General features: G+C 50.5%; 41 protein-coding genes (1 of these 41 running past the window's edge). 15 read left to right on the forward strand and 26 right to left on the reverse strand.

Annotated features, from left to right (window positions below; all coding sequences use genetic code 11):
* Nucleotides 1-405: 405 nt before the first annotated feature.
* From dapB to groES, 3 genes are all read right to left on the reverse strand, one after another.
* Complete coding sequence (gene dapB, locus ABEB26_RS17430) at nucleotides 406-1,209, reverse strand: 4-hydroxy-tetrahydrodipicolinate reductase (RefSeq protein ID WP_345723316.1); 804 nt, start codon at nucleotides 1,207-1,209, stop codon at nucleotides 406-408.
* 102 nt (nucleotides 1,210-1,311) lie between these two features.
* Nucleotides 1,312-2,955, reverse strand: a complete 1,644-nt coding sequence (groL, locus tag ABEB26_RS17435) for a chaperonin GroEL (protein WP_345723317.1) — start codon at nucleotides 2,953-2,955, stop codon at nucleotides 1,312-1,314.
* Between the two features lie 38 nt (nucleotides 2,956-2,993).
* Entirely contained in the window at nucleotides 2,994-3,296 is a 303-nt protein-coding gene (groES, locus tag ABEB26_RS17440; RefSeq protein WP_012191208.1) for a co-chaperone GroES, read from the reverse strand.
* Between the two features lie 321 nt (nucleotides 3,297-3,617).
* Here groES and ABEB26_RS17445 point away from each other — a divergent pair, with 321 nt between their 5' ends.
* Together ABEB26_RS17445 and ABEB26_RS17450 are read left to right on the forward strand one after the other, a co-directional pair.
* Nucleotides 3,618-4,211 (forward strand): RNA polymerase sigma factor, encoded by a 594-nt coding sequence (locus ABEB26_RS17445; RefSeq protein ID WP_345723318.1) that lies wholly within the window; start codon nucleotides 3,618-3,620, stop codon nucleotides 4,209-4,211.
* Nucleotides 4,195-5,115, forward strand: a complete 921-nt coding sequence (locus ABEB26_RS17450; protein WP_345723319.1) for a LolA family protein — start codon at nucleotides 4,195-4,197, stop codon at nucleotides 5,113-5,115. Before ABEB26_RS17445 ends, ABEB26_RS17450 begins: the two co-directional genes overlap by 17 nt.
* On the opposite strand, the gene ABEB26_RS17455 is transcribed toward ABEB26_RS17450, so the two are convergent.
* The 6 genes from ABEB26_RS17455 to ABEB26_RS17480 all read right to left on the reverse strand — a co-directional run bounded on the left by ABEB26_RS17455 (nucleotide 5,112) and on the right by ABEB26_RS17480 (nucleotide 10,388).
* On the reverse strand, nucleotides 5,112-5,645 hold the full coding sequence (locus tag ABEB26_RS17455; protein ID WP_345723320.1) for a hypothetical protein: 534 nt from the start codon (nucleotides 5,643-5,645) through the stop codon (nucleotides 5,112-5,114). The two genes, ABEB26_RS17450 and ABEB26_RS17455, sit on opposite strands and share 4 nt — an antisense overlap.
* Before the next feature lie 32 nt (nucleotides 5,646-5,677).
* The gene (locus ABEB26_RS17460) at nucleotides 5,678-6,427 is read right to left on the reverse strand and encodes a metallophosphoesterase family protein (protein ID WP_345723321.1); all 750 of its coding nucleotides are present in this window, start codon (nucleotides 6,425-6,427) and stop codon (nucleotides 5,678-5,680) included.
* 15 nt (nucleotides 6,428-6,442) lie between these two features.
* The gene (locus ABEB26_RS17465; protein ID WP_345723322.1) at nucleotides 6,443-7,231 is read right to left on the reverse strand and encodes a DUF3226 domain-containing protein; all 789 of its coding nucleotides are present in this window, start codon (nucleotides 7,229-7,231) and stop codon (nucleotides 6,443-6,445) included.
* Nucleotides 7,232-7,233: 2 nt separating this feature from the next.
* On the reverse strand, nucleotides 7,234-8,370 hold the full coding sequence (locus ABEB26_RS17470; RefSeq protein WP_345723323.1) for an AAA family ATPase: 1,137 nt from the start codon (nucleotides 8,368-8,370) through the stop codon (nucleotides 7,234-7,236).
* A gap of 69 nt (nucleotides 8,371-8,439) precedes the next feature.
* The gene (locus ABEB26_RS17475; protein WP_345723324.1) at nucleotides 8,440-9,063 is read right to left on the reverse strand and encodes a histidine phosphatase family protein; all 624 of its coding nucleotides are present in this window, start codon (nucleotides 9,061-9,063) and stop codon (nucleotides 8,440-8,442) included.
* Between the two features lie 2 nt (nucleotides 9,064-9,065).
* Complete coding sequence (locus ABEB26_RS17480; protein WP_345723325.1) at nucleotides 9,066-10,388, reverse strand: pyridoxal phosphate-dependent aminotransferase; 1,323 nt, start codon at nucleotides 10,386-10,388, stop codon at nucleotides 9,066-9,068.
* Between the two features lie 509 nt (nucleotides 10,389-10,897).
* On the opposite strand from ABEB26_RS17480, the gene ABEB26_RS17485 reads away from it, so the two are divergent.
* The 4 genes from ABEB26_RS17485 (at nucleotide 10,898) to ABEB26_RS17500 (ending at nucleotide 15,402) form a co-directional block, all read left to right on the forward strand.
* Nucleotides 10,898-11,635: an alpha/beta fold hydrolase gene (locus tag ABEB26_RS17485; RefSeq protein ID WP_345723326.1), complete on the forward strand. Its 738-nt coding sequence runs from the start codon at nucleotides 10,898-10,900 to the stop codon at nucleotides 11,633-11,635.
* Nucleotides 11,636-11,668: 33 nt separating this feature from the next.
* A complete protein-coding gene (locus tag ABEB26_RS17490) occupies nucleotides 11,669-13,714 on the forward strand; it encodes a hypothetical protein (protein ID WP_345723327.1) in 2,046 nt (681 codons plus the stop codon).
* Between the two features lie 2 nt (nucleotides 13,715-13,716).
* Nucleotides 13,717-14,544 (forward strand): endo alpha-1,4 polygalactosaminidase, encoded by an 828-nt coding sequence (locus ABEB26_RS17495; RefSeq protein ID WP_345723328.1) that lies wholly within the window; start codon nucleotides 13,717-13,719, stop codon nucleotides 14,542-14,544.
* 249 nt (nucleotides 14,545-14,793) lie between these two features.
* Complete coding sequence (locus tag ABEB26_RS17500) at nucleotides 14,794-15,402, forward strand: FFLEELY motif protein (protein WP_012187645.1); 609 nt, start codon at nucleotides 14,794-14,796, stop codon at nucleotides 15,400-15,402.
* Here the strand turns inward: ABEB26_RS17500 and ABEB26_RS17505 are convergent.
* The 5 genes from ABEB26_RS17505 to ABEB26_RS17525 all read right to left on the reverse strand — a co-directional run bounded on the left by ABEB26_RS17505 (nucleotide 15,387) and on the right by ABEB26_RS17525 (nucleotide 21,669).
* Nucleotides 15,387-16,931 (reverse strand): UDP-N-acetylmuramoyl-L-alanyl-D-glutamate--2,6-diaminopimelate ligase, encoded by a 1,545-nt coding sequence (locus tag ABEB26_RS17505; protein ID WP_345723329.1) that lies wholly within the window; start codon nucleotides 16,929-16,931, stop codon nucleotides 15,387-15,389. The genes ABEB26_RS17500 and ABEB26_RS17505 overlap by 16 nt on opposite strands.
* A gap of 9 nt (nucleotides 16,932-16,940) precedes the next feature.
* Nucleotides 16,941-18,005, reverse strand: coding sequence for a lipid II:glycine glycyltransferase FemX (locus ABEB26_RS17510; RefSeq protein ID WP_345723330.1), 1,065 nt, complete (start codon nucleotides 18,003-18,005; stop codon nucleotides 16,941-16,943).
* A complete protein-coding gene (locus ABEB26_RS17515) occupies nucleotides 18,002-18,739 on the reverse strand; it encodes a PIG-L deacetylase family protein (protein WP_345723331.1) in 738 nt (245 codons plus the stop codon). Before ABEB26_RS17515 ends, ABEB26_RS17510 begins: the two co-directional genes overlap by 4 nt.
* Nucleotides 18,740-19,037: 298 nt before the next feature.
* Nucleotides 19,038-20,042 carry a HEAT repeat domain-containing protein gene (locus ABEB26_RS17520; protein ID WP_345723332.1) on the reverse strand — a complete coding sequence of 335 codons (1,005 nt, stop codon included), beginning with the start codon at nucleotides 20,040-20,042 and terminating at the stop codon, nucleotides 19,038-19,040.
* A 487-nt stretch (nucleotides 20,043-20,529) separates the two neighbouring features.
* The gene (locus tag ABEB26_RS17525) at nucleotides 20,530-21,669 is read right to left on the reverse strand and encodes a polysaccharide deacetylase family protein (RefSeq protein ID WP_345723333.1); all 1,140 of its coding nucleotides are present in this window, start codon (nucleotides 21,667-21,669) and stop codon (nucleotides 20,530-20,532) included.
* Between the two features lie 181 nt (nucleotides 21,670-21,850).
* On the opposite strand from ABEB26_RS17525, the gene ABEB26_RS17530 reads away from it, so the two are divergent.
* From ABEB26_RS17530 to ABEB26_RS17545, 4 genes are all read left to right on the forward strand, one after another.
* On the forward strand, nucleotides 21,851-23,755 hold the full coding sequence (locus ABEB26_RS17530; protein ID WP_345723334.1) for a hypothetical protein: 1,905 nt from the start codon (nucleotides 21,851-21,853) through the stop codon (nucleotides 23,753-23,755).
* Between the two features lie 72 nt (nucleotides 23,756-23,827).
* Nucleotides 23,828-24,820 carry a YpdA family putative bacillithiol disulfide reductase gene (locus tag ABEB26_RS17535; protein ID WP_345723335.1) on the forward strand — a complete coding sequence of 331 codons (993 nt, stop codon included), beginning with the start codon at nucleotides 23,828-23,830 and terminating at the stop codon, nucleotides 24,818-24,820.
* Nucleotides 24,820-25,998, forward strand: coding sequence for a class I SAM-dependent methyltransferase (locus ABEB26_RS17540; RefSeq protein WP_345723336.1), 1,179 nt, complete (start codon nucleotides 24,820-24,822; stop codon nucleotides 25,996-25,998). Before ABEB26_RS17535 ends, ABEB26_RS17540 begins: the two co-directional genes overlap by 1 nt.
* 257 nt (nucleotides 25,999-26,255) lie before the next feature.
* Nucleotides 26,256-27,149 (forward strand): metallophosphoesterase, encoded by an 894-nt coding sequence (locus ABEB26_RS17545; RefSeq protein WP_345723337.1) that lies wholly within the window; start codon nucleotides 26,256-26,258, stop codon nucleotides 27,147-27,149.
* A gap of 250 nt (nucleotides 27,150-27,399) precedes the next feature.
* On the opposite strand, the gene ABEB26_RS17550 is transcribed toward ABEB26_RS17545, so the two are convergent.
* The 8 genes from ABEB26_RS17550 to ABEB26_RS17585 form a co-directional block, all read right to left on the reverse strand.
* Nucleotides 27,400-28,710, reverse strand: a complete 1,311-nt coding sequence (locus ABEB26_RS17550) for a DUF58 domain-containing protein (RefSeq protein WP_345723338.1) — start codon at nucleotides 28,708-28,710, stop codon at nucleotides 27,400-27,402.
* Nucleotides 28,710-29,657, reverse strand: coding sequence for an AAA family ATPase (locus ABEB26_RS17555; RefSeq protein ID WP_345723339.1), 948 nt, complete (start codon nucleotides 29,655-29,657; stop codon nucleotides 28,710-28,712). Before ABEB26_RS17555 ends, ABEB26_RS17550 begins: the two co-directional genes overlap by 1 nt.
* 65 nt (nucleotides 29,658-29,722) lie before the next feature.
* Complete coding sequence (locus tag ABEB26_RS17560) at nucleotides 29,723-30,889, reverse strand: DUF4350 domain-containing protein (protein ID WP_345723340.1); 1,167 nt, start codon at nucleotides 30,887-30,889, stop codon at nucleotides 29,723-29,725.
* Between the two features lies 1 nt (nucleotide 30,890).
* A complete protein-coding gene (locus ABEB26_RS17565; RefSeq protein ID WP_345723341.1) occupies nucleotides 30,891-31,796 on the reverse strand; it encodes a DUF4129 domain-containing protein in 906 nt (301 codons plus the stop codon).
* 22 nt (nucleotides 31,797-31,818) lie between these two features.
* Nucleotides 31,819-32,733, reverse strand: a complete 915-nt coding sequence (locus tag ABEB26_RS17570; protein WP_345723342.1) for a hypothetical protein — start codon at nucleotides 32,731-32,733, stop codon at nucleotides 31,819-31,821.
* A gap of 102 nt (nucleotides 32,734-32,835) precedes the next feature.
* The gene (locus tag ABEB26_RS17575) at nucleotides 32,836-34,944 is read right to left on the reverse strand and encodes a response regulator (protein WP_345723343.1); all 2,109 of its coding nucleotides are present in this window, start codon (nucleotides 34,942-34,944) and stop codon (nucleotides 32,836-32,838) included.
* Between the two features lie 21 nt (nucleotides 34,945-34,965).
* On the reverse strand, nucleotides 34,966-37,827 hold the full coding sequence (gene polA, locus ABEB26_RS17580; protein ID WP_345723344.1) for a DNA polymerase I: 2,862 nt from the start codon (nucleotides 37,825-37,827) through the stop codon (nucleotides 34,966-34,968).
* A gap of 359 nt (nucleotides 37,828-38,186) precedes the next feature.
* A complete protein-coding gene (locus tag ABEB26_RS17585; protein WP_345723345.1) occupies nucleotides 38,187-38,834 on the reverse strand; it encodes a VOC family protein in 648 nt (215 codons plus the stop codon).
* 103 nt (nucleotides 38,835-38,937) lie between these two features.
* On the opposite strand from ABEB26_RS17585, the gene ABEB26_RS17590 reads away from it, so the two are divergent.
* From ABEB26_RS17590 to ABEB26_RS17600, 3 genes are all read left to right on the forward strand, one after another.
* Nucleotides 38,938-40,089 carry an AAA family ATPase gene (locus ABEB26_RS17590; RefSeq protein ID WP_345723346.1) on the forward strand — a complete coding sequence of 384 codons (1,152 nt, stop codon included), beginning with the start codon at nucleotides 38,938-38,940 and terminating at the stop codon, nucleotides 40,087-40,089.
* A gap of 23 nt (nucleotides 40,090-40,112) precedes the next feature.
* A complete protein-coding gene (locus ABEB26_RS17595) occupies nucleotides 40,113-40,808 on the forward strand; it encodes a DUF4276 family protein (RefSeq protein WP_345723347.1) in 696 nt (231 codons plus the stop codon).
* A gap of 249 nt (nucleotides 40,809-41,057) precedes the next feature.
* Nucleotides 41,058-42,806 carry a golvesin C-terminal-like domain-containing protein gene (locus ABEB26_RS17600; RefSeq protein WP_345723348.1) on the forward strand — a complete coding sequence of 583 codons (1,749 nt, stop codon included), beginning with the start codon at nucleotides 41,058-41,060 and terminating at the stop codon, nucleotides 42,804-42,806.
* 277 nt (nucleotides 42,807-43,083) lie between these two features.
* Here the strand turns inward: ABEB26_RS17600 and ABEB26_RS17605 are convergent, their stop codons facing one another.
* The 3 genes from ABEB26_RS17605 to ABEB26_RS17615 form a co-directional block, all read right to left on the reverse strand.
* Nucleotides 43,084-48,486, reverse strand: a complete 5,403-nt coding sequence (locus ABEB26_RS17605; protein ID WP_345723349.1) for a beta strand repeat-containing protein — start codon at nucleotides 48,484-48,486, stop codon at nucleotides 43,084-43,086.
* Between the two features lie 585 nt (nucleotides 48,487-49,071).
* Nucleotides 49,072-50,076: a class I SAM-dependent methyltransferase gene (locus tag ABEB26_RS17610; protein WP_345723350.1), complete on the reverse strand. Its 1,005-nt coding sequence runs from the start codon at nucleotides 50,074-50,076 to the stop codon at nucleotides 49,072-49,074.
* A 205-nt stretch (nucleotides 50,077-50,281) separates the two neighbouring features.
* Nucleotides 50,282-50,563 (reverse strand): PspC domain-containing protein, encoded by a 282-nt coding sequence (locus tag ABEB26_RS17615; RefSeq protein ID WP_345723351.1) that lies wholly within the window; start codon nucleotides 50,561-50,563, stop codon nucleotides 50,282-50,284.
* Between the two features lie 134 nt (nucleotides 50,564-50,697).
* On the opposite strand from ABEB26_RS17615, the gene ABEB26_RS17620 reads away from it, so the two are divergent.
* Together ABEB26_RS17620 and ABEB26_RS17625 are read left to right on the forward strand one after the other, a co-directional pair.
* Entirely contained in the window at nucleotides 50,698-53,163 is a 2,466-nt protein-coding gene (locus ABEB26_RS17620) for a penicillin acylase family protein (RefSeq protein ID WP_345723352.1), read from the forward strand.
* 224 nt (nucleotides 53,164-53,387) lie between these two features.
* Entirely contained in the window at nucleotides 53,388-55,805 is a 2,418-nt protein-coding gene (locus ABEB26_RS17625) for a hypothetical protein (protein ID WP_345723353.1), read from the forward strand.
* 134 nt (nucleotides 55,806-55,939) lie between these two features.
* Here the strand turns inward: ABEB26_RS17625 and ABEB26_RS17630 are convergent, their stop codons facing one another.
* Nucleotides 55,940-57,671 carry the 3' portion of a S8 family peptidase gene (locus tag ABEB26_RS17630; protein ID WP_345723354.1) on the reverse strand. Its footprint extends 62 nt past the window's final position, so only the last 1,732 of its 1,794 coding nucleotides appear in the window; its start codon lies off the right edge, out of view — the gene reads right to left on this strand; the stop codon is at nucleotides 55,940-55,942.

Raw genomic sequence — 57,671 nt, forward strand, 5'->3', positions numbered from 1 at the left:
ATGTGCAGAAATGTATGAGAGGCACCGTCGAGACGAGACGGACAACTGGGTTGCTGTGGAGGCCGTGTGAACGGTAGAGCAGACAACCGCAGACAGCCGAGCGATCATCGGTTGCCGCGCGTCGGCAGGACGCGGGAGGGCAACGGATGGTGCAGGGACAGGCAGGACGGGACAGTGATGCGCGCGAAGGTGAATGAGGAAGTCGTCAAGGTATGGGTGGTTGGAGTAAGGGCAGCCAAATTGGTACGTGTCGAGGTGGTTGTGCCCCACGCTGCTCCATCCCGAACCAGGCCGTGAACGCGACACACACCGAGGCTACTGCAGCACCCGCTGTGGGAACGTAGGAGGATGCGTACCGCTCCACAGAACCCTCGCTAGATAAAATCCAGCGAGGGTTTTTATTGTTTAATCTAAATCCAAGACATGCTCTAAACCACGTTTCAAGCCAACAAATGTATTGACCTTGCGAATTGCCAACAAGGCTCCATCAACATATGGTTCAGCTCCATTGCCCGCCTCGTGGCGCAAAATCAGCTTTTGATCGGGCATGCCGAAAATCGCTTCAATGCTAATGACATAGCCTGGCAAACGGACTGAATGTACCTGTTGCTCTGCCATTCGTGCACCACGGGTTGCTTGGTCGCCTACAATCTCTTCGGTTGGCACGGTTTGGGCTGAATCACGCACTTGGCCTAAGCGATAGGCTAATTCGCGGGCTGTTCCGCTCGGCGCATCGATTTTCTTGTCACTGGCATAATCGATAATTTCGCTATACGGAATGTAACGCGCTGCAATTGTGGCAAATTTTTGCAATAACACCACGGTTAATGCAAAGTTGCCGACCGCTAGCACTCCACGTTGGGCTTTTAGCGCAGCCTCGTGGATTATGGCATAGGCTGCATCATCTAAGCCCGATGTGCCAATCACCACATGCGATCCCTGCGCCAAGGCTTGTAACACATTGTTGAGTGCTACAGCAGGCTTGGTGTATTCAACAAACACATCGCAGGGCTGGCTCAACGCTTCCTCGGCGGTGGCGAATACTGAACAATCCAGCTTAGGCTGATTCAAGACAATACCCAACTGTTGGCCTGCATGGCTACGTGATACTGCTGCAACCAAACTCAAATCATTGGTTTGGGCGATGCCTTGGGCAAGCGCCGAGCCAGCCCAGCCAGTTGCCCCAGCTAAACATACCCGAATTGACATAAAAAATCCTTCTAAATTGTGCCAACTCTATGATACAGGTTAAAGCAAAACCCCCGTTGTTCAGTTGAACAACAGGGGTTTTGGGTTGCCACTTGGGCTGGATTAGAAATCCATGCCGCCCATGCCACCCATACCGCCAGGAGCTGGTGCAGCTTCTTTTTCTGGGATATCGGCGACCAAGGCATCGGTGGTCAAGATCATCGAGGCAATCGAGACGGCGTTTTGCAAGGCCGAGCGAGTTACCTTGGCTGGGTCGATGATACCCATTTCGACCATTGAGCCATATTCGCCAGTGATGACGTTGTAGCCAAGGGTTGAGTCGCCTTGATCTTTTTGCAAGCGGCGCACGGTGTCGATAATCACGGCACCATCTTCACCAGCGTTGCGAGCCAATTGGCGAATTGGTTCTTCCAAGGCGCGGCGCAGAATCAAGACAGCAGCTTTTTCGTCTTGGTTGGCTGGCACAACGCTATCCAAGGCTGGCAACACGCTCAACAAGGCAATCCCGCCACCAGGTACGATACCTTCTTCAACAGCTGCACGAGCGGTTGAGAGCGCATCTTCGACGCGGTGCTTGCGTTCTTTCAATTCTGGCTCGGTTGCAGCACCAACCTTGAGCACTGCCACGCCACCAGCCAATTTGGCCAAGCGTTCTTGCAGTTTCTCGCGATCGAAATCGCTGGTGGTAGTTTCAATTTGAGCACGAATTTGTTCGATCCGAGCTTTGATTGCTTCTTCGTCGCCGCGGCCTTCGATAACCGTGGTTTCGTCTTTGTTGGCAATCACGCGGCGAGCGCGGCCCAAATCTTCGACCGTGGCGCTGTCAAGCTTGCGGCCAATTTCTTCGCTGATAACCGTACCACCGGTGAGGATGGCAATATCTTGCAACATGGCTTTGCGGCGATCGCCGAAGCCAGGCGCTTTGATTGCCAACACGTTGATCGTGCCGCGCAATTTGTTCAACACGAGGGTTGGCAAGGCTTCGCCGTCGATGTCTTCAGCGATAATTACGAAGTTCTTGGTGAATTGCAAGACTTTTTCGAGCACTGGCAAGATTTCTTGGATCGAGCTGATCTTCTTGTCGGTGATCAAAATGTAAGGGTCTTCCAAATCTGATTCCATGCGGTCGCTGTTGGTGACGAAGTAGGCTGAGATGTAGCCACGATCGAATTGCATACCTTCGGTATATTCGGTTTCGTAGCCCAAGCCTTTGCCTTCTTCAACGGTGATAACGCCGTCTTTACCAACTTTGTCCATCACTTCAGCAATCAAATCGCCAATTGACGAATCGGCAGCTGAGATGGTGGCAACGCTTGAGATGTCGGTGCGATCGTTGACTGGCTTGGCCAAATCGCGGATTGCTTGCAACAAAACGGCAGTGCCTTTGTCCAAGCCACGCTTGATCATCATCGAGTTAGCGCCAGCAGCCACTTGGCGTAAGCCTTCGTGGACAATTGCTTGAGCCAAAACGGTTGCGGTGGTCGTACCGTCACCAGCAACATCGTTGGTTTTGGTTGCGGCTTCAACCAACAAGCGAGCGCCCATGTTTTCAAATGGGTCTTTCAATTCGATTTCTTTAGCAACGGTAACGCCGTCGTGGGTTACGGTTGGTGAGCCGAATTTTTTATCGATAGCGACGTTGCGACCGCGTGGCCCCAAGGTCGTCTTAACTGCATCTGCAACCACATCCACGCCACGTTTGAGAGCGCGGCGGGCTTCTTCATTAAAAGCAACTTGCTTTGCCATTGGTAAATAATCCTCCTAAGAAGCGTCGCGAATTAGCCTTAGCCTTGAACGACGGCCAAAATATCTTTTTCAGCCAAAATCAAATAATCTTCGTCGTCCAACTTGATCTCGGTGCCAGCATATTTGGCAAACAGCACCCGATCACCAACTTGCACTGCAACTGGCACGCGCTTGCCGTTATCATCCAACTTGCCTTCACCAACGGCCACAACGAGGCCTTCTTGAGGCTTTTCTTTATTCGCTGTGTCGGGCAGGAACAAGCCACTTTTGGTTTTTTCTTCTTTGGCTTGAGGCTTGATCACCACACGATCGGCCAAGGGGCGAATCCGGAAATCAGACATGGTTATGTGTCCTCCTTAGTTGACCATTTAGCAATCTACTGTGATGAGTGCTAAATCCAAGTGCTAGTGTATGTGGTTCTATTAAGCTTGTCAAGGCTGTGTTTATCACTCTTGGGCTGAGAGTGCTAAAGCGATTTAGCTCATTCTGAAGGGCAAAAATCGTGCTGCTAGCCTGATTTAGCTGCGTTAAGCGATTGTTAGAATTGAGTAAAATCGTAGCAAGCGTGCTCATTTGACCAAGCCTGTTACTTTTTGCGCATCATCAACGATGTATTGAGTGCAAGGCCATTGCAGATTCAGACTATATGAGGAGGCTGATGTATGGCATTGATCCAGCGGCTCGTTGCAGAAACAACGCCATTCGATCAGCAAACTCGTGATGATCATCGTGATGTGGCGTTGGCAGTGGCGGGCGATCATGAGGCCTTTTTGCGCTTGTACCAACGCTATATCACGCCTGTTTATCGGTTTCTGATGGCCCGTTTGCAACAGCACCACGATGCTGAGGAAGTTGCGGCGCTAGCCTTCGAGCGAGCTTGGCAGAGCCTTGCTCAATTCAAGCCCAATGGGCCATTTGTTGGCTGGCTATTTACGATTGTGCGGCGCTGTTTGGTCGATTTCTATCGGCGAGGCCAACGAAGTCGCCAGCAAACCCAATTATCAGCTGAATTGGCGAGCCAGCAAGCTTCGCCCGAATTAACTATGCTTGAGCTTGAACAACAGCGTTTATTGCATCAAGCCCTAGCCCAACTTACCCCTGAACAGCAAGAGTTGCTTCAACTGCGCTTTTTTGCCCAATTGCCTTATGCCACAATTGCCCAAATTCTGGGCAAACGCGAGGCTGCGGTCAAAATGGCCGCCTATCGAGCGCTTGAACAACTCAAACGGAGGCTCACCGATGACCAATCAATCTGAGCTTGAGCATGCTTTGGCTGAGCTAGAAACGAGCGAGCTTGTCCAGCAATTAATCGGGCAATCCCAGCGATTCAGCCCATCACAAGCAACAATTCAACAAATTCAGGCTGGACTCCAGCCACCAATTAAGCGAGGAAATTTCATGCAAACATTGTTTAAACAGCGGCCAGTTCGTGCGCTTGCCATGGCGGCCTGTAGTGTCGCCATGGCCTTGGGATTAGGATTTGGCCTCAATCAACCAACCCATAGCGTTTCAGCCGCCGAGTTGCTACAACGCGCCGAAACCTTTGCTAGCCAGCCAATTGTGGCTAATGGCAAGGCTCGTCATATCGCGATTGAAATTTCGACCACCGGCAGCGATGGTCAAATCGATGAGCATTATCGCGATGAGATTTGGCTGGTGCAAGGCCAATCGCATATTTTGCTCTATCAACCAGCCCGCCAATCGCTGAACGGTCAACCAGTCGGCTATCAAATGGGGCCAACCATCGTCGATGAAAACTACTTTTGGAATTACAACGCCCACGATAATACTTCAGTCAAAGCACCGTTCGACGAATGTTCGATTAGCTTGGAACAATGGGTAGGCAGTGTGGCGTTTGGCTCAGACAGCAATTTCCCCAATGCCACAATCATTGGCACTGAAGAACTTGATGGTCGCCAGCTCACCGTTGTCGATCTTGGCAGCACTATTGGCACAGCTTGGATTGATGCCAATACTGGCCAGATTTGGAAATTTACCAGTAGCCAGACCTATGAAGGCCTGACGACTGAAACCTTGGTGCAATTTACGGTTGATGAAACAGTTGAATTGGATGCGCTGCCCGCTGAATGGCAAACCTATACCGCCCCCGCTGGCAGCCCAATCATCGAGCAAACTACGCCATATTGTATTTACGGCTAGTTTTCAAGCGATTCTAGGCGCAGTACAGTTGCTCCTTGCTCATTGACTTCAACGATCATCACCGCGCAGCCTGCCTCAATTGCTCGGCCACCAAGCGCTCGGGCATTGATGCGGGCTGCGCCTTTTTGATGTTCATAGGCGACTATCCCAAAGCCATCGATGGGCAAAGCTTCGACTACCACGCCCAATTGGCCGATTGGCCCAACTTTGCTTTGCGCCGTACCTGCTTGTTGCACAATGCTGCGTTCGATGATCATTCGATAAAGCAATAAACCAACCGCTAAGCCCCCAGCCAAGGCAATTAAGCCACTTAACCACCAATTGACCCCAGCACCACGGGCCAAAAAGCCCACCCCAGCAGCCGTGATTAGCCAGCTCGCCAAAACCAAAGGCTGAATAAATAACCAACGCGACGAGCGTTGCATCCGTTCGAGCGAAGGCCAGAGCGGCTGGCGGCGAATTTTGGTGATCGCAATAATTGCTAAACCTAAACCGAGCGCCGCCAAATAAAACCATTGATCAAGCGTCAAAATGGCTGATCCTTTCAAGTTGCAAGGGGATGTTAATCATCGAGCTGGGCGCGGCCTGTTTGCAGCCAACGAGCCAAATTTTCACGGCCATTGCGCTGAGCAGTAGCGGCGGCCTGTTGCCAAGCGTAGCCAATCGCATAATGCTCCACCTGCCAGCCTTGGGCGTTGCGTTCGACGATCGCATAGCGGGCATGCGGGCTGCCTGCTTCCATAATATGTGGATAAGGCTGGTCATCATTATACGCAGGGATGCCAACGCTGCCTGGGTTGACGATCAACTGGCCGTTGCTAAGCTGCACGGTGCGGGCGATATGGCTATGACCACAAACGATCAGCGATTGGCTGATGCCTTGAATTGCGACGCAAATTGCTTTCTCAGAATGCAGCAATACCCCGTGCGGTGTGACATGCTCCAGTAAATAGGTGGTGTCGCTGCTTGGTGTTCCGTGGCAGCAAAAGATATCATCAACAATCGCTGTGGCTGGCTGGTTGGCAAGCCAATTGCGCTCGTTTGGGCCTAAATCAGCCTGAACAAAGCGATAACTCAGGTTTTGTTGCTCTGGTGCAACATCCTCAAACAGGATGCGATCTTGGTTGCCACTGATTGAGATGTTGGCAACTTGGGCTAGTTGTTCAGCGCACCAGCGTGGCTGCAACACGCTATACACACTATCACCGAGGTTGATTATCTGATCAACCTTACGCTGACCAAGATCAGTCAAAACAGCGGCTAAAGCCAAGCGATTGCCATGAACATCGGCCAAAAGTGCCCAGCGTGGCATATACAAATCTCCAAATTAAGCTGAATCAGGTAAATTGAACAACCGTTTGATCCAATTGATAAATAATGCAACCGATTCACGTTCTAAATCTAAAGCTGCGTGGTTGCGCTCTATGGCTTTGCTCATTTGGACGACTGGATTTTTCTGCCAAGCCAGCCATGTGAATATTTGGGCTTTACGTAAATCCTTTTCAGTAAACATAAGCGATCTTAAGTCGGCTTTTTCACGGACAGCGCTGATTGTGTGTTGAACTTCTTGCCAGAGCGCATCATCAGGCCGAATCAGGCTGATAAAAAAATCTTCGATTGTGCCTTGATCGCGGTTATTTGGCATAATCCACACGCCGATGCGTGGTTGGTCAACGGCGTGCAGCACTAAACCCTCGACGGGAATGATTGGAGCTACATCAGTGTACGTTTCAGCTAATATCGTATGGACTTGAGCATAGGTTTTTTGAGCATCTTTATCGGCATCAAGAATTAAGCCAATCACAATATCATCATTTTCATCATCTTGTTGCATTAAACGAACCCGTAATTCTTCGATAATTGCGATTTTATCGTGGGTTTGTTGCTGGCTATCATTAAAACCACTGAATATAAATTCTAAATTGTGGATAACTTTTTCTTTACTGCCCGATTGTTCAATACGTAAACGGGTATCATTATGTTTAATAATTAATGCTTTATCATGATCGTCTTGGCTTGGATTATTGATGGTTGAGTTAAGTTTACGCTTGATTAATTCGATCAAAATAAATTTGTCGTTGCTGCCCTCAACCAGAATTAAATTAATCTGTCCCATTGCTAGCGTACCTCAATATCACGTTCGAGGATCACTTGCATATCTTTTTGATTGTATTCAGTTGCAACGATTTTGCCCTTTTTACGACCCAAGCGAATTAATCGCCCTGATTGAGCCGTCTGATTTTTGTTAGTTTTATTAAAGGCATTCAAACATTCTTTATTATGGGTTGTTGCAAATACTTGAACATTCAAGGTTTCAGCCAGCTTGAAAATCAATTTCCATACATCAGGATAGATTGAGTAATGTAGACCATTTTCAATCTCATCAATAATAAAAACCCCATTTTTTGAATTCACTAATGCTAAAATTAATGCAAATATTCTATTAATACCATCACCTAAACTTTTTAGAGGTATAAATTTATCATATCTATTGAGTTTTACGATAGGTATAGGATAAGAAGATGGTTGGCGTGTATTTTTATCATTATTTCGATAGTTAACCATATTTATGGAATTTACATCTGGCTCTATTATTTTTAATGCTTCTATAACATTAGATTCTAAACCATCGATTAGACTTATATCCCTCCATTTTCCTAGTTGCTGTGGATCGATTTTATTTGAATAAATAATATTACAATTAATTTCTAGAGAATCATTAATTATCCTTGAGATTCTTCTATTATACCTATCTATTCTACTATATATCATGCCTTTTCCATTATTGATTCTAAGATTAATTCCTGGAAATGGGTTTTCACTTGAAGAGATATCTTCAAATTTTATTGGTGTACTTATAGGAATGTCATCATCATTAATTTGTCTTTGATACCATTGTGCTTTAAGAGATAAATTTTTTTGAGTATCCTCTCCAATAACTATAGTTTTAGTCGAGTCAGTAAAATCTTCCCTTCCGAAAAAAAGATTTTTTAGTGCAAAAAACTCTTCATAGCTGGATTCATCATCTTGCATACTACCTAAAAGACGATGCTCATCGCGGTCTTTTAAAATATCATAAATAGTTACGCCTGAGCCACGATTGGCATAGAGCAAGATTGCCTCTAAGAGAGAGGTTTTACCAACATTATTTTTACCAACAATCAGGTTTACCCGACCAAGTTGGTTAATCTGAAAGTTTTCAAATCCCCGGAAATTCTGAATGATGAGTGATTTAAGTTGAAGTTCATTAGACATTACATTCCCCTTGCTTGGGCATAGACTCAATTGATCATAGCATAGCGGATGCTGTAAGTCTATTGAAAGCTAGCAGCTAGCAGGGCGGGTGTAGCCGCGATTGAGCCAGTTGATGATCGTGCCACTTTGGTAGAGTTCGAGGCACGAAAGGCTGCCCAGGTCGAATTTCCATTGCCAATAAAGCTTGAGGGGAGTTTGAAATAATTGGCAGCATAACACTTGCAGGCTAGTAGCATGGGCAACCAGTAGGACAGAACGTCCAGCATAGTTTGCAATCAGATCGTTGGTGGCGGTTTGGACTCGTTCAGCTACAGCAAGCAGGGTTTCGCCTTGGGGGGCCGGAATATGCAGGGGATCATTCCAATGGGCGCGGGCTTGCTCAGGAGCTTGATCTAAAACTTGGCGATATGTCAGGCCTTCCCATGCGCCATGATCAATTTCGCGCCAGCGAGGGTCGCTGATTGCTTGATGCTGCGGCAGCGCACGCGCCAGCGTTTCGGCTGTACGACGTGCGCCACTGTGAAGCACAATTTCGGGGGTTTCTTCAACAAGCCACTGCCCAAGCTGGGTAGCTTGAGCCTGACCGCGCTGGCTTAGCCCTTCATCAGCACGACCTTGGTAGCGTCCCGCTTCGTTCCAGGCGGTCGCACCATGGCGGGCTAGCAGCAAACGCAGGCCACGTGGATCGGGCATCGTTACTTGACGCGCTCCAAGATTGCTCGCATGCGTGGGATACATTGCTCAACGTCGGCGATTGAAACCGCACCAACCGAGAGCCGCATCCAGCCGGTTTCTTGGCGCAGGCCGAAGGCTTGGAATGGCACCAAGGCCACGCCTGCTTGCTCCAGCAAAATATCGCCAATTTGGGCATTGCTGGTGATTGGCATGCCATCAAGGCTCTTGCCAACCAAATCGAATTGGGTGGAAAGATAAATCGCCCCTTGAGGTGCAATTGCATCAACTGGCAAACCAGCGGCCTTCATTTCCTGCACGGCGTTGTAGATCAAATTCAAGCGAGCGCGAACTTCGTTATGCATATGCGCATAGAAATTGTCGAGCACATCGATTGAATTCAAAATATGAGCGGTGGCTTCTTGCTCTGGGTGGGGTGCCCACGCGCCAACGTGATTCAAAAAGGCCTTGATGCGGTCGGTGATGTGCGGCGGAGCTACAACCCAGCCAACCCGCAAGCCCGTCGCCGACCACGATTTGGAGATGCCATCAATGAAGATCGTGTAGGCCGACATTTCGGGCATCACTTCAACAGGCGTAACGTGGCGAATATCACCAAGCTGTAATTCCCAATAAATTTGGTCGTAAACCAAATAGAGCAAGCGCAAACCAAGCTCTTTGCGGCGCGTATTTTCGTTAACAATCAACTCGCTAATTTTGCGCAATTCCTCAGGCGAGATCATCGTGCCTGCTGGGTTGAGCGGCGAGTTAATCGAGATCAAGCGTGCTTCTTGGATGAATGGCGCAAGCAGTTCGGCGGTTGGCAAGAAGCCATCTTCAGGGCGAGTTGGCACTTCAATCGCCTTGGAGCCACAGAGATAGGCGTAGTGATTGTTGTTCCACGATGGCACGGGATAGACCACCGTTTCGCCTGGATCGATCAATACGCCATAGGCTGCGTAGAGACCTGGCCGTGCGCCCGAAATAATTTGAATGCTTTCTAAGGGATAGCGCAACCCCAAACGGTGTTCGTAGTGGTTGAGCACAGCTTTGCGCAAGGCCATCACGCCTTCGGCTGGTGGGTAATTGGTGCGGCCAGCGCTATATGATTCAATCGCTGCATCGCGCAACGCTTCAGGAATTGGGAACTGGGAAGGCGCAAAATCACCGACGGTGAAATTACAGACTGTGCGGCCTTGGGCTTGCAACGTGCGGACATTACCGGCAATTCGCAAAATTTCAGAACCAACCATGCCACGCGCCATTGCGGAGATCGATTGGCTGCTCAGTTCGGGTGATTTTGGCTCGAAATAGTGAGCGGCATCAACCGTTTCAATCAGTGTCATTGCTACACTCCTCGGTGTTTGTGAGGAACAGTTTGGCTTGCGGGACGATTTCGCGTCCCTAAGTATAGCAGATGTCATCAGTCAAGCAGCAGCGACAAGTTCGAGCAATCCTGTAGGACAAAGTTGATCCACGAAGGGCACGAAGAGCACGAAGGTTAAGTTTTTGATCCACGAAGGGCACGAAGAACACGAAGGACGATAAGGCTATCGGCTGTTGGCTATCGGGGATTGATTGGCAATACTAACAATTGTTCCGCTAGCCTAGCGCCAATAGCCAATAGCCACATTCCTCTGCGCCTCTGCGTTAAATACAGATTTACGAACGTTATTTTAGCCACAGATTACACAGATTGATGTGATTATCCTGCTATGCTCAATACCTGACCCCTAGCCCCTGATCCCTGACCCCTACTATTTTGCCTTTTGATTTCTGCTTTTTGACTTTCGCTTCATCCCCAATCCTGGATTCTGCGTAGAATACAACTGAAACACATGCTAGGAGTACGCTGATGAAGTTGATTAAACGCCTTGCGCTAGGCTTAGTTTTGCTGCTGATCATTGGGATTGCTGGCTTTGTGCTGTGGGCGAGTAATCCAGCCGCTGCCATGCCAACGGCCAGCGAAGCCTTAGTTTCTGACCAAACCGTCACGGTGTCAGAAGCTGATTGGCTGATTTTTGAGCCAAGCACCACTCCAACTACGGGCCTGATTTTCTACCCTGGGGCACGAGTTGCGCCTGCGGCTTATGCCCCGCTGGCCCATGAATTGGCCAAAGCTGGCTATTTGGTGGTAATTGTGCCAATGCCGCTGAATATGGCGATTTTTGGCTCTAACCGTGCCGATGCGGTGCTGGCGGCCTATCCGCAGATTGCGCATTGGGCGCTTGGCGGCCACTCGTTGGGTGGTGCAATGGCCGCGAAATATACCTATGATCATCCCGATACAATCGATGGCCTGATTCTGCTGGCGGCCTACCCGACGGCCTCGAACAGCTTGGCTGAGCGTGAGCTAGCTAGCAGCATGATTTATGCAAGCAACGATGGCTTGGCAACCTTGGCCGATATTGAAGCAGCCCGCCCATTAATGCCTAGCACGACCCGTTGGGTGGAAATTCAAGGCGGCAATCATGCCCAATTTGGCTGGTATGGTGAGCAATCGGGCGATTTGCCCGCCACAATTAGCCATGCTGAGCAACAACAGCAAACTGTGCAAGCTGCGCTAGACGTATTGCAACAACTTGATCAATAATGCAGCGCTATCTTGAATACCTTGGCTGATTGCATGAATGAACGTTTTCGTTGGTGGCCGACAATTCGGCGCTATCGACTGATATTAATCCTTTTGTTGGTTGGGGCGGCGGCTGTGCGTTTGGGCTTATGGCTGTTGCCAAGCCACCAACCAGCGAATGATGAAGTTGAATACCTCGCGGTTGCCCACGATTTGTTGACAGGCCAAGGCTGGCGTTTTTATGCTGCTTACCCTTGGCTGCGTGCCCCGTTATACCCGCTGTATCTGGCAGCAACGCTCTGGTTGAGCAACAACGACCCGCAAATTGCCTTGCTATTTAATATCGGCCTGAGCCTGATTCACCTATGGTTGCTATGGTTGCTTGGGCGCGAGTGGGCTGGCGATCATCCGCAGGCTGAAAAAGTTGGGCTGTGGACGGCTGGTTTGGCCAGTGGGTTGTTGACCTTGGCAACCTTTGCCAATTTATGGATGAGCGAAACACTTTGGAATGTGCTTTGGGCTAGTAGTTTGTTGCTGCTGCTACGTTGGCATCGGACGAAACAATTACGTTTTGCCTTGGCCGCTGGCTTGACGATTGGCCTGACGATTCTGACCCGCTCGTTGCCCTTGGCCTTTGTGCCAGTGCTGATTGGCTGGATGTGCTGGAATTGGCGTGGTTGGCGTAGTTTGCAGCATGGTTTGGCCTTGGGCTTGGTAACCTGTGCGGTGGTTGCGCCATGGTCGCTGCGCAATTGGCTGGCCTATGGGCGTTTGATTACGGTCGAAACTGGCTTTGCCTACAATCTGTGGGCGTTTAGTGAGCCAGCGCTTGAGCTAAGCGAAATCAACACCATTCTCGCGGCGATTCCTAATCCAGCGGAACGGGCTGATTATGCTTCGGCCAAAGGACGCGAGTTATTGGCAGCTGATCCGAGCATCTTGGCACGAAAACCTTGGACGAATACGGTGTATCTCTGGCGCATCAAGCCAATTGAAGATCGCTTTATTCAGGCCAATTATTATAGTGATGTAGCCTTACCCTACTTAATCGCTGCCTTGATTTTCGATGATTTGTGGTATGTGCTGTGTGTTGTATTAGCATTATGGGGCTTTGCGCGTGCCCCGCGTGATGCCCGCTGGTGGCTGGCCTTGCTGTGGGTTGGCTATATCGTTGGTAGCACCATGTTTACCCACGGCGAAGCGCGATATCGCCAGTTTTTCTGGCCAATCATGCTAATTTACGCCGCGTTTAGTTTGGCCAAATTACGGGTAACTACGCCAATTTGGCAACGCTTGGGGGCAACTGCCCTCGGCCTAATTATTGGGTGGGTGATTATTGATCATTCGCCGTGGCAATTGCTGCAACAGCAAATTAGACGTGGTTGGTGGCGCTGGCAAGCCGACCAAGCCTTAGCAGCTGGTGATTTGGCTCAAGCTGAAGCTGCAAGTTTGCGGGCACTCAATAGTTTGCCTTCGGCTGATGGTTGGCTGGCGTTTGCTCAGATCAAAGAGCAATCGGGCCAATTTGATGCGGCGGTGCAAGCCTATATTGCTGCGGTCAATCACAACCGCGATTATCCCTTGGCGAGCTATCAATTGGGCCACTATCTGCTGCAGCGCAACGATCGAGCGGCGGCGCGTGAGGCATGGGCAAACCCCTATATTGATCGCACGAGTCTGCTGGATTGGGCTTGGCGTGTAGCCGATCGTCCAGCCGAACATCAGGTTGATCTGGGGGCTGGCTTGGATATTGGCTTGATCGCAGGATTTTATCCAGCTGAAATCCTCGCTGAGAGCACTGCCCGTTGGTCAACTGCGCATGCTCGCTTGCGCCTGCCTGCTGGTGAGGCTGGCGTTGTACGTTTGCGCATTGCCAATCCACGGCCAGGCGATGCACCAGCGGCAAACCTGCGAATCTGTGTTGCTGAGCAGCAATGCATCCAACTCGATCAACTTGGGGCTGAGTGGCGGGTGCTGCATCTGCCAATTGCTGCGAGTTCGAATGAACGTCAAATTGAACTATTAACTCAGCCATGGCACGCGCCAAACGACCAACGTCAGCTTGGCATTGTAGTGGATTGGGTTGAATTAGCGAGGTAAGTATGCGCCGTTATTGGTTGATTGGGATTGGCTTGGCCTTGGTGGTAGCCTCGGTGCTGTTTGCGCGTCCGCTCAGCCAACGGGCTTTTGTACCGATCGCCCAACGCAATTCATGGTGGCAACCAAGCGTCAATTCGACCATGCAACTTCAATTTACGGGCACGCCGCTGAATCTTGGAGTTGACGTAACGGTCTATGATTTGGATTTGTTTGATACCAGCAGCGCGACGGTGAGCCAACTGCATAGCCAAGGCCGCAAAGTTGTGTGCTATATCAATGTTGGCGCTTGGGAAGATTGGCGCGATGATGCCGCTTCGTTTCCGAGTAGTGTGTTGGGCAACGATTATGATGGCTGGCCAGGTGAAAAATGGCTTGATATTCGTCAAATTGATTTGCTTGCGCCAATTATGCGAGCACGCATGGATTCGTGTAAAAACAAAGGCTTTGATGGCATCGAGCCAGATAATATCAATGGCTACCAAAATAATACTGGGTTTCCCTTGACCGCTAACGATCAGTTGATTTTTAATCGCTGGCTGGCTAACGAAGCGCATAACCGTGGCCTATCGATTGGCCTAAAAAACGATTCCGAGCAAATCAGCGAACTGATCGATTATTACGATTGGGCATTAACTGAAGATTGTTTTGATCAAGGCTGGTGTGCCGAATTAAGCCCATTTATCGCCGCAGGCAAGCCTGTTTTTGCGGTTGAATATACTGATACTGGTATTCAAACCAGCCAATTTTGCCCGCAAGCCCGCCAATTAGGAATTAATGCCATGCTCAAACATCGCGAACTCGATGCTTATCGAGTTGGCTGTGAACAGTAGCAAACGAGGGATCAGGGGTCAGGATTCAGGGGTTAGGCGATTAGGTTTTGATCCACGAAGGACACGAAGAGCACGAAGGACGAGGGTTAAGTGAGCTGGGGTCAGGGAGCAGCTTGGCCGTGCTGGGCTGAAACCTGACCCCTAACCCCCGACCCCTGACCCCTGACCCCTCAGTCTGCATTTCGATCCAATGACACAGCGTGCTACAATGGTTGCCATGACAGAATTCAAGCAACGGTGCTTCGCTATATGCCATCAACCAAGTATTATGCCTATCTCCAAACTTTTCAGGTCAAACGCTTGGAACGCGATTACAAATATCTCCTTGCCGAGCCGCAATATCATGGTTTAGCCCAATTTTTCCTTGAAGATATGTATGGGCCATATGATTTTCATGCTCGCGATACCCAAGCCCGTCGTTTGCACCAATTTATTCACTTGGCTCCTGGTCTGAGCATCGAAGATATTGAGGTGACCCTCGATTTGCTCAATCTGACGGTCAGGCTTGATCAACAAGTCGCTGATTGGCTTGAACATAATAACTTCACGATTCCGTTTACCGAGGCGCAATATGAAGAGGCCTATTATCGGGTCAATAGTTTTGAGCCAAGGGTGCGCCAAATCGAGCTAATTAACGAATCGTTGCGGCGAGTGCATCGTTTATCAAAAATTAGCCTGCTTGGTGCAGCCCTCAACAATACCAAAACCTTTGCCAAATTGATGGGCATGGGCGAGTTGCATCGCTTTTTACGGCGCGGCTATCATGCACTCCTTCCAGTTCAGGATCTCAAGCCATTTTTGACTGAAGTTACCCACACCGAACTTGATCGGCTTAAACGAATTTATCGCTTGATGTAGCCCAAGACTTGTAATGCGCGTTCGGCCTCGGCATGCTCGTTCCATTCGATGTCGCCGTTGGCATAGATGATATTGCCTTCGTGGCCCTTACCCAGCAAGAGCACCACATCGCCAGCTTGGGCGGTCGCCAGTGCTTGCTCAATTGCAGTCCGACGGTCGGGAATAAGCCAGCAATTGTGATCAATAATTTTGCCCTGAGCCTGTGCGCCAGCAGCAATTTCCTGCAAAATCTGTAGTGAATCCTCGGCCCGTGGATCTTCATCGGTGAGGTAGAGCAAATCGCACCATTTGGCGGCAATTTGGCCTTGAATCGGGCGCTTGGCCAGATCGCGCTCACCTGCTGAGCCAAATACCGCAATCAAACGACCTTGAGTCAAGGGCCGCAGCATACTCATCACTTGCTCAAATGAATCGGGGTTATGGGCATAATCAACCAGCACGCTAAATGGCTGGCCAAGCTCAACTTGCTCCATGCGCCCGTTGATGCCTGGAATTGCCTCAAGCCGCTGAATTGCTGCCGCCAGATCAACGCCTCGCGCCACACACACGCTCAGTGCCGCCAACACATTGTAAACATAAAACGTGCCAACTAATTGCAAATTAAGTGCAAATGTGCCTTGCGGCGTGATTGCGCTAAACCGCAAGCCCTTGCTAGTTGAGACAATTTCGGTAGCGCGGAGATCGGCCTCAGCATGAATTGCATAGCTCAAATGCCGCACCTGATCGCCAGCTGCCACCCGAAATTGGGCTGCATGGGGATCATCGGCATTAACGATTGCGACTTTTTCGACTGGCGTTGTTTGACCAAGGATCGATTTTTGGCTGAGGCTAGTGGCGAGCAACTGAAACAGCTGGGCTTTATCAGCACGATATTGCTCAACCGTGCCATGATAATCAAGGTGCTCATGGGTCACATTAGTAATCAAAGCCACATCATAAGCACAATCGCCCAGCCGATTCCAGCGTGGCGAGAGACCATGCGACGTGCTTTCGACCACGGCATAGCGACAACCAGCCTCGACCATCTCGCGCAGCATTGCCTGAATTTCCAAAGCTTCGGGGGTCGATTGGCGGGTTTTGTTGGCCCATTGGCGCTGGCCAATTTTAAAATCGACGGTGCTCATAAAGCCCACCAACTCGCCGCTGGCTTCTAAAGCCGCAGCAGTTAAAAAGGTGGTCGTCGTTTTGCCTTTCGAGCCAGTAATCCCCACAACTTCTAATTGTTGGGCCGGATAATCATAAAAGGCTGCGGCAATCGGCGAGAGCGCAACCTTAGCATCAGCAACCAAAGCTGAGGGAATTGTAGTAGGTGGCGCTTGATTGGGATCATCATAAACCACTGCCACCGCGCCTTGCTCCAAGGCAGTTGCAATATAACGATGGCCATCAACATGCACCCCTTTGATCGCCACAAATAGCGCTCCAGGGGTAACTTTGCGCGAATCATAGGCCACATTGCTAATTGCAACGTGATGATCACCGGACGCTTGATGGGTAATATGCAGCAAAAGTTCAGCGAACGATTTCATTGATTGTTCCTATTCAGAGCGACGGCGCTGCCAAAGCCAATACGCCGGACGCAAGAAAACGCGATCATAGGCTGGCAGATAGCGGACTGGTTGACCGCCCCAGCCTTTTTTAAAGCGATAGACTCCTGCCATGCCGGTTGCTTGAGCCGCTTGCTCCAAGCGTTCACGTTCCGCTGGTTCAGTCGTGGCTTCAAGCGCCAAAAAGGCCTCGGGAATGCCCCAAAAATCGTAAAGCGAGCAGCCGCGTTGTTTAGCCCAAGTAATTGCAGCCCATTGCAAGGCATGGCTGGCGGCAAATTTCAAGCCTTCTTCATTCGTGCCACTATACATATATTGGGCTTCAGCGCCTTGAGCAAACACCAAAAAGCTGCCAATTACGCGGCCTTCGCGCTCAGCGATCAGCAACCGTGCTGCGCCATCAGCTTGATCGCCGCCAAACAAACGCCAAGCCTGCGCATAATACTCGCGGCTGTGAATGCCAAAATTGGCGCGTTGGCTGGTGGCTTGCATAATCGCATAAAACTGATCAAGATCGGCCTCGGTTGTGCCAACTCGAATGGTTACACCCTGACGCTCGGCACGGCGTACATCAGCGCGATGGCCTTTGCTACACTGGGCTTGCAAGTTCGCCAACTCTGGTTGAAGATCGAGGTGAATTGAGGCGCTTGGTTGCATACTGCGCGATTGCTCGTAGCCCGCCAGCAACAGCTCAGAATGCAGTTGATCAGCGGCTCCAGCATCAAGCAGATTTGGCTCCAAGCGCAAAAATGTCGCCCAACGTTTGCGAGCCAAGCGCTCTAAGCTTTGCAACAACAAACGATTGGCGGCCTGATCAGCTGACCAAATTGGGCCACGCGGCACATAGGCCACCCGCAAACCATATTGCGAACGCCACAAAACCTGTGCTCCGGCGCAAAACCCATGCTGGTTGTAGATTGCAATCCGTTGGGGTTGCCAACCAAATTGAGCTTTGAGTTGGCCCCATTCAGCGCGTTGCAAAAGATGCACAGCGGGGTTGGCCGCTAGTTCTGCCGACCATTGAGCGGCATCAAGCTCGCGTAGCGCAAAACTCACACTTGGCCTCCTCGCCATAAGCGTTCAGCAAAGCCTTGTTCGGCCACACTTGCCGCATACGTGCTCAGTTCTTGCTCCATCGCCGCAACTGTGCCAAATAATTCAAAGATTTGGCTAGCGTAATCGGCAACTGAGGCCAGCTTGATCGCCAACGTTTGATCAATCGCAATCACTTGATCGAGGATTGGTTGCACTTCAGCCAAGCGTTGATCACGTGCATTATTGCGGGCCGAATAGGGCAAATCTTCATACCAGCGCAGATTTGCTAGCACTTTGGCCGCTACGCCATGAGTAATTTGATGATCGACGTGATTGCCCACCGCCAAGGGTGCGTACCAGGTTGCGTTGGGATATTGCTGGGCGAGAGCTTGAAGTTGGCTGGTAAGACTAGTCCAAAGCAAATCATCGGCAATCGGTGTGCCAAAAATGGCGGCGGCTGAATCATAAGCAGCATGGCGATAGATTGCGTCGTGTTGCTCAAGAAATAGTAAATCGGCTCCGAGGCGCTGGGCAGCGGCTTGATCTTCGGCGCGACGAATCGCAATTGGATCGCTGGCAGCGCCCCAACGTTCGTGCAGATAAGCCGCAAAACTATTGAGTTCGCCACTGGGCGGAGCACTACAAATGGTGACGATCAAACAAGGTTCGCCAGCGGCCTGCCAACCGGCCAATGCTCCGCCAAGCGAGAGCGCTGCATCATCGAAATGCGGCGATAAACAAATGTGTTGATACATAAGAACATAGAACATAGAACATAGAGCATAGGTGCCTTATGGGTATGTTCAGCTCCTTATTACTAAATGAGGGGTCAGGGATTAGGGGCTAGGGATCAGAGCGTTGAAACTAGGAAGAATACGAAGAGCGCGAAGGCTTCGTTTTTAAGCCACGAATTGCACGAATTGGCACGAAGGTTTCATGTCCCACAATTCAGTGCCAATTCCCCTAATCCCTGACCCCTGATCCCTAACACCCTCTGCGTTAACATCGCCAATCCCCTCTTTCATCCCTCATCCCTCATAATTCATCCTTCGGTTACTCGTCCTCGTCGTCGCCATACCAATATTCATCCTCGTCCTCATCGTCGTCGAGGGGCAACGATTGGATGGGATCGTCGAAGAATTGCAATTCTTTGAGGGCTTCGGCAGCGGCTTCACGCCGAACGCCTTCTGAATCGTTGACTAATTGTTCGAGAAAGCGTCGCGCAGCAGTGCCACCAATTTGGCCCAATGCCCAAATTGCGGTTGTAGCAACTTCAACATCGCCATCAGCGGTAGCTCGCGCCACGTGGTTAACAATCGATTCGGCTAAATCGCCAAGTTCACCAGCAGCCCGCACCGCCTCGAAGCGCAACAAAGGCTCGTTGGAACGTAAACTAGTCGTAATTGTTGGCAACCATTGATCTAAGCCAGTGCGACCCATGGCACACAGGGCGGCGGCCTGCCAACCATCATCAAGCCGTTGATGGGCTGCCCCAACTTCCTGATTGACCCGTGGATCGCTATCGGCCAAATAGCCCAAGGTTTCTAGCAAGCGTTGACGCACCAAGGTCGAGGTTTGGCGATCATCAAAAGCGGCCCAGAGCGTTTGCAATAATTCGGTGTTGGTACGCTGATCAAGGTTGCCTTCGCCTGCGCGTAAGGCCCATGCGCCAAGCGTGATCGCCGCATTAGCTCGCACCCCATCATCGGAATCAGTTGTGAGCAATTCGCTTAAACGGCGCAAACTTGAGCGGCGCGTATCTTCGGCCATGCCCTTGACCGCTGCAATGCGAATTGTGGGATCTTGGTCAGTCAACAAAATGCTAAATACGGCGCGAAAATCAAGCTCAAGGCTGGCTTCGCCAACCTCCTGCATAGCTTGAGCTAAATTACGCCGATGGCTTGGCTCGATCCGTGGCCATTCAATTTCAAAAATCTCAGTTTCATCTTGGTCGAGGTCGTTAAAAACTTTGAGTTCACTCAACACAATTGGGCGATTATGGTCGCCAATTTCGGCCAAGGCTTCCTCAATATCGCGTTCATTTTGTTCTTCAGTCATAGGTCACCTTCGTGATAGCATTGCGTTTAAGTCTACCACGGATACTATTTCCTTAGCCTCGCTTCCACACTGTGGGCGAGACTTATGGGAATTGGTTTTAATCGAATTATTAGCAGAATTCAAGGATGGTGATCACCACCCTTCCGTCGCATCTCAAGGCGGTAGACACAGGGCTTTAATCCCCCTGTACCCCCTCAAGGGCAATTATTGAGTGTTATGCATTCACCGATGAACCTCAAGATAAGTGGTTCAAAGGCAAAACCTACCCTTGTTAGGGGTGAAGGGATTCTGACACCTAGCCCCTAACAAGGGTAGGTTTATAGTGTTAACAACGACCAGCATGCCCTCACCCCCTAACCCCCTCTCCCGCCCGCGATGCGAGGGGGAACTGCTCCAGGAGTGCTCCCCTCGCCCGCCGCCGTGGGAGAGGGGCTGGGGGTGAGGGCACAAAAACATAACACCTAGCCCCTGACCACTAGTCCCTCGTCTACTTCCGTTCGTAGCGGCGCACTTCGAGATCAGGTCGCAAGCGGCCTTGTTGCTCCTCGCCAAGCGTTTCCTCGCTGGGCACGGTAATGGTGTCGGGGTCGCCATCGGAGATAAATTTGAGATCAGGCCGTTCTTCAAACAATTGATACCAATATTCTAATTGTGAATCAACCGCTTGAGTGCGGCGAATATGGTAAGGATCGAAATTTTGCGAATAGGGCGAAGGGCTAGCACCACCAGTGACATCGACGGCAGCGCTTAATGTGTAGCTCTCGCCTTCGGATTCGCCTTCGCGTACCAAGCTTTCATCCTCGGGAAACATACCCAAGGGATAGCTCAGACTTGTAACCTTATAGCCATCGCCAATACGTTCCTCAAGTTCTTTGATCGAGAAGGCCAATTGCCATTGAATTTGTTCAGCATCAGCTTCGTCGAGGCGTTGATGGGTGTAGGTATGCGTACCAACTTCGCCTCCCAAGGCCACAATTTCTTGCAGTTTTTGGGTGGCAAGCTCGGGCTGACCAAACAAAACCCGCTCTTTCACATCAACATCGATCAACGGGAAGAAAACGGCAATCGCTGGAAAGTCGGGGTGTTCGGCGGCAAACGCTTGCAAAATGCCCATGGCTGAGGTTGGGTCGAGCGTCCCATCGTCAAGGTAACGGAACTGACCATCCGATGAATCATCAAAGGTCAAAACAACTGGCGATTTGCCCAGCGGCACGCTAATGTTGTTATCAACCAAATCACGTAAAGTTATTGGGTAAAAATTATTAGCATACAACCACTCTAAATCCTTGCGCAAATTTTCGGGCGAGCGGCTATAGTCTGCATCAGGAGATTCAATTAAGTGATATTCTAAGACCAAAACCCAGCCAATCTCATTCGGTGCATACTTCGCGAGATCTGCATCGCTGAGGCCAGCAGGGGTTGGTGAAGCTTCAGAGGTTGCTGTTGCAGCCAAGGTGGGCGAAGCAGCCGTCGTTGGCGAGGCGGCAGTGGTTGGGCTAGCAGCAACAGTTGTGGTTGCAGTTGGAGCTTGGGTTTGCGGTGCTTGCGTGGCAGTACCCTGACCACAACTCAACAACACCCCACCCAGCGTCAAACCCCACAGTCCACGAATCCAACGTCGAATCATGCCTACAGTACTCCTTATCTTTGCGATCATCAGCACGATCTTGTGCTATTATCGTGCGCGATTCTATATAATCATCATACTCGATCTTGCCGACCCACCGTAGCGCTAGAGAAGCGTGAGAAGCTGACAAATTCCTGAGACAGTTCCGCCAATATGCGGTTTGTTAACTGGAGGACTGCCCATGGCCTTCGCCACACCCGAACAGGTGCATCGTTACCCTCGTCGGTTCAAATGGATTTTTGAGGTGCTTTGTACTGTCCTCATTGTAGTTGCTGTGGTGCGTTGGGGACGTGCCGTTTTGCAGTATCTCTGGGATAGCCGCAACATCAATGCTGCCTTCGAGGCCCGCGACACGTTTTATGAACCTTTGGTCAACTGGTTTAATCAAACTGGAACGACCCGCCCACGCCTGCGCGAACTGACTGATGTTGCGCCCTATTTTGGTTGGCTGGGCTTAACCTTGCTCGTGGTTGTCTTTGTTCGTAATTTCTTCCCCACCATTCGCACGAGCAGCCGTGGTATTTTAATTGAATGGGGCAATAGTTGGTTACCCGTCGGTTGGGAGCAAGTTAATGGGCTGCGTGTTACCGAAGATCTTTCGGGTGAACGCTTTGTAGTGCTGCTCCAAACCAATAATAAGGCCTTGACAGGTTGGCATCGCTTTTACAGTGTGCTCTATCGGTTTAGTTTACGCCGGGGCATTTTGATTACCTCGGGCATCTCCGATTTTCTGCCGTTGGTGCGGATGCTCACCAGTGAGTTGGAACAGGTGGCTCGCCAAACTAAACAGCCAGCAGTTAAGCTCGATGAAAAGGCTTCCTCGCCCTTGTTTCAATTGCTGCTCAGTCCAGCTGGTTTCTTTAGTCGCCGCTCTAAGAGCGATAAAGACTATGTTGAGTATGCGACCCAAGCGGGCCTAACTGCCCAACCTGGTCGAGTTGCCAGCATTATGGCGACGTATCCCAAACGGATCAGCAGCTTGCTGGTGATTGGGACGGCGGTGATGGCGGTGCTGGGGCTGTTGCGCGTGCTCGAAATGTTGCGCCAATGGATTGGCCTAAGTTTTGGCGTAGGCGGCATTTTCAACAGCACCCCTTTACCACTTGATCAAAGTGCTTGGTGGTTGCCAGTCGCCGCTATATTGTTGCTGGTGGTGTTAATTCCGATTTTGGTGGTAATCCGCAATATTCTGCCCGATATAGAATCGCGCCAAGAAGGCTTGATGGTGCGTTATTTCAACCGTTGGCTCCTCGTGCGCTGGGAAGAAATTATCGCAGTCAAAACTGCCAGCCTCTCGGAAAATAACCATGTGATGCTGATCCAAACGACGAATCAGAGTTTGAAGTTGATGCACCATATTTCATCGTTGCTGTTCGATGGCTCGAATGCGCGAGGCGTGCTGTTAACGTCAGCCTTGAGTGTCTACGATCCATTGGTGCAGCAAATTGTGCTCGAAGTTTCACGTCGCCAACGGCCTAACGATCAAGATGAAGGCATTTTGACCGAAGATGCTCCAGCTTGGTTGTTACGCTTGATGTTCAAGCCTAGCGATGCAATCGATCGCATGGTTTCGAATATTTTGCGCCGCGAAGATAGTACCAAAATTAAATTTGATACGATGATGACGTTGGGTCGGCCAATGGTTTGGCTGGCGGCAATTCCTACATTAATGCTGCTAGTTGAGCGCCATATCAACGGTGTGCACTATCCAACGGTCAATTCAATTATTAATGTATTGGTGTTTGTCTTTATCTGTTTGTTGGAATACCCAATTGCGGCGGCTGTGGCCCAATTTAGCGAACGCAATATGGATGGCGATGCCCATCTAGCCCGTCCATTTTACCTCTATCCAACTGCCCAATTGCCGCGAATTGTGGTGATGTTGGGGGCATTGTTGCTGCTGGTATTGAACGTGCCCCTGCTGCCAGTGCTGCTCTGGATTGGCGCAGCAATTTGGTCGTTTCTTTTGACCGCTGGTTTGTGGGAAGGGCTATATGGCTGGAGTGGTGGTAAATTATTAGGCATCGGCGCAATTCCAGCGATTATTCAGGTGTTGGCCTTGATGATGTGGGCTTCGATGAGTTAATTGATCTTGCTAGCACCGCAGAGGGCGCTCAATCTTAGCGCTCTCTGCGGTTTTTTGTTGCGAGGAGCAGTTATGCAATCCTATGATTTGATTATTATCGGGGCTGGTCCAAGTGGCCTCAGCGCGGCGATTGCAGCGCAGCAAGCGGGCTTGAGCTATCTGGTGCTTGAGCGCGGCGCAATCACCAACACGATTATTGATTATCCGCTGCAAACGGTGTTTTTTAGCACAGCCCCCAATTTAACGATTGGCAATGTGCCGTGGAGCAGCATTCATCCGCATCCAACTCGTACCGAAGCGTTGGCCTATTATCGCGGCGTGGTCGAGCATTTTCAATTAAATGTTCAGATGTATGAGCCTGTGCAAGCCTTGGAACGCTTGGCCGATGGCTCGTTTCAAATCCACACGACCCGTCGCGACCAAACCAGCATCAGTTATAGTTCGCAGGCTGTGATTGTTGCCAGCGGCTCGTATGATACGCCCAATCAGTTGGGAATTGTCGGCGCTGAACTAGCCAAAGTTAAGCATTATTATCGTGAGGGCCACCCCTTCTATCGCCAAAACGTTGCGGTGATTGGCGGAGGCAATTCAGCTGCCGAAGCTGCGCTCGATTTATATTATCACGGCGCAAATGTCACGATCATTCATCAATTTGCTGGTTTAGATCAACGGATCAAGCCATGGATTGCCGCCGATTTGAAGGCTTGGATCGAAGCTGGCAAGATTCAGACTTTTTGGCAAGCCAAGCTCAGGGCAATCACCCCAACCAGCATCCAAATTACTGCTGCTGATGGCTCGCAACACGAACAAGCCAACGATTGGGTTTTTGCCTTGATTGGCTATCGACCGAACACCAGCATGCTCGAAGCAGTTGGCGTTACGGTTGATCAGGATGCTGTGCCAAGCCATAACCCAACCACCTTTGAAACCAATGTGCCCAATCTATTTATCGCTGGTGTGTTGGCGGCGGGAGCACACCCCAGCAAAATCTTTATTGAAAATGGCCGTGAGCATGGCCCAGCGATTATCGCCGAGTTGCGCCAACGTTGGGCAGGGCCGCGCTAATGGAAATTGAAGGGTTTCGTTGGTTGTTGAGCGACGCTGGTCAACAACTTTTGGCTGAACTTAGCAATGATCGTGATTTGAATGAAGCTAACTTTTTGCGCTACACCACCAAATTGCGCAAGCACTACCCAGCCGAGGCGGTGACGGCGGCTTTGGAAACCAGCTTATTGCGTCGCGCCGCCCAAGCTAAATTTCCCCAAGCCAGCCAACTATATTTTACCCGCGAGGCCTTGGAGCAAGCTACACCATGGCTGGTCGCTAACTATCGCCAACGTCATTTTGCGGCTGGTTCACGCTTGGTCGATTTGGGTTGCTCGATTGGCGGCGATGCCTTGGCCTTAGCGCAAAGTTGCTCAGTTTTAGCGATTGATCGTGATCCATTGCGTTTGGCGCTACTCGAAGCCAATGCTCAGGCGCTTGGGCTAAGCCACCAAATCATCATCCAAGCAGCAGATTTTACCACGCTAGAATTTGCGGGTTACGCTGGTTTGTTTATCGATCCGGCGCGGCGCAGCAATGGCAAGCGTATTTGGGATGTTGAGCACTATCAGCCGCCGCTTTCAACCTTAGAGCGTTGGCGTGGGCAAGTGCCAATTCATGGGGCTAAAGTTGCCCCTGGTATTCCCGATGAAGCCGTGCCTGCTGGCTACGATCTTGAGTTTATTTCGCTTGATGGCGATTTACGCGAGGCTAGTTTGTGGTGGCAAGCAGGCCAAGTTGGCGGGCAACGCAAGGCAGTTGTGCTCAGCAGCGCTGGCGCTGAACATAGCTTAATTGCCGATCCCTCCCAAGCCGCCGCTGCACTCAGCGAGCCACTGGCCTATTTGTACGAGCCTGATCCAGCGGTGATTCGGGCGCACGCCGTAGCTGATATTGCCAATCAGTTAAATTTAACCCAATTTGATCCCAGCATTGCTTACCTTACCAGCGATTGCTTGGTGCAATCGCCATTTCTGCGAGTGTGGCAAATTGAGCAATGGCTACCGTTTAATTTGAAAGCTCTGCGCCAAATCTTACAAGAGCGCGAGATTGGCCGGGTGACCGTCAAAAAGCGTGGTTCGCCGATTACGCCCGAAGAATTAAGCAAACAACTACGCTTGAAGGGCCGCTATGAACAAACCTTGGTGCTGACCAAACTGCAAGGCCAGCCAATTGTGCTGTTGGTAAAATTGCTTTAAGTTGCGCTCTATCTGCTGCATATCAGCTACATATCAGCTACATTTGTTGCCAAAACGACTATAAACTACGTCTTAGGTGTAACGTCGGATTGATCTAAATCTTGATCCCTCACCCCCTAGCCTCCGCTCCCGCCTAGTGAGGCGAGGGGAAACCACTGCATCATGACGATTGGAACGCCCCTCTCTCGCCGCAGTGGGAGAGGGGTCGGGGGTGAGGGTATTACACTGAGGTATAAACCAGATTGTAGGAGGTTGACATGGCAGCAGCACTTTCGCGCCGTAGTTTTCTGAAAATAATGGGCTATTCGACCTTGGCAACGACCGCCACGACGCTGGGAGCCGCCGCATATGGCTTTCAAGTTGAGGCCGAATGGCTGGGCATCCACGAAGAAACGATTGTTTTGCCGCGTTTGGCCAGTGCTTACGATGGCTATCGCATCGCCCATTTGAGCGATATTCATATTGATGATGTCTTGATGACCCGTGAGCATTGGTTGACCACCGTGCGCATGGTCAACGCCCAAAAACCAGATTTGGTCGCGATCTCAGGCGATTTCATCACCCATGATCCCAGCCGTTTCACCGAAGATTTAGCAGCTGGCTTGGCCATGCTCGAAGCGCCTGATGGGGTGGTGGGCGTTTTGGGTAACCACGATTATTGGGGCGATGGCAATGGCGAGACCGTGCGTCAAGTGTTGCGGGCAACCGGCATTCACGATCTAACCAATCGTGCGATCAGCCTGAATCGTGGTTCGAGCAAGTTGCACTTGGCTGGCCACGACGATCTTTGGCCCAACCCGATTGGCCCCAACGACCTGAGCACCATGAAACCAGTGCTTGATCGTTTGGTCGCTGAATTGCCCAAGACTGATGCAGCGATTATCTTGGTGCACGAGCCTGATACCGCCGATTTCACCGCCAGCTACAATCGTTTTGATTTGCAGCTTTCCGGCCATGCCCACGGCGGCCAAGTGCGCGTGCCTGTCAAAGGCGCATTGCTACTACCCTACTTGGGTATGCGCTACCCCGACCATCGCTATGATGTGGGATCAATGGTGCAATTTACTTCGTGGGGTTTGGGCTGTAGCTGGCCACAAGTGCGCTTTGGTTGTCGGCCCGAGATTGTCATGCTCAGCTTAGCGTGTGCTTAAGCTCAGATGAGTATCAGCCGATTTTGAGCAAGCTCATGGCCAAACTGTGGTATTCTAGGGCCATAGGGCATAACCACATTAGGAGGATCGCAGGTGAAAGCCACACCAACACCACTACGCCGTGTCATGAGTATCGCAGCAGGCATCGCTCTCGGGATTGCCCTCGGAGGCGTAGTCAGCATGTTTATTCTGGTGCTGATTTTATTATGAACAACGCCGTCACGGGGCAAAGTAGCCCCGTGATTGGCGGTTAAATAAGCCCTCGCCCTTTGAACTCCAGATATTTATTAATCACCGAAACCGTTAGTTTGTTGGCTGGTACATCGATTGTATGTACGCCAGCTTGATTCAGTGTGTCGAGCACCACTCGCCGTTCATCGAGCACCATCTCGGCCACGGCGCGTTCATACACATCGGTTGAACTATAGGCCGCCTTGCCAGCATAGCCGACTAAGTTGGGGTCGCTCATCACCACACACAAGGCGAGATGGGTTTTGGCCAAGCGTGCCATATGTTGAATCAACGGCTTGGCGGTATCCATGGTGCTGAGGTCAGTAAAAATCACGATTAATGAACGGCGCTTGTTCTTCAAGCCCAAGTAGGAGATCGCACGGCCATAGTCGGCCTCGACCGGCTGCGATGGCAAGTTATACAACATCTCCAACATTTGATAAAACTGAGCTTTACCACGGCGCGGCTGCAAAAAACGCCCAACATGGTCGGCAAACGAAAGCATGCCGATGTGGTCGCCTTTGAGCATCGCCACATACCCCAGCATCAACGAGGCATTAATCGCATAATCCAGCTTGGCAATATCATTGATTGTCGGACGCATCAAGCGCCCAGTATCAATTACTGCTACCACATATTGCGAGCGCTCGGTCTCATATTCGGCGGCAATCAGCTTGTTACGGCGAGCGCTGGCCTTCCAGTTAATCGAGCGAAACTCATCATCGGGTGTATATTCACGCAAGCGTTCAAACTCTGTTCCCGAGCCAAACACACGGGCGGTGCGTAACCCCAACTCAAACAACATGCCCTTGCGTGCCAACATATCGTATTTGCGCACATCAAGCACATTGGGATAGACCTTGACCAACTCGTCGAAGGCGATTTTGGTTTGGCGCAAGAACGTGCCAAAAGTGCTGGTATAGCGCAAATTAATATTGCCAAAGCGATAATCACCGCGCCGCAATGGCCGCACATGATAGCTGATCTCTTGCACACTCTCTGGCTCGACCTTGGTTTTGAGAATCAGCGTATCGCTGGGAAACTCCACCGGAAACTCATCGCGAATTTGAATGTCGAGGGTGCGCGGGCTTTGATTATGCACCGCTAGCGTGATCAGGTTTTGTTCGCCAATTGAAAGCTTTGGTTCATTGATCCGCGCTACTTCCAACAATTTAGGCTTGGGAGTCATAAACCAATCAAGCGCCACAAAGCCAATCAGCAACAATACATAGACCCAGATTGTCCAACGCAAACTGGGGGTTGCTGCTCCGATAATCACCGGAACCAAGCCTGCTAGCAAAAGTGCTAATAAACGGCGCGATGGAATCATCAGCGAGGAACCTCAATACGCCCCAAAATCCGGGTCATCGCGGTATCTGGGGTCAAACCTTCAATCTCAGCCTCTGGTTTCAGAATAATCCGATGGCGATAGACTGGGCGAGCCAAGAATTTAACATCATCGGGCACGACATACTCGCGGCCTTGCATCGCCGCAAAGGTTTTGGCGGTCAGCAGCAAGGCGATCGAGGCCCGTGGTGAGCCGCCCAATACCAAATCCGGTGAGCGGCGTGATTCTTGGGCAATCGCATTAATATAGTTGATTACGCCATCTTCGACTCGCAGGCGGCCAATTTCCTCGCGGCAACGCATAATCGTTTCAGGCGTGACGGTTGGCTGCAAATTAGCTGTGCTCAAGTTACGAGCATTGAAGCCTTGGTTATAGCGCCGCAGCACTTCAAATTCGATTTCAGGTGGGCTATAGCCAACCAGCACTTTGAACAAAAAGCGGTCGAGTTGGGCTTCGGGCAGCGGATAGGTGCCTTCATATTCCATCGGGTTTTGGGTGGCAATCACGAAAAATGGCTGTGGCAAGGGCATCGTATCGCCATCGATCGTCACCTGTTGCTCTTCCATAGCTTCGAGCAAGGCTGCTTGGGTTTTGGCTGGCGCACGGTTAATTTCATCGCCCAGCAAAATTTGGGTAAAAATCGGGCCTTTGCGCAGCCGAAATTGGCTGGTTTGCATCTCATAGACGCTAGTGCCCATCACATCCGAGGGCATTAAGTCGGGGGTAAATTGCACCCGTTTGAACTCAGCCTGCACCAAATGGGCCAAGGTTTTGGCCATGAGGGTTTTTGCCGTACCAGGCACACCTTCGAGCAACACGTGGCCGCCACTCAGCAGCGCAACCACCAATTGCGTCCAGGTATCTTCTTGACCAACAATAACTTTGGCAGCCTCTTGGCGCATATAATCGGCAAGTTGTTTGACGAGCATTGATCCTCCAATATCATTCTCACGAGCACCGCACGATGCCCGTAGCCAAGGCAAAAAGCGCGGGTTTAGGCCCGACCCCGTTGTTCCCAGATGTTGATAAAACGATCGATATCGTTGACCAAGGCCAAGATCGTCGCCTCGCTGGGGTTGGGTTGGCTTAAATGGTTGAGCAAATGAGCCAAGTGATTGCGATCGATTGTATCGGAATAACGCTGAACTTCGCTTAAAAAGCTTTGGTCATCAAGCTTGGGGTTAATTCCATAGGGCTTGGCAACCCGTCGTTTAAGATAGGTTTTATAGTGGGCTTGCATATGTTCAGCTTGACGACCGCGCTGAAACAAATTAGCCATTGATTGGACATATTCGCTGCTATTTCGCCGCATCAAATCGATTCTGCTGGGCACAATCTGACCAAACCGACGGCCTGATAATAAAGCCCATAAACCGACAACAATCGCACTATACACCATTGCCGCAACTAATGGCGAATAGGGTTGGGCTGGCACTGGAGCGGCCCTAGGTATTAAGGCCCGCCCATGATGCACCTCATCGAAGGCAATCACCCCGCCAGCAGGCACACGGTTAACCATATTTAAAAGAATTCGCGCGTTACTTTCGTGAAACAAGCCCGTATTGGTAAATAGCCCAACATTGGTTGAAACATAGATCATCCCACGGCCACGGCTAATTCCTAGCATGGTTGGTTGTTGCTCTGTCCCAACCAACACTTGGCTATTTGGGCGATCCCGTTCAAAATAACTGATGGTTTGGTAGTTTTGTAAGCCACTCACTGCGGGGTTTACAAAGGCATGGCTGGTTTCATTTGTAGTCGTCGGATTCAATTCGTCGCGTGACATTACCGTCAGATCTAAACGAGTGAAGATCCCATTTTGTTGGTCATCAGCCACAATCAGCGTGCCACCAGTATCTTCAACCCACGCCAAAACAGCATTAATTTCTTCTATGCGCCAATTTGTAGGATCGGCAGGCTTGATTGAGATCAGGCTATTAGTTGCTTGATCGAGTTCATCAAAATGCCGATATTCAAATGACTCAGTTTGATAGCCAATTTTGCTGAGCCAAAGTTGCAAGGCGGCGGCTCCATCAATGCTTTGGTTATACATTGAGCCAGCGCGAGCATTGCTGGCTTGGAAATCGCAGGAGCGCAATAAAAAGAATGACAAGATTATGATACCAGCGAGGATGGCGAAAAATTTTACTTTACTATTCATCTTAGCGTACCTCGCGGAGGGTTGTCACTTGTTGGCGGTATTGATCAAACGTGCCTTGATCGACATCGGCAATCCCATACCAGACCCGATCAAAGGTTTGGACAACTGGAGCCAAGCGTTGATGTAAGGGTGAATTAGTCGGAACCGCCGCTAAGACCTCACGGTTGGTCAACGTCCGATCATAGCGCAAGAGGCCACGTTCTTCGAGCCATAACAAGGTTGAAAGGTACAAATAGCGCACAGCATCGCGAAAATCGCCCTCTTCAGCGGCGACTTTATCAGCCCGTTCAATCGCTTGGACACTGGTTAATTTTTGTTCCTCAGCGGGGGTTTTACGGCGGGCCACACTCACACTATTGCGGCGCACAGTTGAGGCAATATAGCCGATCAAGCCAACGACAAAGACAATTGCAATAATCGTAAAGCAGCCAGTTAAGCCATCGCTAAACAACCAACTTAGAAAGCCAAAGTCGAAATCTGGACTTGATCGATTCCGCTCAGGGTTTAACGTATCAAATGGTGGGTTGTTGAGAATAACCTTCAAGGTTTCGAGGTCTTGGGGGCCAGTTTCGCGGCCAGCAGTCAGGGCTTCAAGCATTGCTGCCAAGCGATCGCGAATAATTGCTACATTGGGGCTATTGCTCGCAAGGCTATCCTTGAGCCATTGATGATTAACTACAATCGCTTGATTATCGTCAGTTCGTAGCTGTTTGAGCGCAACGATTTTATCGCTGACCTCGCGCAAGCCAATTTCATCGCTGCGCTGCGCTGCGGTAAAAGCCTCGCGCAGCAGCTGGGTATATTCGCTGACGCTGACCTCATTGGCTTGCGCCATCGCCATAGATGGCTGGGCTAGCAACCAACCAAAGAGCAGCAAACAAGCAGTAATTCGCCAAATTCGATCCATCTCAACCTCTCAAGTAGGCTAGTTACTGCTGAGCAGTAATGCTTGGGTTTGTGGAAGTGCCGCTATAAGCCAGCCGTAATTGATCGTAATAGAGCAAGGTAAAGCCAATATAGGCCATCGGCAAAATCATAATTGAGGTGACGGTTGAAAACCCCTCAGTCATTGCAATCGTCAAAGCGCTGGTTTCGCCAAACAAGGCCATAGCAATCGCGCTGATGATGGTTGTGATATAGCTCGCCAGAATGCCTAGCAGTACGACCAGCGTAATCCAAATATTAGTGATTCGGCCAAATGCACCACGGGTCAAAACCCACGAGTGATGGATTGCTCGAAACACATTAACTTGCTCGGCCACAATAATTTGTGGCACAAGGCTCAGCCGCACCCCAAAAAACCAAAGCAAGCCGAGGGCCAAAATTGTGCCTAAAATTGGCACAATCGCAAAAAAGAGGGCGATAACCAAGCCCAGAACGCAAATACAACCCCAAGCAATCAGCGCGGGCAGATGGCGTAGGCTGCTCAAAACCACGCTTGCCCAGCGCGGCGTAGCTTGGCGATAATGATCACCAACCGCAATCACGCTCGCAGCCATGGCTAAATTGCGCATTATAAAAATTGAAATAAAGCCAAAGCCAAATAACGCCAACAAGTAGGGCGCAATATCGGCGCGTGGATACTCTAATACCCACATGCCGTTGCCGGTTTGGCCATTATCAATCCGCCGTTGCATTTCAGCCATAATCACATTGAGTTGGGCCGTCGCCCGTGCTTGAACCCCATTGGCCTGCAACCACAAACTACCAATCAAAAATGGCCCAACTTGTAGCGCTGCCAAGCCCATAAACAAGCCCGAATAGCGCCGAAGCAGGTTGATTGCTTCACGGATTAAGTTGAAAAATGTCATGGGTGTGGGTGTCGATGATGGAGACTGCTGCACAAAAACCCTCTACTTAAACACCTTTGAAGCGGCGTGAATGCCACCGCCACTATCTATTATACCGCAGCCCTCAAGCTTCTGATAGTGGAAAATTGTGCTAAGCTAGGCCGAATTTGCTGCTTCGTTGGGCAATAAGGGAAATTGCAACAGCGCGGTGATGCCTGGCTCAGGGTCATTCGGAATTAAACTGATCGAGCCAGCTGCTCGCCACATGACGGCAGCACAAATTGGCAAGCCTAAGCCCAAGCGCTGTGGGCCATGGGTTGTCCAAAACGGTTGCCAAATATCGCCCAAGGCATCAACTGGAATGCCACGTCCAGCATCACGAAATGCTAAAACTGTCGCATGCTCAGTTTGATAGGCCTTGATCACAATTCCTGTATGGCTTGAGCCAGATTCCAAGGCATTATTCAGCAGTTCGGTGCAGAGGGTCAGCAATTCGCGCTCTTGTAATAAAATATGCAAATTCGGCTGAATTTCAAGCTGCAAATGCGCCACCGAGCGATGAATTTGTAAGGCTTGATCGATTAAGCTTGGTAAGGCATCGCTTAGATCAATCGGAAATGGGGCTGGGTTGGTGCGGCTAGCGCCTTTGAGCAAGTGAATTCGCTGAACCATCTCTTTGCCGCCGCGCACATGTTTGACCACCTCGGCCAATAATTCGCGCTGGCCCTCATCAATCGCATCAAGCTCGGCCAACTGAGTATTGCCCAAAATCACCGCCAATAAATTGTTGAAGTGATGGGCCATTTGGCCAGCCAGTTGCTCCATATTGCGCAAATAGCCCAATTCGGCCTGTTCGGTTTGGCGGGCTGCTTGGTCGGCCACGGTTTGGGCATTGGCTAGGGCCACGGCAAAATGCGGACGGGCCATTTCAAGCAAGGCTACTTCTTCATTGGTAATTTGGCGATGTTTGATCGCAATAATCAGCACACCCAATAAGCGGGCTTGATGCAACAACGGTACTGCGGCACAACCCTGATAGCCTGCATCAAGCAATTGCTGGGTGATCGGTACCAAGGTATCAGTGCCTAAAACACACGAATAGACCCGCGTAATTGTGCCAAGCTCGGTTAGCAAATGCAGGCTTTGCTGATCATTGGGCATACAGAAGGCATGCTGCTGCGAGGTATAGGCCAAATCAATAATCGCATTGCGATATGAATACCAGGCAATTGCAACTGGCCCCATAATTTGCTGTAACTCTTGCTCAATGCTGCGATAGAGCGAATCGAGATCCAAATTGGCGCTGAGTGATTGGGCCAAATTATTGACCAATTGCAACTGGCGAGTTTGCCGCGCCAATTGTTCGCGCATTTGGGCTTGACGAATTGGCCCAATAATTTGATGGGCAATTAATTCGAGCAATACTTGATCATCGGCGCTGAAATGGTCAACCACACTATGATACACCGCTAAAACACCCAATGGCCCACTGGCATCGCCAATTGGCACAATCAAGGCCGAACGCACACTGGCTGCCGATTGATCGAGTTGTAACCAACGCGCATCTTCGTGGACATCGGTGATACGCACAGTTTCGCGGCTGCGCAAAGCATAACCCGCCGCTCCCTCTTTGACCACGCGCTTGACCCGATCTAGATTATGCGAAACGCCATCGTCGGTCGTGAGAATTTCGACATCAGCCACATCGTGCAACAAAAACAAATTGCCATGATCGGCCTGCAAGGCTTTGGTGCTTACATCGACCACATGCGCCAACATGCCCGAAATTGACTCGATCTGGGTGATATCGCGGGTAATATCGGCGATCAGGGCAAACCGTTCGCGCTCGGCCTCAACCCGTGAAAGGACATGTTTCAAACGAATTGCCGCTCGCAAACGAGCGCGAAGCGTCGCCGAATCGACCGGCTTGAGCAGAAAATCATCGGCTCCCTCAAAATAGGCTTGTTGGCGCACCGCTAATTCAGCCGCAGCAGTCACCACAATAATCGGAATATAATGATGATCGCGCTGGGCACGAATCGTCTTAAGCACTTCAATTCCATCAATGCCTGGCATAAAAATATCGAGCAAAATCGCATCTGGCGGCGTTTGGCGCACAAAATCCAACGCCGCCACGCCATGCTCAGCCTCAGCTGCGAGATAACCCGCCGCTTCAACGTAACGCCGCACAATTGAACGATTTGAAGATTGATCATCGACGATCAACACTAACGGCTGTTGACTAAATTCGTGCATTTCAGTCATGCATGGTTCCTATTGCAATTACTAGGCTGGGGCATGCCAGCGCTGAAGCTGATCCCAATTCAGCCCAGTTTCAACGTTCACTTCCAACGGCACGGCCAAATCGGGATAAACTTGGGTCATCGTATCACAAACTAATTGAGCCACGGCATCACGCTCTGCCTCAGGCACTTCCAAAACCAATTCGTCATGAACTTGCAGCAACATTTTGGCCTGATAGCCGCCAGCAATTAATGCCTGTTCCAGCCGAATCATCGCCAATTTGATCAAATCGGCGGCTGTGCCTTGAATCCCAGCGTTGGTTGCTTCACGCTCAAAAGCGCTACGGCGTGGCCCAGTTACTCCACCGTCTTGCAACTCGCGGAAGTAGCGGCGACGACCAAACAAGGTTTCAACATAGCCAACGGCTTTAACCCGCTCCAATGTTCGTTCGATATAGCTTTTCAGGCCAGGATATTGAGCAAACAAGCCGTTGATCATTTGTTGAGCTTCGGTGCGTGAAAGCGCCGTGCGGGCAGCCAAGCCAAAACTGCTAATGCCATAAATAATACCAAAGACCGTCATTTTGGCGATTCGGCGCTGATTTTTGCTAACTTCATCCATGGGAATATCAAATAAGCGGGCCGCCGTGGCTGCGTGAATATCTTGGCCAGTTTTAAACACTTCGACCAAAGCGGGATCAGCGGTGATATGCGCCAAAACTCGTAGCTCAATTTGTGAATAGTCGGCAGTCATCAGTACATGACCTGACCGCGCGACAAAGGCCCGCCGAATTTCGCGGCCTTCCTCGCTGCGCACTGGAATATTCTGCAAATTGGGTGAATCGGAGCTAAGCCGCCCAGTTTCCGCCCCAATTTGGCGATATTGAGTATGTACACGGCCTGTTTGCTGGTTGATCAACTCAATCAAAGCATCGACATAGGTCGATTTGAGCTTCGACAAACGTCGATAGCGCAAAATCATCGTCACAATCCCACTTTGATCGTGGGTTTGTAAATCTTCCAAGGTTTCGGCGTTAACTGAATAGACCGCGCCGCCGCTGCGAGTTGTGCCAGCCAACCGTTTGAGATTGGCAGTTGGCAACTTCAAGCGAATAAACAAGAGATCATTTAAATCGAAACGCGAATTAATGTTCATTGGTTCGCCCACAAAATCGGCAATATGCTGCTCGATTTCGCGTAAACTTTGGCCCAACACTTGACCTTGCTGCACCAATTGCGCCCGATCAAGCCCAATGCCACAAGCTTCCATGCGCATCAACACTGGGCTAAGCGGCATTTCGATTTGCTCAAACACCTCGCGTACCGCCGGAATTGCCCCAAGTTGGGGCATGAACAACGCCAACAAACGGGCCGTCATATCAACATCGGCGCTCGCATAAGGCGTTACCTGCTCAATCGCCACTTGATCCATGGTGATTTGCTTTTTGCCTGTACCGATTAATGTTTCGATCCGCGTCATTTCAATGGGACGATCATCGGCATCGCGTAATTCAGCAAAGGCCAAATCTTTGAGGCTCTGACGTTTGCCTAACAAAGCGGCGGCGATGGCCGTATCGAAACTCAAATGTGGCACATCAAGCCCAATCAAGCTCAAGGCACTCATATCAAACTTGCCATTATGGGCTACCACAGCTTTTTGTGGGTCGCTAAACAATGGTTGCAAGGCAGCGACAACCTCGGCTACTGGCAATTGCTGGCCGCTGCGGTGCTCCAGTGGAATATACCAACCGCAACCAGCAGCATGGGTTAGGGCAATGCCGACAACTTTGGCAGGCACAGGCGAGAACAAATTCAAGCTATTGGTTTCCACATCGAAGATTAAACGTTCAGCTGCCGCCAAAATTCTTACCAATTCGGCCAATTGTTCGCTGGTAGTGACCGCTTGATAATCACCAGATTGAGCGATTGGCTCAGCGCTTGGCGGCGTAGCATCATCGAACATGGTTAATTGGCTGGGATTGGTGGTTTGGGGAATGGCGACAACTTGGACGGCACTCACTTGGCTGGAAAGTGGCAGCTTATCGACCAACTTGCGAAATTCAAGTTGGCTGAACAAGGCCAAGACTGTATCACGATCATAATCGTGCACTTTGGTGGCTTCGAGATCCAAGGTTACCGGGGCATTCGTGACGATCGTCGCCAAGTGGGTGCTAAATCGCGCAGCTTCTTGTTGACCATCGAGCTTTGAGCGATAGCGATTGGCAACTTTATCAAGATTGGCGTAGATATTTTCGACGCTGCCCCATTCATTGAGCATGCTGATCGCTCCAGCTTCGCCAATGCCCTTGACTCCGGGAATGTTGTCGGAGGTATCGCCCTTGAGGCCGCGTAAATCGGCTAGTTGGTTGGGAGCCAAGCCTTTGTAGCGTTCGCGCACTTGAGCTTCATCGTAGAGCGAAACATTGCCCTTGCCATAGGGATTGGCCAACAGCACCTTGGTATAGTCGTTGACCAATTGCAAGGTATCTGTATCGCCAGTGATGATCAAGGTATCGACCCCCTGCGCCTCAGCTTGGCGACATAATGTCCCAATCACATCATCGGCCTCGTAGTTCTCGGCAGTGTAGATGGGAATATTCAGGGCATTGATAATTTGCTTAATCCGTTCGAGTTGGGGGTGAAAATCGGCGGGTGTTTCAGCGCGGCCAGCCTTATAGTCGGGGTATAGATCATCGCGGAAGGTTCGACCAATATCAAACGAAACCGCCACATACTCTGGTTGGCGCTCGCGTAACAAGTTGAGCAAAATTGATAAAAAACCTTGCACTGCATAGGTTGGCTCGCCAGTAGCGCGAACCGACATGCCTGTGTCGCGAAGCGCAAAAAAGGCCCGAAATGCCAGCGCATGGCCATCAACCAAGACGAGTGTGGGTCGCTGCTGCATACGATCAAAACCTCCTGAAACACAACATCCACCCTGCATTGTAGCAGTATTTGGCTGCAATACCTAGGTGCTTGTTATCGAACATTTGTTCATTTTAACACACAAAGCTGTCGATGATAAGCCGTGCTAGCGAATGATCCACAAAGATCACGAAAGTTTGTTGTAGCCACGAATTGCACGAATTGCACGAACCATATTTAGCCACAGATTGGCACAGATGTATATGATTATCCTGCTATTACCACCACTTCCTTCATCCCTCATCCCTCATCCTTCATCCTTCGGTCGCTCTGCGCCGCTGGGTTAAAATCTAGCTCCAATTCCTGACCCCTGATCCCCAGCCCCTAATCCCTTGCTCTTCATCCTTTCGATTGCTCTATGCGCTTGATCCCGCTGGGGGTTTCGATTGTGGCGATTAATTGTGGTTGGGCAGTGGTTTGCCAACAAACTTCATCTTGCATGCCAATTTGGCTCAGCATGGTTTCGATCTGGCTGGCTTGGGGGTGATGTAACTCCAACTGTAATAAACGACAACCTTGATCAGTTAAACGCTGAATTGGGTGTTGATCGCGCGGCCATTCGATTAACATTGGAGCCATGCCAGAAAACGGCAAACTGCCATCGGCTGGAATCGTGATTTGCCAGGCTAAATTGCCACGGCTCATCGGCGTGACCACCCCAAGTTGTTGGTGCAATAATTCGCTTGCCGACTGAATCAGGATTGTGCGGGCGACCCATGTTGCCAAGCGCGGAGCACTGGTTGGTTGCACTGAATCTAATGCAAACCAGCGTGGGCGCTTGGGTGCAGGCAGTGTTGGATCTGGCGCGATCACTTCGAGATAGCAATGTTCGCCAAGTTTGAGCAAGTAATTGTGGGTTGCCATGGCTTGATGCTGCCCACCAGCTTGCATCGGCACACCCAATACATCTTCGATATAGGCCACACCAAGCGCGAGGTTGGGTGCAGTGACGACCAAATGATCGATCCATGTCGCTAACGGCATCATTGTTATGGCTCCTTTTTAAGATTTGGATTGATATAGTTTCGTTTGTATAATGTGATGGGTATTATCAAGGCTTAACAATGCTTTGGGATAAGGAATATACGCAATGATTACGCGGGTTCAGATCAAAAACTTTCGTAGTTTAGCCGATGTTGATGTATCGTTAAATTCATTGACTGTATTAGTAGGGAAAAATGGTTCTGGTAAGAGCAGTTTTTTAGATGCATTAAGATTTGTTCGAGACGCATTAAGATTAGGCCTAGATAATGCCATTATTTCGCGGCATGGAATTGATTCATTATGGCGCTGGGCTCCAACTAGAAACTTTAATCTACAAATTACGATTACCATTAAAACGGGTGGGTTTCATGGGGAATATGGTTTTACACTTGCTCGTGGCAAAGAAACATTTCATGTCAAATCTGAATTCTGCAAATGTCAACGAGGCAATAAAATCGATAGTTTTGAAGTAAAAAATGGTCAGCTATTGGTTGATATTCAAAGTAGAAATTCGGCACTTACTCCATCAAGACGAGATTCAGTTGAAAAAAATGTTTTGACAATTCCATATCTGAGCGTTATCTCCCCATTATTTAGTCAATTACGACACCAATTAAGTGGTAGCTTTTATAGCATTTTCCCTAACACCTTGCGTGAACCACAAATTCCATCAACTAATTCAACCCTTAATGATAATGCTGATAATTTAGCTTCAATTATCCAAAAGATTAAAAGTCAAAATACTTGGTTTGAAGATCTTCGAACGGCATTAAGTATGGTTACTGATGGGATTAGTGATATTAATGTCAAAGCAGTGGGAAAGCATCTTATTACTGAGTTACTCCATCAGGATGTGAAAGTTTCTAGTCGATCAGTTAAAGAGCCATGGTTTAGCCTAGCCCAAGAGTCAGACGGTACGTTACGCATGCTGGGATTGTTGGTTGCGCTCTATCAAAAAGATAATCATAGCGGATTAATTGCTCTAGAGGAGCCTGAATTAGCATTGCACCCAGGGGCATTAGCCGTGCTGAGCGATGTGATTCGTGAGGCTAGCAAGCGCCGCCAAATTATTATTACAACTCAAAGCCCCGATTTGATTTCGCGTTTTGAAGCTGAAGAACTACGCATTGTTGAGCGTCAAAATGGCCTAACTAGTATTGGACTATTGGATGAAACTCAACGATCAGTGATTGAAGACCAACTATTTTCGGCTGGTGATCTGCTCCGAATCGAAGGTTTGCGTTCAAAATCGATCTAGGCTTGAAGTAAAGTGAGCTATCCATGCCCAAAATAGTTTCAATCGTTGAAGGTGAAGGCGAAGTTCAAGCGCTGCCAAAATTGCTTTTTAAAATCTTGCACGATTTAGGCCGTTATGACATTCAAGTGAGCCAACCAAAGAATTCCAAAGGTGTTACCAATATCTTAAAACCCCAAGGGCTAGAATATTTTCTTAGGTTAGCTGCTCGCGAGGTTGATTGTGCGGCGATTTTAGTATTGATCGATAGCGATGGGAAATGCCCGATTACTTTAGCCAAACAACTCTGTCAACGGGCAATGTTAGCCCAAATTAATCAACCAATAATGATAGTTTGCGCCCATCATATGTACGAAGCATGGCTTGTTGCCAGTATCGATTCGATTGCTGGTCAGCCGTTGGGTCAACGTGAGGGGTTGCCAGCAACGGTAAGCTTTGAGGGAGATCCCGACCAGCTTAATAATCCTAAACTATGGATTGATGATCGGTTTGTCAACGGTCGTGGTTATAAAGAATCGCTTGACCAAGCTGAAATGACTAAATTATTGGAGCTTGAATTAGCATTTGCCCAATCGCGCTCGTTCCAACGGCTCTATCATGCAGTGCAAGAAGCGCTAGCAGCAATCGATACTAACCAAATCAAGGTAACTCCGGTCTATGACGAACCAGATCCATCTGTTCTCCCTGAAACCCGTATACGCAAGCCGCGCAATTTTCTATAAAAATTCATTGTTGTCCTTGCTTATAATGCATATATGTGGCCTCAAAATCGCCCAAACTGACAAAAACCTGATAATTAGCTGAAAATTATTATTGACTTTAAGGTATCAACCCGCTATGATTGGCCTCCAAGCCCCATCTCCCTGTTGAGATGTTTATTGCCATGAACGCTGAGAACTTGTAGTTTATGGCCATGTATTGCCTTGCTGTGGTTCGTGGGCGGAACGCACACTTGTAGGAGGTTGTCGATTATGCGGCGTTATTTGCTCGCCGCCGTCGCCATTGCCCTCTTGATTATGCCAGTATTAACGATTAATGCTGGTCCAGAGCAAGTTTGGGTTGATGATTTAACGGCTGGCAGCTTTGATGGGTTGGTCGGCAGTGGCACTATCACCCTCGCTCCCAACGCCCCTCCCGCTCCTGCTTTCGTTGGTGATTATCCTCAAGCAGGTAGTTACCTTTCTTCCGAGCATCAATTTGAAGCAGTCGTTGCTGCGGTTGTGATTGATACCGATACAACGTTGACCACTGGGAGCAGTGTGCGTTTTGATGTGCGCGGCAAAAATCCCAGCGGTTCGTGGCAGATGTGGCAAGAGGCTCCGCGTGGTGGCCGCATTGCGCTCGAACGCCCAAGCACTGTGATTCAATATCGTATGTGGCTTTTGGCCAATGGTGAATCACCGCGGGCGCGTTCGGTCACAATGGTGGCTGAATGGTCAGATGGCATGACGATTCAGGCTGAATCACAAGCGCCAACCTACCGTATTTATGCCACTCGCGAGGGCTTGGTTGGCCATCGCACTGCTAACGGCCATATCATTCGCCCATACGATCAATTTGTGGCCTTGCCTTCATGGCGAGCACTCTCATCGTATCGCGGCTATGAATACCAAGTGCGCGTGACCTACAAAGGCCGTTCTAAAGTTGTGCCAGTTTGGGATGTGGGGCCGTGGAATACCCGTGACGACTATTGGTCAACCAATCGTCAATCGTGGAAAGATTTGCCACGCGGCTTGCCCGAAGCCCAAGCAGCCTATTACGATGGCTACAATGGTGGACGCGATGAGCGTGGTCGTCGCCCGAATTTGCCCAACGGCATTGATATCGCCGATGGTACATTTTGGGATTTAGGCATTCCAGATAATGCTTGGGTGGAAGTAACCTTCTTGTGGGAAGGCTATGATCCTGGGGCTGGCACGCCTGCAGCAACCCCGACCCCGAATGTTACGGCAACTCCATTGCCAGTAGCCTTGCCGCCAGCAGGCTCGATCTTGGTCGATAATCGTGATAATAGCTTCCGCGAAATGCAAGGCACATGGTTCGATGCTCGCTGTGGTTTCAATGGCTCACACCGCTGGACTAAGAGCGTCGCCAACGAAAGCCAAGTCGATAATGTTGGGGTTTGGAAAGCACCAATTACCAATCCTGGTTTCTACGAGGTCATGGCCTATATTCCGCCGTGTGGCGAGCCAGCCACCAAAAATGCCACCTATGTGATTGCCCACGACGGCAGCAATACCAAAGTGCGCGTCGATCAAGAGGCTAATCAGAATAAATGGTATTCGCTAGGGGTTTACTACTTCAAGGGTGGCAACGAAATTCGGCTTGATGATGTGACCGGTGAAGAGGGCTTGAGTGTGCGTTACGATGCCATGGCTTGGTTGCCACGCTCCGATAACACTGCGCCAAACGCCACAATCATCGATGTCAAAGATCTTGGCGAGGGCCGCTACGAGGTGCATTGGAACGGCCAAGATGATAGTACCGGGGTGGCCAGTTTCGATGTGCAGGTGCAACGCAACGGTGGTGAATGGGTCGATTGGTTGGTTACAACGACCGAACTGAAAGATACCTTTATCATCGATGTAAACGCTGCTGATGCTGAAAACAGCACCTATGGCTTCCGCGCTCGGGCGCGTGACTGGGCTGGTAATACTGGCGAGTTTCCGCCGAATGCCCAAGCAACCTCAGCCGAACCGTTGATGATTCAACAACCCTAATTCCCCTGATCTACAATCCTTCTGCTATGGCGGTTTAGCGGCGGACAAGTTGACGAATTGGTTGAATACCATTAGTCAACCTGTCCGCCCCCTAGACCGCCGCACTTCAGCATTTCAGGTTATCCCAATCCATCGCTGGGCGGTGTAAATGCTGGCCTAAGCAGCGCAGAATTAATTCAGCTTGGGTACGATCTCGGGTTGATAGAGTGGGTTTTGCTTTCAGCGCTACTTACTCTATCAACCCAAGATGTTGGGTGAACCTAAAGCACAAAGCCGCTTATTTCACCACATACGGCATATACACCAGCCATTCATCATCATCAACAATTGTGACATTGATGGTAGCTGTGCCAAGTGTGAGATTGCTGGGGTTGCTGATTGCAACACTAAAGCTTTCGTTTGGCTCCTTGACCCGATCGCCAACAATTGCCACACTGACGAGTTTTTGGGTTTCGCCAGCAGCAAAGTTGAGAGTCAGATTTTGAGCAACAAAATCACTACCAGCGCTGGCCGTGCCCGCTGTCGTGGCAAATTGCAGGCTGCTAGCCCGCCCACTCGCCGCCGAAAGCGTCACGGTAAATTGCAAGGTTGTGGTGATGCCAGAGCCTTCTACCACGCTGTTGAGACCACTCAACACGGCACTTGGAGTTGGGTCGTTATCAACAATCGTAGCTGTGCCATTTGTGCCAAGCGTTGCTCCGCCGGTCGCGCTACTGAGAACGAGCGTAAATGTTTCATCAGCTTCATCCAATGAGTCGCCAATCACCACGATTGTCACAGTTTTGCTCAGTTCGCCAGGCGCAAAACTTAGCGTACCAGCCGCTGGCGTAAAGTCCGTGCCGCTCAATGCAGTGCCAGCTAAAGTTGAATAGTTCACGGTTACTGTGGTAGCACTGGGGTTGGATAGGCTGACGTTGAATGTGGCGTTGACACTATTGGTATCGCCTTCAGTAACGTTAATTGCATTGGCGTTGATCGTTGGTGCACCATCGTCATCGATGATTGTTGCAACTGCATCAGGAGCTAACAGGCTAGCATTTTGCGGATTGCTCAGCGTCACGGTAAAAGTTTCGTTGCTTTCATCAATCAGATCACCATTGACATTCACAATAAACCGTTGGGTTAGCTGACCTGCGGGAATTGTCAAGGTTCCGCTGATTGTGGCATAATCGCTGCCGCTAGTTGCGGTGTTATCGTGGGTTGCATACTGCACACTAATTGCTTGGCCGCTCATCTCCGAAAGCATCAAGCTAACCGTCAATGGACGGGTGCCACTATTGCCTTCTTGGACAGGCGGCGCAACAAAGTTGATTATCGGAGCAGCATCATCGTCGAGAATAACCACCGTGCCAGCAGTACCAAGCGTTGCATTGACTGGGCTACTCAATTCAAGCATGAACGACTCATCGCTTTCATCAAGGATATCACCCTGGATCAACACATCGACGGTTTTACTGGTTTCGCCAGCAGTAAAGCTTAATAGACCACTGCTGATCGCAAAATCGCTGCCAGCACTCGCCGAGCCTGCTACTGTCAGATAATTAACCGTAATTGCGCTGCTGCTAGGGTTGCTCAAACTGATGGTAAGGGTTACGGTGACACTGCCACTATTGCCTTCAGATGCTTCACCATTGGCCACATTGATCACAGGCGTGGCATCGTCGTCAAGAATTGTGGCAACTGCTTCATCGTTGCTAATCGTGGTGTTGACGGCATTGCTCAAGGCTACGTTGATCGTCTCATCTGGCTCGTCAATCAAATCGCCAACCAGCGCAATATCAACCGTTTTGCTGGTTTCGCCTGGGGCAAAATTAAGCGTGCCAGTGATGGCGGTGTAATCGCTGGGTTGGTTGGCAGTCCCATCAGTCGTGCTGAATTCAACGCTAATGGGCAAATAGCTAGCATTCGAGAGCGTGACAGGCACATTAATTTGGCCTGGTGTGCCGCTGCCTTCGTTGGCGCTGGCTTCGTTTACGCTGATCGTTGGAGCAGTATCGTCATTGGTAATTGTGCCAATCCCTTGACCATCGCCGATTGCTGCGTTGGTAGCACTCAACAAATTGATAAAGAAACGTTCGTTAAGTTCAAATTGAGTATCGCCGTGAACTTCAATCGTCACTGGAATACTCAAGGTATTGGCTGGAATGGTGGCGGTTGTGCTAGCAGCAGTATAGTCATCAGGCGCAATCGCTGTATCGTCAGCCGTTACATAATCGACGACAACTGGATTGGGACTAACCGCCGATAAGCTCAACGTAAAGTTGAATTGGGTAACGCCGCTGTTGCCTTCGGTTAATGTTACATCGTTGACGCTGACGCTGGGCAAGTTGCCCACCGCTGAACAGCGTGAGAATTCCGAGGTATTGCCGCTGCCATCGACGGCGGTTGCGGTCACCCGTTGGCCCAAAGCCACAGTCGTGGTCAAATTGGCGGTATAAGAAATCGCTCCAGTTGGGCCGGTGTTGATCGCAAACGAGCCGATATAGCTTTGACCTTCGCCAAAGTTGCTCGGATCGCACGCGCCTTGACTATAGAAATCGAGGGTCAAGGCGGTATTGGTTGCGCCGATATACGAGCCAATAATTTGGGTCAAGCCCCCACCCGAGCTGGTCGATTCGACGATTGGATAGTTGAGCAGATTGTTTGGCCCAGCGTCGCTATCATTGGCATCGTTGGCAGTTACCCCATCGCCATTAGCATTGTTATCAGGGCCAAGATCGATCCCCAAGCGATTGTTGCTGAAAATGCTATTGCGCTGAATCCGCTGGGTCGTAGCAACCGCCGCACCTTGGGTAATCAGCACCCCATTTTTAGCATTGAAGGCGATCACGTTGCCAGCACCTTGCGCCGAGCCGCCGATGGTTGTGGTTGTGCCAGCCGCTACCCGCACACCATTGAATTGGTTGGCGACCCCAGTTGGGCTAGCTGGTGGAATAAAGGCATTCGTGCCGATGTAATTGCCTTGAATCACATTGCCCGACGAACTCGAGGTGAAAATGTTAATTCCATTATTGCCGTTGCCCGAAATCACGTTGCGCTCGCCGATGGTTGTGCCACCGATTTGGGTGTTGCGTGCGCCATCGAGCTTGATACCATCGCTGACATTGCCCAATGCCCCGTTGCCATTCAGGGTTGTACCAATGTAGTTGCCCTTGATGATATTGCCAATCGCCGAGCCGCCGCCAATCACAATCCCGTTGCTATTGGCTGAAATCAAGTTACGTTCGGCAGTGGTTGTGCCGCCGATCGTGTTACCCCCAACATTGAAAATATAGACCCCAGCTGATGTATTGCCCAGGGCCGAGCCACCACCATTGTTGGTGCCGATATAGTTACCAGCAATTTTATTGTTGGTTGCGCCAGCTTCGATAATTGCTACGCCATCGCTATTATTGCCCGAAATGACGTTGCGCTCAGCCGTTGTGCCCCCAACCAAGGTATTGGCGGTGCGGTCGATAAAGATCCCACGCTGGGTATTGCCAACATCGAGGGTTGCCCCAATGTTCGTACCAATAAAGTTGCCTTGAATTCGGTTGCCCAATGGCGCAGCCGTCACATTCACTAGCACGCCATGTTCGACGTTGCCCGAAATGACGTTGCCCAAAGTGCCAAATGTGCCACCAATTTGATTATTATCGCTGGCGATGCGCACGCCGCTTTTGCTATTGCCAAGAGCCGCATTGCTACTCAGCATCGTGCCAATATAGTTATTTTGGATGGTGGTTGCATTGGCTCCAGCCACCAGCGTGATGCCATCGCCATCGTTGGCCGCAATTAAGTTGCGCACATTCGATCCGCCACTACCACCAATTAAGTTGTTGGCAGATTCGACCCGCACACCCGATAAATTATTGCCAGCATCGACTGTGCCCGAGGCATCGCTGCCGATGAAATTACATTCAAGGGTATTGCCGCCGAGGGCTGCCAAACGCACGCCGTTGCCAGCAAAACGATTGATCACCAAGCCGCGAATTAGGCTACTACCACCCGTGACATCCAAGCCATTGGCGCTAGCCCCAGCCAACGAACCATTTAATTCGATCAATGGTGAATTACAGGCAGCGCCTGCTTGGCTCAAACCATCGAGAATGATTGGTGTTGTAAGCGCTGGCAATGCCGCAGTTGGCGAGATGGTACGCACGCCGCTGCCAAGCAGATTAAAGCGAATCGTGTCGGTTTGCGGGGTGGAATTGGCTAAAGTGATTGCCTCACGTAGCGAACAATCGAAGGTGGTACAAGCCCCATCATTGGTATCTAAATTGGTGCTGACCAAAATTGGCGAAGTTTGGATGCTGTTGGTTGCTTCAAATGCGCCAATATCCAAACGGCCTTCGCGCACCCGCGCAAAGCCAGGCCCACGCTGATCGGTTGCTGGGGCTGCAACAGGTGCAGGATCGCCAGTGTTGTAGGCGGGGCTATTTTGCAGCAATGCCGCCGTAGGAGTGCCACCGCCATTGTTCAGCACATCGCCCAACACTGGATCTTGGCCAGTGATGTTGGTTGCGGTTGTACCGCCAAAGACCGCGCCACTTGGCACCGTTTCGATCAAGTTATAGCCATTTGACGTAATCGTTTGGCCAGTGCCAACCCCAAGATCGGCGCTGGTAAGGGTGGTATTGGCAGCGCGTTGGGTATTATTGGCAACAATCGTGTTATATAAACTGAGGCGTAAAGCAGGCTGGCCGGCTGTGGTAACCCCATTGACCACCCCACCAACCGCCGAACCACTGCTGTTCGAGGCGGCATTGTAGGCGATCGTACTGTAATAGACATCGATCATGCCATTATTATCGTTGTAGATCGCTGCCCCAGCCTTGCCACGGTTATAGGCAATTGTGGTATTGGTGATTGCCGTGGTGAGGTTGGCCGCAGGATTTTGAATATTAACGTGGTGAATCCCAGCACCCAAGCCCAATGCGCCACTGCCTGTCACCCCGCCCGACGTGCTAGTGACGGTATTGCTCAACACAGCGCTATTGACGATAGTGGTGATACTGCCGCTGGTGCTAAATCCACCGCCATTATTTGGTGCAGTATTGCCACGAATCACGCTATTGTAGACCCTAAGCACCCCCGCGATCCCGCTGGTACGTTGGTTGCGCAAGCCCCCACCGTTGCCGCTGGTGCCAGCGGTGCTCGAAAGTACAGCGGTATTGCTGATAACGACCGTGCCACCTTGGTTAAGCACAGCGCCGCCGTTGGTAATGCCCGAGTTGGGCGCTTTACCTCGTTGCAGGGTCAAATTAAAAATTGAAAGATTGGCTGATGTCAGATTGACATTGAAAATCCGTGAGGCATTGTTGCCATCGATTTTCAAGCCAGGTGCAGCGGCTCCATCGATCACCACCAAGCGCCCAATGGTCAATTCGCCAGCAGTTAATGTGATCGTTTGACCTGCCAAACTTGAGTCAAAGACAATTGGCGAACAAGCTGCATTGGCCAACGCTGCCCGTAATGAGCCAGCTGGTGGCGAAGCAGCATCATTGGTGTTGGTAACCGTACAAACGACGCTCGGAGCACTCGCAGAACGGGCTTCAGGAAGCTGTGGTGCTGCAATGCGTGCGGCTGTTGGTTGAAGCGGAACAACAAATAATGCCAACAATAGTGCCAAATTAAGCACCAATGCACGACGACGAACTTGCATCCGCAAGGTTCGCCCTTGATGAGGGAATTGGAGCATACAAACCTCTTGCTAGACTCTCGAAGAGCAACCCTGCACTGAGCATCATTACTCTTGAGGCCAAATGAAGGTGGAGCAGATCAGCGCAGCTTCAGCGTAGTTTGTTTGCCATGACGAACGTATGCCGCAGGTTAGTACGAAGAGTAGCAGTAACAAATGACTAGGGTACTACGGAAGTGCATAGCGATTATATTCTATGGCTATATCAATTGCTAGGGAAAAATTTATTAAAATGGGAATGAGGGGTCAGGGGCTAGGGAGCAGGGGGCAGGATTCAGGGGCTAGGGAGGTGGCGGTTGGAATTTAACGCGGCGGCGCAATGGCTATGGGCTATAATGGTTTAGTACGTTCCCTCACCCCCGACCCCTCTCCCACTGTGTCGGGCGAGGGGAGCACTGCTGGAGCGGTTCCCCCTCGCCTCGTGGGCGGGAGAGGGGGCTAGGGGTGAGGGCATGCACTTCATTGCCAACCCAATGAACCATTACAGCTGACCCATAGCCAAACCCCATTCTGCGCCGCTGCGTTAAATATGTATCAATCAATTTCTCAAATTCTTCATCCTTCACCTCTCATAATTCATCCTTTTTAAAATCCTCGGCGGCGGGTTTTCAGCACGGCAATTTTGGTTGAATGATTAAACGGCGCGGGATTGGTGACTGGCTTGCCAACCCGGGTTTCAGGGTAGCCCGTGAAATCTTCAGCAATATCGAGATACTCCGCAACCTCAACATAGCCATCGGCACAAATTTTTGCCAGCAATTCAAGATATTCTTGACCGCTCAAAAACAGGGCATTATTGATTGCGATAATCGTACCGTTGTGCTCCATCAAAGGCCGCACCCGATTGAGCACCTTGGTGTAGTTTTGGGCCAAATCGACCACGCCATGATCAGTGGCAGCAAACATCGGCGGGTCAACAATCACACAATCGAACAATTCACCTTTGCGTTTGAATTTGTTCATGTGCAGCCAAAAATCGTCAGTTTGAAAATCGGGCTTATGAATTGGAAAGCCATTCAGGGTATGCGAGGTTTTGGCCACATTCAAAAAGCGCCGATTACGATCAGTTTGTACCACCCGTTTGGCTCCCGCCGCGACCGCTGCCACACCCAAACTACCAGTATAGGCAAAGGTGTTGAGCACAGTTTTATCGGCCAAATTAGCCAAAATCCACTGGCGCAAGTTGCGGGTATCCAAATACAGGCTAGCATCGCGGTTCATGGTCAGATCAAGTGCGTACCAAACTCCATGCTCGCGGATGCGCGTGGCCAAATTTGTACCATAGCGTAAAACCCCATTTTGGGCTGTTTCATCATCGCTATGGCGAGTTTTCACCAGAATCGCTTCGAGCCATGGCAAACGGGTTGGCAACCACTCCAGCACTTGCTCAACCAAGGCCTCGCCAGCTTTGGGTGGGTCGGCATAGTTATGCACCACGGCTGTGGTAGCATAGAGGTCGATCACAATTTGCGGCTCGCCCTCAAGAAACCCATTGAACAAGCGCAAACCTGCCTGATGGCGTTCGTCAAACAAGCTTTCACGAGCAACAATTGCCCGCTCTATTCGATCAGTCAAATTCACGACTGGCATAATCCATCCTTAATTGCTGTCAACAGATCGTTGGCGTTATGCTATTTTAACCGAAATAGCGATTAAGGATCGAATTAGTTCAAACTGGGGTTGATTGAGGAGACAACGTGGGGAAAGCTATTGCGGAAGGCTCAAAGCAGAATCAGATTTGAATTAAGCAATCATCGCGCAGATCAATGACGATCTGCGCAACCCAAACAACTGATTAACTAAATATCAGCGAAAGCATATAGCAAAAGAAGGAGAACGACAGAATAATCCCCGCAATCAGGATTGGCAGCGCCGCCCGCTTACCATTCTGATCAGGCATGAAGGCCCAACCCAGCACATAGACTAAAATCCCAGAGCCAATAAAGAAGCCAAAGAGCACCAGAGCAATCCGCACAATCAGCGGATCAATCCCGAAATAGCGGGCGATCCCAGCACAAACGCCAGCGAGAACCCGGCCTTCAGTTGGTCGAACAAGTTGACGTGATTGATACGACATTTGTAGCTCCTAACACACGAGAACGTTTTAATTTTATACTATTGCTGCGCTTATGGCGAATGACGTGGCTGTAAGACGTAACGCCCCTAGCAAAAGTTTCAGATGCTTAGGACATAGGACAAAGGAGTCAGCCTGTGGCAACACCTGCCAAACGCTCATTGCGTGATCGTCCACCCCTTCAGCGTTGGTTTATTCTGTTTTTGCGCTTCTTGTTAATTATTGTGCTCTTGCTGGTGTTGGCCAGCGGCGGTGGCTATCTCTATTTGCGCCGTTCGTTGCCAACCACCGCAGGAACGCTTACCTTGGCTGGCCTCGCTGCTCCGGTCGATGTGCTGCGCGATCAATATGGCGTGCCGCATATCTACGCCCAAAGCGAAAGCGATGCCCTGATGGCCTTGGGCTATGTTCATGCCCAAGATCGGCTGTGGCAAATGGAATTTCAACGGCGGATCGCCCGTGGCACGCTCTCGGAAGCTTTGGGCGAAACGACGGTCGAAACCGATCGCTTTTTGCGCACGCTGGGGGTTTATCGCGCTGCTGAAAGTGCTTATGCGGCGCTTGATCCGGCAGCTAAAACGATTGTCGATGCCTATGTCAGTGGGATTAACGCCTTTCTAGCGGAGCATAGCGGCGGCCAACTTTCGCCTGAGTTCACCCTAGTTGGAGTCGAGCCTGAGCCATGGGTCGGTGCTGATGTGCTTGGTTGGGCCAAGATGATGTCGTGGGATTTGGGTGGTAATTATTCGACCGAATTGCTGACCATGGAATTGGTTGCCAAATTGGGCAGCGAAAAAACCAGCGATCTTGTGCCCCACTACCCCAGCGATGGCCCATTGATTGTGCCAACCCCAAGTGGTGGTAGCCAAGCTTCTCAATTGTTGGCATTAAGTCGGCGGGTGGAGCAAGGTTTAGGCATCGGTGGTGGCAATATTGCCGGCGTTGGCTCAAACAATTGGGTGATCGGCCCAAGCAAATCAGCCACAGGCAAGCCTTTATTGGCCGACGACCCACACTTGAGCTTTCGCACGCCCTCAATTTGGTATATGGCCGAAGTTCAAGGCGGCGATTTGCACTCGGTTGGCGCGACGATTCCAGGCTTGCCAGGGGTAATTGTTGGCCATAACCAACGCATCGCTTGGGGCGTAACCAATACTGGCCCTGATGTTCAAGATTTGTATCGTGAAACACTTGATCCAACTGGCACCCAAGCAATGTTCAAGGGTAGTTATGAGCCACTAACAATTATCAGCGATACGATTCGAGTCAAAGATAAAGGTAATCTGCCGCTGACGATTCGGGTTAGCCGCCATGGGCCGTTGATTTCTGATGCGCTGAATGCCAATAATGCCGACGACCCTGATGCGCCGCAACGCGAAGCCTTGGCCTTTCGCTGGACGGCCCTCGACCAAACCGATAGCACCATCAATGCCTATTTGGCGATTAACAAAGCCCAAAATTGGCAAGAATTTCAGGCTGGTTTAGCAAGTTATGTTGCGCCAGTTCAGAATTTTGTCTTTGCTGATGTTGATGGCAATATTGGCTACATTGCACCTGGTCATATTCCAATTCGCACCAATGGCGATGGCACAATGCCCGCCGATGGAGCTTCGGGCGATTACGAATGGACGGGCTTTATTCCGTTTGAGCAATTGCCCCAAAGCTACAACCCGCCCCAAGGCTATATTGCGACCGCCAATAATAAAGTGGTGAGTGATAGCTACCCCTATTTTTTGAGCCATGAGTGGGCCACACCATTTCGGGCGCAACGCATTACCAAATTGATTGAGGCCAAACCAACCCTGACAATGGATGATATGGCGGCGATTCAGGCTGATGTACATTCGACCTATGCCGAGGAATTGCTACCAGTACTGCTGAATTTGGTGCAACCAACCAGCGATCAACAACGCCAAGCAATCGCCATGCTGCAAAATTGGAACTACAGCACCGCAGGCGATCAACCAGCCGCTAGCATTTTTGAGGCTTGGACCTACTACCTGACCGTGCCGATGGTTGGCGATGAATTGGGCGAACGCTTACTTGAAACCTATGGTCAGCGCCGCCAACTGATCGATCTGGCGATTCCAGCAATGTTGCAAGACCCTAACAACCCTTGGTGTGACGACGTTACCACGGCCAGCAGCACTGAAAACTGCAATGCAATTGTGACTCAGGCGCTTGACGTGGCGCTCAAAGATTTAAGCTTCCGCATGCAAGATAAACCGATGGAGCAATGGCGTTGGGGCACAATTCACCTTGCCTTGTTCCCGCATAACCCGCTTGATGCAATTGGGCCGTTGCGGGGATTTTTCAGCAAAGCGATTGAAAGTGCTGGCGATGGCAGCACAGTTAATGTTGGTCATGTCGCCGATGGCGAGCCATTTGATCAAGATCGTGGGCCAATTTATCGGCATATTGTTGATTTGGGCGATTTTGCCAACAGCCGCATGATCAACGCGCCAGGCCAAGCGGGCCATTTACTCTCGCCGCACTACGACGATCTGCTCGAACGCTGGCAAAAAGTCGAATACATTCCCATGACCTATGGCCGCGCAGCGGTCAGCGCTGGCGAGGTGGAGATGTTACAATTACAACCCTAGGACATAATTGTAATGGTTCATTACGGTTTGTAATCTATGCCCTCACCCCCTAACCCCCTCTCCCGTACGCGAGGCGAGGGGGAACCGCTCTACCAATGTGCCCCTCTCCCGCCGCAGTGGGAGAGGGGCTGGGGGTGAGGGCATGCTTAACCCAATAAATCAGTGGACATAATTTACAGGCTACTGGTAGATTGCTGCCAGTAGCCAGCAAATTCATGGAAGGTATGATGAGACGAGTTTTTTGTTGGTTAGGATGTTTATTAATTGGATTAAGCTTCGTGCCGAGCCACGCCAGCCCGGTTGCGGCCAAGTATCAAGTGCAGGCCGAATTTCAACAATTTTGGCAGGCGAATGGTGGTGCAGCAGTATTTGGCCAACCAGTTAGCGAAGCGCTATGGTTTGATGGCCAGTTGGTGCAATATTTTGAAAACCAACGTTTGCACTTGGTCAACAATCAAGTTGTGCCTGCCAAGCTTGGCTTAGAGCTATTTCAAGCCAGCCGCCGAACCTGGCAAAACCAACGCCAATATCGGCCAACTAGCCAATGTTTGTGGGTTAAAACAACCGAACGCTCAATCTGCCAGCCGTTTCGTGGCTATTGGCAAGCCAATGGCGAGGCCAGTCGTTTGGGCAATCCAATTACTGAAACGGTTACCGAAACCAACCCATTAACTGGTCAGCAACAGACCATGCAATATTTCGAGCAACAACTGCTGATCAATACCAACCAACAAATCACCCTCAGCCCACTTGGGCGTTGGCAAGCCGATTGGCTGCTGAATGGCACACGCCAAGCTAGCCCAATTCGCGCCAATTTAACTGGCCCTAGCCAACCACTCAAGCCACTCGACCAACTTGAAATTCAAATTGATGTTGGCAACTATAACGGCCCAGCCAACCTACGAATTTTTGATAGCGCTGGCCAGCTTGAAACCAGCCAAACCTTCAATCTAACGGGCCAAAGCCAAACTACCAGATTAAAAGCCCAAGGCGCGTTGGGCCAGCATTACGCCGTCTTGTTGATCGAAGGCAAAGTGGCGGCGATCAATAGCAACATCTATCAACTTGATGCGACCACCAGCGTTCAAACTGGAGTCGCGGCCTACGATACGCTGCCCAACAAAGTGCGCAGCTTTTTACGCAATGACCTATCGATCTATCAATACCAAGGCTATACAATTCGCGGCTATCGTTCGCCCGATAGCTACCTGATTTGGCTGCGCGATCACGTTCATCAAGGCTTGGGCTATCGCTATTTTGAGCAAGATATGACCAGCACGCTGGATTATTTTCGGCGTGAGCAAAAGCCCAATGGAGCTTTCGACGACTATTTTGCCATGCTTGGTGGTGCACCAGTTCAAGGCCGTACCGCCGTCGAGGCCGATTTAGAATATCTGTTTGTGCAGGGTGTGTATCAAGCCTGGCAAGCCACTGGCGATACCAGTTGGATGCTTGAGCAAAAGCCAGCCATGTTACGCGGTATCAACTATAGCCTGAGCGATCCACAACGTTGGAATCCCACGCTACAACTGATTCGCCGCCCCTATACAATTGACACATGGGATTTTGAATATGGTGGGCCGACGATTGCCCCTGATGGCAAAACCTCGCCGCGCCACTGGATCGACGAAAAAACCCGCTTTGGAATTATGCACGGCGATAATACGGGCATGGCTCATGGCTTGTATTTGCTGAGTCAACTTGAAATAACCCAAGCCAATTTTGAGCAAGCTACACAATGGTTGGTTCGGTCGCAACAACTAACCAAGCAGCTAAATCAGGTTGCTTGGAATGGCAAATTCTACACCCATAATGTTTTAGAGCAGCCCTTTGATATTCCTGAACTCGATGAGGCTCGCCAACTATCGCTCTCCAACTCGTATGCGCTCAATCGCTATGGCATGGAAGCCAGCAAGGCCTTGGCAATTATCGACGAATATTATCAACGGCGGGTGGCTGATTCTAGCAATCTATCCTCAGAATGGTTCAGCATTGACCCACCATTTCCTGCCGAGAGTTTTGGCACATTGCCAGGTTGGGGCAACGTGCCAGGCGAATATGTTAATGGTGGGCGGATGCCGCTGGTCGGCGGCGAATTGGCGCGTGGTGCATTTCGCTGGGGTCAGCCAGCCTATGGCTTTGATATTTTGCGCCGCTATGCCCAAATGATCGAAGCCCAAGGCGGCAGCTATTTATGGTATTACCCGGTCGGCAATCCTGGCATCTCCGGCCCCGATACCCTTGCGACCGATGGTTGGGGCAGCACGGCAATGTTGGCAGCGCTAATCGAAGGCGCAGCAGGCATAACCGATCAATCTGCACTCTACCAACAGGCAATGCTCAGCCCGCGTTGGATTGTTGAGCCAGATGTGCAACAAGCCCATGTCACGGCCCGCTATGCTGCTTCGCAAGGCTATGTGAGCTATCGTTGGCAACGCCAAGCACGCGGTTTTCAGCTTGATTTTACAGGCAGCGGTGAACAAGTTACATTACAATTATTGCTGCCTAACGATGCTCCGCAACAAGTTAATTTAACAATCAATGGCCTGCCATCATTCGGCCATGAACGCACCATTGGCCCAAGTCGCTACCTTGAGCTGCGACTGACTAAGGCCACTGGTTCGGTCGTTGTCAGTTGGTAAATAACAAAAACCCTGCTTCCACAATACTGGGAGCAGGGTTTAGGCAAAGAGAACATCGCTATGCATTACGGTAGTGGTTATGCTAAAACGTGGAAGCATCGCTACTCCCACGCTCCGCTCGAAATAATTAATACCTAGTCGCTCACGAGGCTACCAGCATTGACATTGGTCGTTCCACTCGCAGCAGCGTTATTGCCAGCCCAGGTGCTGTAACTACCAGCCCAGGTGCTGTAACTACCAGCCCAGGTGCTGTAACTACCAGCCCAGGTGCTATAACTGCCCGCCCACGTGCTATAGCTACCAGCCCAAGTCAAATAACTACCAGCCCAGGTGCTATAGCTGCCCGCCCACGTGCTGTAGCTGGTCGCAAGGGTTGAGCTATAGGTCGTGGTGCTATCAGTAAAGGTGTTGGTCGCCGCATCATACTCAGTCGAGCCTTGATAGTGGTTACTGGTACCCTCGGGGTTGCTGCTCACAATCAGGTCGGTTGGCAAATCCATACCTGCATTGGCAGCGCCAGTGTTGCTAGCATCGATCACCGCAGTTGGCACAACTTTGCCAGCGCCTTGTTGCCACATGCTGTAAGCGGCTTGTCCATCGGCTAAGGTCGCAAGTTGAGCTGTGCCAGTCAAACGGGCCTTAATTTGGTTATTGGTCAAATTTGGCTCGTCTTGCAACAATAAGGCAACAATCCCACTCACCTCAGCGGCGGCCATCGATGTACCACTCAAGGCATAGTAATTCAGTTGTTGCGAGGTTTTTAGGTCGGCCCATTCGAGTTTGGCGCGTTCGCTAACCAAGCCTGCGGCCCCAGAATTGGCTAACACGCTATCAGCGGGCAAGGGTGCGATTACCCGCGAGCCAGCAATTACAACATCGGGCTTAACAAAGCGACTTTCAGTTGGCCCAGCCGATGAATAGGCCGCCAAACTATCGCTAGCATTTTCGTTGTAGATTGCAGGCCGAATTGCGCCGACGCTGATGATATAGGGTACGTTGGCTGGAGCCATAATTGTAGCTGGATTTGAGCCAGTATTCCCCGCCGCTGCCACTACCGTGATGCCCTCATTCCAAGCGTGCATCACCGCTTGATTCAGCGGATCATACCAATAGGGCGCAATCACTTCGGCTTGCAACGAGAGATTCAACACCCGAATATTGTATTCATCGGCATGCTCAATCACCCAATCAATCGCCGCGATAATCGTGCTATACGAGGCTTGGCCTTGCGAATTTAAGGCCCGAACTACCACATAATTTGCGCCTGGGGCAATCCCAACTTTAGCTCCGCTATAGCCTGCTGGCAAAGCGCGATTGTCGGCTAAAGTGGCAAATACATGAGTCCCATGGCCATATGGGTCGCTGCTATTGGTAATTTGGCTGCTTGCCAACATATCTTTATAAATCAAAAAGCGACTGCCTTGGTTGTAACGAGCAGTCGTGTTATCGATGCGCTGCCAACGCTCAGGTCGTTCGATCGCTGGCAAGCCCGAATCGATCACTGCCACGGTCACGCCGCGCCCATCGATGCCACGCCGTTGTACCACATCAGCGCCGGTTACAATCGAGGGATATTGCAATGGCGCAGGGGTAGCACTTTTTGGGCCTGCCTGTACAGCAATTGGTTGATCAACCGCTACTTGGGCTGAGCTAGCAACTGCTTGATCAGCAAAAACGCGCAGGCCTTGAGCTTGAAGTTGGGCGATTTGTGGTTTAGTTAATTGGGCCACACTGGTTTCAAAGCGGGCAAATTGGCGTTGCACAGTGCCGCCAACTGCCTGAATTGCACTAGCTTGGTTGCTTAGCGAAGCCCCTTGCACCAACATTGATTGGCTGGTGGCGACAGGCTGCGCAATCCCAATTAGG

It is taken from the genome of Herpetosiphon gulosus, assembly GCF_039545135.1.
GTDB lineage: Bacteria > Chloroflexota > Chloroflexia > Chloroflexales > Herpetosiphonaceae > Herpetosiphon > Herpetosiphon gulosus.

What these genes read in the sequence shown, in the direction of transcription:
- dapB (WP_345723316.1), bottom strand. Translation starts at nt 1,209, where the DNA reads ATGTCAATTCGGGTATGTTTAGCTGGGGCAACTGGCTGGGCTGGCTCG.
- groL (WP_345723317.1), bottom strand. Translation starts at nt 2,955, where the DNA reads ATGGCAAAGCAAGTTGCTTTTAATGAAGAAGCCCGCCGCGCTCTCAAA.
- groES (WP_012191208.1), bottom strand. Translation starts at nt 3,296, where the DNA reads ATGTCTGATTTCCGGATTCGCCCCTTGGCCGATCGTGTGGTGATCAAG.
- ABEB26_RS17445 (WP_345723318.1), top strand. Translation starts at nt 3,618, where the DNA reads ATGGCATTGATCCAGCGGCTCGTTGCAGAAACAACGCCATTCGATCAG.
- ABEB26_RS17450 (WP_345723319.1), top strand. Translation starts at nt 4,195, where the DNA reads ATGACCAATCAATCTGAGCTTGAGCATGCTTTGGCTGAGCTAGAAACG.
- ABEB26_RS17460 (WP_345723321.1), bottom strand. Translation starts at nt 6,427, where the DNA reads ATGCCACGCTGGGCACTTTTGGCCGATGTTCATGGCAATCGCTTGGCT.
- ABEB26_RS17465 (WP_345723322.1), bottom strand. Translation starts at nt 7,231, where the DNA reads ATGGGACAGATTAATTTAATTCTGGTTGAGGGCAGCAACGACAAATTT.
- ABEB26_RS17470 (WP_345723323.1), bottom strand. Translation starts at nt 8,370, where the DNA reads ATGTCTAATGAACTTCAACTTAAATCACTCATCATTCAGAATTTCCGG.
- ABEB26_RS17475 (WP_345723324.1), bottom strand. Translation starts at nt 9,063, where the DNA reads ATGCCCGATCCACGTGGCCTGCGTTTGCTGCTAGCCCGCCATGGTGCG.
- ABEB26_RS17480 (WP_345723325.1), bottom strand. Translation starts at nt 10,388, where the DNA reads ATGACACTGATTGAAACGGTTGATGCCGCTCACTATTTCGAGCCAAAA.
- ABEB26_RS17485 (WP_345723326.1), top strand. Translation starts at nt 10,898, where the DNA reads ATGAAGTTGATTAAACGCCTTGCGCTAGGCTTAGTTTTGCTGCTGATC.
- ABEB26_RS17490 (WP_345723327.1), top strand. Translation starts at nt 11,669, where the DNA reads ATGAATGAACGTTTTCGTTGGTGGCCGACAATTCGGCGCTATCGACTG.
- ABEB26_RS17495 (WP_345723328.1), top strand. Translation starts at nt 13,717, where the DNA reads ATGCGCCGTTATTGGTTGATTGGGATTGGCTTGGCCTTGGTGGTAGCC.
- ABEB26_RS17500 (WP_012187645.1), top strand. Translation starts at nt 14,794, where the DNA reads ATGCCATCAACCAAGTATTATGCCTATCTCCAAACTTTTCAGGTCAAA.
- ABEB26_RS17505 (WP_345723329.1), bottom strand. Translation starts at nt 16,931, where the DNA reads ATGAAATCGTTCGCTGAACTTTTGCTGCATATTACCCATCAAGCGTCC.
- ABEB26_RS17515 (WP_345723331.1), bottom strand. Translation starts at nt 18,739, where the DNA reads ATGTATCAACACATTTGTTTATCGCCGCATTTCGATGATGCAGCGCTC.
- ABEB26_RS17520 (WP_345723332.1), bottom strand. Translation starts at nt 20,042, where the DNA reads ATGACTGAAGAACAAAATGAACGCGATATTGAGGAAGCCTTGGCCGAA.
- ABEB26_RS17525 (WP_345723333.1), bottom strand. Translation starts at nt 21,669, where the DNA reads ATGATTCGACGTTGGATTCGTGGACTGTGGGGTTTGACGCTGGGTGGG.
- ABEB26_RS17530 (WP_345723334.1), top strand. Translation starts at nt 21,851, where the DNA reads ATGGCCTTCGCCACACCCGAACAGGTGCATCGTTACCCTCGTCGGTTC.
- ABEB26_RS17535 (WP_345723335.1), top strand. Translation starts at nt 23,828, where the DNA reads ATGCAATCCTATGATTTGATTATTATCGGGGCTGGTCCAAGTGGCCTC.
- ABEB26_RS17540 (WP_345723336.1), top strand. Translation starts at nt 24,820, where the DNA reads ATGGAAATTGAAGGGTTTCGTTGGTTGTTGAGCGACGCTGGTCAACAA.
- ABEB26_RS17545 (WP_345723337.1), top strand. Translation starts at nt 26,256, where the DNA reads ATGGCAGCAGCACTTTCGCGCCGTAGTTTTCTGAAAATAATGGGCTAT.
- ABEB26_RS17550 (WP_345723338.1), bottom strand. Translation starts at nt 28,710, where the DNA reads ATGATTCCATCGCGCCGTTTATTAGCACTTTTGCTAGCAGGCTTGGTT.
- ABEB26_RS17555 (WP_345723339.1), bottom strand. Translation starts at nt 29,657, where the DNA reads ATGCTCGTCAAACAACTTGCCGATTATATGCGCCAAGAGGCTGCCAAA.
- ABEB26_RS17560 (WP_345723340.1), bottom strand. Translation starts at nt 30,889, where the DNA reads ATGAATAGTAAAGTAAAATTTTTCGCCATCCTCGCTGGTATCATAATC.
- ABEB26_RS17565 (WP_345723341.1), bottom strand. Translation starts at nt 31,796, where the DNA reads ATGGATCGAATTTGGCGAATTACTGCTTGTTTGCTGCTCTTTGGTTGG.
- ABEB26_RS17575 (WP_345723343.1), bottom strand. Translation starts at nt 34,944, where the DNA reads ATGACTGAAATGCACGAATTTAGTCAACAGCCGTTAGTGTTGATCGTC.
- polA (WP_345723344.1), bottom strand. Translation starts at nt 37,827, where the DNA reads ATGCAGCAGCGACCCACACTCGTCTTGGTTGATGGCCATGCGCTGGCA.
- ABEB26_RS17585 (WP_345723345.1), bottom strand. Translation starts at nt 38,834, where the DNA reads ATGATGCCGTTAGCGACATGGATCGATCATTTGGTCGTCACTGCACCC.
- ABEB26_RS17590 (WP_345723346.1), top strand. Translation starts at nt 38,938, where the DNA reads ATGATTACGCGGGTTCAGATCAAAAACTTTCGTAGTTTAGCCGATGTT.
- ABEB26_RS17595 (WP_345723347.1), top strand. Translation starts at nt 40,113, where the DNA reads ATGCCCAAAATAGTTTCAATCGTTGAAGGTGAAGGCGAAGTTCAAGCG.
- ABEB26_RS17600 (WP_345723348.1), top strand. Translation starts at nt 41,058, where the DNA reads ATGCGGCGTTATTTGCTCGCCGCCGTCGCCATTGCCCTCTTGATTATG.
- ABEB26_RS17605 (WP_345723349.1), bottom strand. Translation starts at nt 48,486, where the DNA reads ATGCTCCAATTCCCTCATCAAGGGCGAACCTTGCGGATGCAAGTTCGT.
- ABEB26_RS17610 (WP_345723350.1), bottom strand. Translation starts at nt 50,076, where the DNA reads ATGCCAGTCGTGAATTTGACTGATCGAATAGAGCGGGCAATTGTTGCT.
- ABEB26_RS17615 (WP_345723351.1), bottom strand. Translation starts at nt 50,563, where the DNA reads ATGTCGTATCAATCACGTCAACTTGTTCGACCAACTGAAGGCCGGGTT.
- ABEB26_RS17625 (WP_345723353.1), top strand. Translation starts at nt 53,388, where the DNA reads ATGATGAGACGAGTTTTTTGTTGGTTAGGATGTTTATTAATTGGATTA.